The sequence below is a fragment of the Micromonospora sp. NPDC049366 genome (assembly GCF_044466625.1).
Taxonomy (GTDB): domain Bacteria; phylum Actinomycetota; class Actinomycetes; order Mycobacteriales; family Micromonosporaceae; genus Micromonospora.
Map to the genome: position 1 here is coordinate 224,544 of NZ_JBITMV010000009.1, position 47,262 is coordinate 271,805.

General features: G+C 73.4%; 37 protein-coding genes and 1 riboswitch (1 of these 38 cut by a window edge). Of the genes, 12 read left to right on the plus strand and 25 right to left on the minus strand.

Translation table 11 applies throughout. The annotated features are described in order from the left end of the window. A protein-coding gene (locus tag ACIBTV_RS15570) for an aldehyde dehydrogenase family protein (protein ID WP_396705278.1) crosses the window boundary here: on the plus strand, positions 1-1,218 show its 3' portion. Its footprint begins 201 nt before the window's first position; the window shows 1,218 of its 1,419 coding nt (coding positions 202-1,419); its start codon lies beyond the left edge, outside the window; the stop codon is at positions 1,216-1,218. After that, positions 1,215-2,288 carry an alcohol dehydrogenase catalytic domain-containing protein gene (locus tag ACIBTV_RS15575; protein ID WP_396705280.1) on the plus strand — a complete coding sequence of 358 codons (1,074 nt, stop codon included), beginning with the start codon at positions 1,215-1,217 and terminating at the stop codon, positions 2,286-2,288. The genes ACIBTV_RS15570 and ACIBTV_RS15575 overlap by 4 nt, the downstream gene beginning before the upstream one ends. 19 nt (positions 2,289-2,307) lie before the next feature. On the opposite strand, the gene ACIBTV_RS15580 is transcribed toward ACIBTV_RS15575, so the two are convergent. The 8 genes from ACIBTV_RS15580 to ACIBTV_RS15615 all read right to left on the minus strand — a co-directional run bounded on the left by ACIBTV_RS15580 (position 2,308) and on the right by ACIBTV_RS15615 (position 12,092). Next, entirely contained in the window at positions 2,308-5,064 is a 2,757-nt protein-coding gene (locus ACIBTV_RS15580) for an AAA family ATPase (protein WP_396705282.1), read from the minus strand. A 163-nt stretch (positions 5,065-5,227) separates the two neighbouring features. Beyond that, positions 5,228-5,839: a TetR/AcrR family transcriptional regulator gene (locus ACIBTV_RS15585; RefSeq protein WP_396705284.1), complete on the minus strand. Its 612-nt coding sequence runs from the start codon at positions 5,837-5,839 to the stop codon at positions 5,228-5,230. A 272-nt stretch (positions 5,840-6,111) separates the two neighbouring features. Beyond that, on the minus strand, positions 6,112-7,398 hold the full coding sequence (locus tag ACIBTV_RS15590) for an ABC transporter substrate-binding protein (protein WP_396705286.1): 1,287 nt from the start codon (positions 7,396-7,398) through the stop codon (positions 6,112-6,114). Positions 7,399-7,471: 73 nt separating this feature from the next. Beyond that, positions 7,472-8,581 carry a branched-chain amino acid ABC transporter permease gene (locus ACIBTV_RS15595; protein ID WP_396705288.1) on the minus strand — a complete coding sequence of 370 codons (1,110 nt, stop codon included), beginning with the start codon at positions 8,579-8,581 and terminating at the stop codon, positions 7,472-7,474. Continuing rightward, positions 8,578-9,456, minus strand: a complete 879-nt coding sequence (locus tag ACIBTV_RS15600) for a branched-chain amino acid ABC transporter permease (protein ID WP_396705290.1) — start codon at positions 9,454-9,456, stop codon at positions 8,578-8,580. Before ACIBTV_RS15600 ends, ACIBTV_RS15595 begins: the two co-directional genes overlap by 4 nt. A gap of 20 nt (positions 9,457-9,476) precedes the next feature. Then, complete coding sequence (locus ACIBTV_RS15605; protein ID WP_396705292.1) at positions 9,477-10,193, minus strand: ABC transporter ATP-binding protein; 717 nt, start codon at positions 10,191-10,193, stop codon at positions 9,477-9,479. 76 nt (positions 10,194-10,269) lie between these two features. Then, positions 10,270-11,055 carry an ABC transporter ATP-binding protein gene (locus ACIBTV_RS15610; RefSeq protein WP_396705294.1) on the minus strand — a complete coding sequence of 262 codons (786 nt, stop codon included), beginning with the start codon at positions 11,053-11,055 and terminating at the stop codon, positions 10,270-10,272. 137 nt (positions 11,056-11,192) lie between these two features. Next, the gene (locus ACIBTV_RS15615; protein ID WP_396705296.1) at positions 11,193-12,092 is read right to left on the minus strand and encodes an alpha/beta hydrolase family protein; all 900 of its coding nucleotides are present in this window, start codon (positions 12,090-12,092) and stop codon (positions 11,193-11,195) included. 319 nt (positions 12,093-12,411) lie between these two features. On the opposite strand from ACIBTV_RS15615, the gene ACIBTV_RS15620 reads away from it, so the two are divergent. Continuing rightward, positions 12,412-13,593, plus strand: coding sequence for a low temperature requirement protein A (locus ACIBTV_RS15620; protein WP_396705298.1), 1,182 nt, complete (start codon positions 12,412-12,414; stop codon positions 13,591-13,593). 33 nt (positions 13,594-13,626) lie between these two features. Here ACIBTV_RS15620 and ACIBTV_RS15625 read toward each other — a convergent pair whose 3' ends face one another. Further along, entirely contained in the window at positions 13,627-14,820 is a 1,194-nt protein-coding gene (locus ACIBTV_RS15625; RefSeq protein WP_396705300.1) for a low temperature requirement protein A, read from the minus strand. A 191-nt stretch (positions 14,821-15,011) separates the two neighbouring features. Between ACIBTV_RS15625 and ACIBTV_RS15630 the strand changes: the two genes are divergently transcribed. Together ACIBTV_RS15630 and ACIBTV_RS15635 are read left to right on the plus strand one after the other, a co-directional pair. After that, positions 15,012-17,390 carry a discoidin domain-containing protein gene (locus tag ACIBTV_RS15630; RefSeq protein WP_396705302.1) on the plus strand — a complete coding sequence of 793 codons (2,379 nt, stop codon included), beginning with the start codon at positions 15,012-15,014 and terminating at the stop codon, positions 17,388-17,390. A gap of 66 nt (positions 17,391-17,456) precedes the next feature. Further along, positions 17,457-19,502 (plus strand): glycosyl hydrolase family 28-related protein, encoded by a 2,046-nt coding sequence (locus ACIBTV_RS15635; RefSeq protein ID WP_396705308.1) that lies wholly within the window; start codon positions 17,457-17,459, stop codon positions 19,500-19,502. A gap of 100 nt (positions 19,503-19,602) precedes the next feature. Here ACIBTV_RS15635 and ACIBTV_RS15640 read toward each other — a convergent pair whose 3' ends face one another. Beyond that, complete coding sequence (locus tag ACIBTV_RS15640) at positions 19,603-21,198, minus strand: Na+/H+ antiporter (RefSeq protein WP_396705310.1); 1,596 nt, start codon at positions 21,196-21,198, stop codon at positions 19,603-19,605. Positions 21,199-21,440: 242 nt separating this feature from the next. Here ACIBTV_RS15640 and ACIBTV_RS15645 point away from each other — a divergent pair, with 242 nt between their 5' ends. Further along, complete coding sequence (locus tag ACIBTV_RS15645; RefSeq protein WP_396705312.1) at positions 21,441-23,630, plus strand: glycogen debranching N-terminal domain-containing protein; 2,190 nt, start codon at positions 21,441-21,443, stop codon at positions 23,628-23,630. A 9-nt stretch (positions 23,631-23,639) separates the two neighbouring features. On the opposite strand, the gene ACIBTV_RS15650 is transcribed toward ACIBTV_RS15645, so the two are convergent. Then, positions 23,640-24,056 carry a nuclear transport factor 2 family protein gene (locus tag ACIBTV_RS15650; protein ID WP_396705314.1) on the minus strand — a complete coding sequence of 139 codons (417 nt, stop codon included), beginning with the start codon at positions 24,054-24,056 and terminating at the stop codon, positions 23,640-23,642. Between the two features lie 236 nt (positions 24,057-24,292). Further along, positions 24,293-24,405, plus strand: a riboswitch (SAM riboswitch). A gap of 258 nt (positions 24,406-24,663) precedes the next feature. Here ACIBTV_RS15650 and ACIBTV_RS15655 point away from each other — a divergent pair. The 3 genes from ACIBTV_RS15655 to ACIBTV_RS15665 are packed head-to-tail and all read left to right on the plus strand — an operon-like array spanning position 24,664 to position 27,097. Then, on the plus strand, positions 24,664-25,533 hold the full coding sequence (locus tag ACIBTV_RS15655; protein ID WP_396705316.1) for an ABC transporter substrate-binding protein: 870 nt from the start codon (positions 24,664-24,666) through the stop codon (positions 25,531-25,533). Between the two features lie 44 nt (positions 25,534-25,577). Next, the gene (locus tag ACIBTV_RS15660) at positions 25,578-26,357 is read left to right on the plus strand and encodes an amino acid ABC transporter permease (RefSeq protein ID WP_396705318.1); all 780 of its coding nucleotides are present in this window, start codon (positions 25,578-25,580) and stop codon (positions 26,355-26,357) included. Then, positions 26,354-27,097, plus strand: coding sequence for an amino acid ABC transporter ATP-binding protein (locus ACIBTV_RS15665; protein ID WP_396705320.1), 744 nt, complete (start codon positions 26,354-26,356; stop codon positions 27,095-27,097). The genes ACIBTV_RS15660 and ACIBTV_RS15665 overlap by 4 nt, the downstream gene beginning before the upstream one ends. Positions 27,098-27,167: 70 nt before the next feature. On the opposite strand, the gene ACIBTV_RS15670 is transcribed toward ACIBTV_RS15665, so the two are convergent. The 3 genes from ACIBTV_RS15670 to ACIBTV_RS15680 form a co-directional block, all read right to left on the minus strand. Further along, entirely contained in the window at positions 27,168-27,989 is an 822-nt protein-coding gene (locus tag ACIBTV_RS15670) for a sugar phosphate isomerase/epimerase family protein (protein WP_396705370.1), read from the minus strand. A 92-nt stretch (positions 27,990-28,081) separates the two neighbouring features. Beyond that, positions 28,082-29,245 carry a dihydrodipicolinate synthase family protein gene (locus ACIBTV_RS15675; RefSeq protein WP_396705322.1) on the minus strand — a complete coding sequence of 388 codons (1,164 nt, stop codon included), beginning with the start codon at positions 29,243-29,245 and terminating at the stop codon, positions 28,082-28,084. A 156-nt stretch (positions 29,246-29,401) separates the two neighbouring features. Beyond that, positions 29,402-30,553 carry a Gfo/Idh/MocA family protein gene (locus tag ACIBTV_RS15680; protein WP_396705324.1) on the minus strand — a complete coding sequence of 384 codons (1,152 nt, stop codon included), beginning with the start codon at positions 30,551-30,553 and terminating at the stop codon, positions 29,402-29,404. Between the two features lie 223 nt (positions 30,554-30,776). On the opposite strand from ACIBTV_RS15680, the gene ACIBTV_RS15685 reads away from it, so the two are divergent. Next, the gene (locus tag ACIBTV_RS15685; RefSeq protein ID WP_396705326.1) at positions 30,777-31,805 is read left to right on the plus strand and encodes a LacI family DNA-binding transcriptional regulator; all 1,029 of its coding nucleotides are present in this window, start codon (positions 30,777-30,779) and stop codon (positions 31,803-31,805) included. Positions 31,806-31,887: 82 nt separating this feature from the next. On the opposite strand, the gene ACIBTV_RS15690 is transcribed toward ACIBTV_RS15685, so the two are convergent. The 7 genes from ACIBTV_RS15690 to ACIBTV_RS15720 all read right to left on the minus strand — a co-directional run bounded on the left by ACIBTV_RS15690 (position 31,888) and on the right by ACIBTV_RS15720 (position 39,868). Next, positions 31,888-33,984: a PQQ-dependent sugar dehydrogenase gene (locus ACIBTV_RS15690; protein ID WP_396705328.1), complete on the minus strand. Its 2,097-nt coding sequence runs from the start codon at positions 33,982-33,984 to the stop codon at positions 31,888-31,890. Between the two features lie 37 nt (positions 33,985-34,021). Next, positions 34,022-34,987, minus strand: a complete 966-nt coding sequence (locus tag ACIBTV_RS15695; protein WP_396705330.1) for a LamG-like jellyroll fold domain-containing protein — start codon at positions 34,985-34,987, stop codon at positions 34,022-34,024. 107 nt (positions 34,988-35,094) lie between these two features. Then, positions 35,095-35,844, minus strand: coding sequence for an ABC transporter ATP-binding protein (locus tag ACIBTV_RS15700; protein WP_396705332.1), 750 nt, complete (start codon positions 35,842-35,844; stop codon positions 35,095-35,097). Next, positions 35,834-36,586 (minus strand): ABC transporter ATP-binding protein, encoded by a 753-nt coding sequence (locus tag ACIBTV_RS15705; protein ID WP_396705334.1) that lies wholly within the window; start codon positions 36,584-36,586, stop codon positions 35,834-35,836. Before ACIBTV_RS15705 ends, ACIBTV_RS15700 begins: the two co-directional genes overlap by 11 nt. Continuing rightward, complete coding sequence (locus ACIBTV_RS15710; protein WP_396705336.1) at positions 36,583-37,662, minus strand: branched-chain amino acid ABC transporter permease; 1,080 nt, start codon at positions 37,660-37,662, stop codon at positions 36,583-36,585. Before ACIBTV_RS15710 ends, ACIBTV_RS15705 begins: the two co-directional genes overlap by 4 nt. A 106-nt stretch (positions 37,663-37,768) precedes the next feature. Further along, positions 37,769-38,656, minus strand: a complete 888-nt coding sequence (locus ACIBTV_RS15715; protein WP_396705338.1) for a branched-chain amino acid ABC transporter permease — start codon at positions 38,654-38,656, stop codon at positions 37,769-37,771. Positions 38,657-38,662: 6 nt separating this feature from the next. After that, on the minus strand, positions 38,663-39,868 hold the full coding sequence (locus ACIBTV_RS15720) for an amino acid ABC transporter substrate-binding protein (RefSeq protein ID WP_396705340.1): 1,206 nt from the start codon (positions 39,866-39,868) through the stop codon (positions 38,663-38,665). A gap of 148 nt (positions 39,869-40,016) precedes the next feature. Here ACIBTV_RS15720 and ACIBTV_RS15725 point away from each other — a divergent pair, with 148 nt between their 5' ends. Next, positions 40,017-41,048 carry a LacI family DNA-binding transcriptional regulator gene (locus ACIBTV_RS15725; RefSeq protein ID WP_396705342.1) on the plus strand — a complete coding sequence of 344 codons (1,032 nt, stop codon included), beginning with the start codon at positions 40,017-40,019 and terminating at the stop codon, positions 41,046-41,048. Between the two features lie 148 nt (positions 41,049-41,196). Here ACIBTV_RS15725 and ACIBTV_RS15730 read toward each other — a convergent pair whose 3' ends face one another. Beyond that, positions 41,197-41,988 carry a maleylpyruvate isomerase family mycothiol-dependent enzyme gene (locus tag ACIBTV_RS15730; RefSeq protein ID WP_396705344.1) on the minus strand — a complete coding sequence of 264 codons (792 nt, stop codon included), beginning with the start codon at positions 41,986-41,988 and terminating at the stop codon, positions 41,197-41,199. 332 nt (positions 41,989-42,320) lie between these two features. Between ACIBTV_RS15730 and ACIBTV_RS15735 the strand changes: the two genes are divergently transcribed. Further along, on the plus strand, positions 42,321-43,997 hold the full coding sequence (locus tag ACIBTV_RS15735) for a DivIVA domain-containing protein (protein WP_396705346.1): 1,677 nt from the start codon (positions 42,321-42,323) through the stop codon (positions 43,995-43,997). A gap of 200 nt (positions 43,998-44,197) precedes the next feature. On the opposite strand, the gene ACIBTV_RS15740 is transcribed toward ACIBTV_RS15735, so the two are convergent. The 3 genes from ACIBTV_RS15740 to ACIBTV_RS15750 form a co-directional block, all read right to left on the minus strand. Next, complete coding sequence (locus tag ACIBTV_RS15740) at positions 44,198-44,578, minus strand: DUF2267 domain-containing protein (RefSeq protein ID WP_396705348.1); 381 nt, start codon at positions 44,576-44,578, stop codon at positions 44,198-44,200. 154 nt (positions 44,579-44,732) lie between these two features. Then, positions 44,733-45,539: a class I SAM-dependent methyltransferase gene (locus tag ACIBTV_RS15745; RefSeq protein ID WP_396705350.1), complete on the minus strand. Its 807-nt coding sequence runs from the start codon at positions 45,537-45,539 to the stop codon at positions 44,733-44,735. Positions 45,540-45,544: 5 nt separating this feature from the next. Then, on the minus strand, positions 45,545-46,516 hold the full coding sequence (locus tag ACIBTV_RS15750; RefSeq protein ID WP_396705351.1) for an ATP-binding cassette domain-containing protein: 972 nt from the start codon (positions 46,514-46,516) through the stop codon (positions 45,545-45,547). Between the last annotated feature and the right edge of the window lie 746 nt (positions 46,517-47,262).

Consider the following 47,262-nt stretch of genomic DNA (forward strand, 5'->3'; position numbering starts at 1 on the left):
GCCGCGCACCTGGACCGGCTGCACGCCGCGCTCTCCGAGCGGGCCGACGAGATCGCCCACACCGTCGCCCTGGAACTCGGCACGCCGCTGAAGCTGGCCACCCGGGTGCAGGTCGGGCTGCCGCTCACCGTGCTGCACAGCTACGTCGAGCTGGCCGCGCGCCCACCCGCGCCCGAGACCGTCGGCAACTCCACCGTGGTCCGTGAGCCGGTCGGCGTGGTCGGCGCGATCACGCCGTGGAACTATCCGCTGCACCAGGTGGTGGCGAAACTGGCACCGGCCCTCGCGGCCGGCTGCACGGTGGTGCTGAAGCCGAGCGAGTTGACCCCGCTGGTGTCGTACCTGCTGTTCGACGCGGTCCACGAGGCCGGCTTCCCGCCCGGCGTGGCCAACCTGGTCACCGGCACCGGCCCGCTGGTCGGCGCGTCCCTCGCCGCGCACCCGGAGGTCGACCTGGTCTCCTTCACCGGCTCCACCACGACCGGCCGGCGAATCGCCCACCTGGCCGCGGAGCGGATCGCCCGGGTGGCGCTCGAACTCGGCGGCAAGTCCGCCAACGTCGTCCTCGACGACGCGGACCTGGCGACCGCCGTCAAGGTCGGCGTGGGCAACGCCTTCCTCAACTCGGGGCAGACCTGCACGGCGTGGACCCGGATGCTGGTGCACCGGTCCTGCTACGACGAGGCGCTGGCGCTGGCCGCCAAGGCCGCCGCGGGCTACCGGTTGGGCGACCCGTTCGACCCGGGCACCCGGTTGGGCCCCCTGGTGTCGGCGGCGCAGCGCGACCGGGTCCGCGCTCACATCGACCGCGGGTTGGCCGACGGCGGGCGGCTGGTCGCCGGCGGGCCGGACGCGCCGGTGCCCGACCGGGGCTGGTTCGTCGCGCCCACCGTGATCGCCGACGTCGACCCGGACAGCGCGCTCGCGCAGGAGGAGGTCTTCGGCCCGGTGCTCGCGGTGATCCCGGTCGACGACGACGACCACGCCGTCTCGGTGGCCAACAACTCGCGCTACGGGCTGGCCGGGGCGGTCTGGTCGGCCGACGAGGACCGGGCGCTGCGGGTCGCCCGACGGATGCGCACCGGCGCGGTCGACATCAACGGCGCGCCGTTCAACCCGCTCGCCCCGTTCGGCGGCTACAAGCAGTCCGGCATCGGCCGGGAGCTGGGCCGGTACGGTCTCGACGAATACCTGCAGACCAAGGCGATCCAGCGGTGAGGGCGCTGGTCGTCCGCGCGGTCGGCGCGCCGCCGCTGGTCGAGGAGGTCACGCTGCCGGCGCCGGGACCGGGCGAGGTGCGCGTCGGCGTCCGCGCCGCCGGGGTCTGCCACTCCGATCTGTCCATGGTGGACGGCACTCTCGCCGCGCCGTACCCGCTGGCGCTCGGGCACGAGGCGGCGGGCGTGGTGACCGAGGTCGGCGCGGACGTGACCCGGGTCGCGCCCGGCGCCCACGTGGTGCTGAACTGGGCGCCGCCGTGCCGGGACTGCTGGCACTGCGGGCACGGCGAGCCGTGGCTCTGCGTCCGCGGCGGAACCCCCGCCGCCGCCCGGGGCCGGACGGCCACCGGGGAGCAGCTGCACGTCACGCTGGGTCTCGGCGCCCTCGCCGACGAGGTCGTGGTGCCCGAGGCGGCGGTGATCCCGGTCCCCGCCGAGCTGCCGTTCGAGGCCGCCGCGCTGCTCGGGTGCGCCGTGCTCACCGGCGTCGGCGCCGTCCGCCGGACGGCCCGCGTCGCCCCGGGCGAGTCGGTCGCCGTGGTCGGCGTCGGCGGGGTGGGGCTGTCGGTGGTCGGTGCCGCCCGGGCCGCCGGCGCCGACCCCGTGCTGGCCGTGGACGTCTCCCCGGCCAAGGCGCCGCTGGCGCTCGCGGCCGGCGCCACCGAGTTCCTGCTCGCCGACGACACCCTCAGCCGCGCGGTCCGCGAACGCACCGGTGGGCGGGGCGTGGACCACGCCTTCGAGTGCGTGGGGCGGGGTGCGACGATCCGCACCGCCTGGCGGGCGGCACGGCGCGGCGGGCAGGTGACCGTGGTGGGCATGGGCGCCCGCGACGACGTGGTCCCGCTCACCGCGCTGGAGATCTTCCACTCGGCCCGCACCCTCCGCTCGTCGGTCTACGGCTCGTCCGACCCCGACCGGGATCTGCCGGAGCTGGCCCGGGCGGTGCTCGACGGCACCCTCGACCTCGCCCCGTTGATCACCGATCGCACCACTCTGGACGGCGCGCCGGAGGCGTTCGCGCGGATGGCCCGGGGCGAGGGCGCCCGCACCGTCGTCGTGCCCTGACCGGGTAGCGGCGCCCCGACTACGTCAGGGCGCGCGCCAGCTCGGTGCGGGAGCGGACGCCGAGGCGATGGAAGATGTTGCGCAGGTGGTGGTCGACCGTGCGGGTGGAGAGGAACATCCGGGCGGCGACCTCCCGGTTGGTGGCGCCCTCGGCGACCAGCCGCGCGATCCGCAGCTGCTGCCCGGTCAGCAGTCGCGCCGCGGCCGGGTCGGGCACACCCACCGACTCGCCGGCCGCCCGCAGCTCGGCCGTGGCCTGCTCGGCCCAGGCGGTCGCGCCGAGCAGGGTGAACGTGCCCCAGGCGTCGTGTAGGTGCGCCCGCGCGTCCCGGGGGCGCCGGCCCCGGCGCAGCTCCCGGCCGAACAGCAGGGCGGTGCGCGCCCGTTCGAACGGGCCGGCCTCCGCCGGGTGCGTCCGCAGCGCCGTTCGGAACGCGTCCTCCGCCTCCGCGCTGCCCCGCGGCGCGAGCAGGGCGTGGCAGCGGGCCGACAGGGCGCGCCGCGTCGGGCTGGCGGTGCTGCTGGCCCACCGGTCGAAGACGGCGAGCGCAGCGGTGGCCGCCGCGCGGTGCGCCTGGTGGGCGGCGGCCTCCACCAGATACGGGGTGGCCATCACCTGGACCAGGATCTGACCCCGGCCGCTGCCGGGCTGGGCCAGGGACGCGAGCCGGTCGGCGGCCTCGGCGTGCCGGCCGTCGACCAGGTCGAGCACGGCCAGGGCCCAGGCGGCGAGCGCGTGCGGGCGGCTGCCGGGCGCCGGCTCGGGGCGCATCTCCCGGATCCGGCGCAGGCTGGTCTCCCGGTCGGCCCGGACGGCGGCGAGCACGGCGAGCATGCCCAGGTGGACGTCGACCCAGTTGGCCTGGCCGGTCGCCCGGGCGAGCCGCAGCCCGTCCCGGGAGGTCTCCGCGGCCGCCTCGTGCCGGCCCAGCCAGTACTCGGCGATCGCCCGCAGCTCCAGCGCCCGGGGCAGCGCGGACAGTTCGCCGGAGGCCCGGGCCAGAGTGACGGCGCGGTCGGCGAGCCGGTACGCGGCGCCGTCCACGGCCACGAGCAGGCCGGCCGAGGCGGCCCAGGTCAACGCCGACGGGGTGAGCGCCGGGCCGGTGAGCTGCCCACCGAGCACGACGACGCGGCGCAGCGCCGGTCCGGCCCGCTCGTGGTCGCCGCGCAGGGTAGCGGCCACCCCGGCGAGGTGGGCGGTGAGCAGCGCGGTGGCCGGTCCGTCGCCGACGCGGGTCAGTGGGCGGGCCCGCCGGGCGAGGTCCGCGTACCGGTACTGCTCCCCCGCGAAGCACGCCGCCTCACCCGCGCGGGCCAGCGCGGCCAGGGCGAGCTGCCGGTCACCGTCGGCCAGCGCGTCCGCCGCGGCGCGCAGCGGGGACGCCGCCGCCGGTACGCGACCGCAGCGCAGCTCGACCTCGCCGCGCAGGAGTTCGGCCCGGGCCGCCACGACGGGCGGGACCGGGCCGGCGGCGAGGCCCGCCAGCAGCCGCCGGGTGCGGGGCACCGCGCCGGCCCACCAGGCGTAGCGGGCGGCGGTGATCCGTCGGTCCACGGCGAGGGTGTGGTCGTCGGTGAGGTCGGCGGCCCGTTCCAGGGCGGCCGAGGCGGTGGCCCACCGGTGGTCTGCCGGCGCGTCCACCGCCGGCCCGGGCTCGGCGCGCACCGCCGCCGTCACCGCCTCCACCAGCTCCGTCGCGAGCCGCGGATCCGGCCCGACCACGGTCTGCGCCCGGTGCAGCGCGCGGCGCAGCCGCTGACCGTCGGTGAGGACGTCGGCCAGCAGAAGGTGCGCCGCGCGCCGGTCGCCCAGCGGCGCGGTGGCGACGACCACGGCCCGCGCCAGCCGGTGCGGGAAGGTGATCTTGTCGTCCGCCACCCGCACCAGGCCGGCGACCTCGGCCGGGGCGAGGGCGGCGATGGTCGTACCGCCCGCCGTGGCGGCCCGCACCAGGGTCCGCGGGTCGCCGCCCTCGTCGAGCGCGGCGAGCAGCACGACCCGGCGGGTGTCGTCGGGCAACTGGTCCAGTCGCGCCCGGTACGCGCGCCCCAGCGCCCCGTCGACCGGCGGCGCCCCGGGCGGCGGCTCGTCGCCGCGGCACTGCTCCGGGGTGACGGTCGCGGCCAGGTCGACCAGGGCCTGCGGGTTGCCGCCGGCGGCAACGGTGAGCGCCGCCGACACCCACGGGGCCGGTGGCTCGGGCAGCCGGTCGGCCAGCAGGGCCGCGGCGTCCCGTTCGCCGAGGGGCAGCAGCGGGTGGCTCGGCAGCCCGGCGGGCGGGGCACCCGCCTGGGTGACCAGCACGGCGATCGGCAGCCGGTCCAGCCGGCGCGCGACGAACGTGAGGACCTGTGCGCTCGCCCGGTCACCCCGGTCGAGGTCGTCCACGGTGCACAGCAGGGGGCGCTCTCGGGCGACGGTGGCGAGCAGCCGCAGCACGGCCAGGCCGAGCGCCAGCCGGCGCTGCGGCGGACAGCCGGCGCCGGCCAGGGCCCGGCGCAGCAGGCGGGCCTGCGGGGCGGGCAGCGCGGCGGCGTGGTCGAGCACGGGGTCGAGGAGCCGCTGCAGGCCGGCGTACGGCAGGCCCGCCTCCTCGACGAGCCCGGCCCCGGCGAGGACGGTGAAGCCCGTGGCGTGCCGGTGCGCGTGGTCGACCAGGGTGCTGCGGCCGGATCCCGGCTCGCCGTGCAGCACCAGGGCACCACCGGAGGTGGCCACCTCGTCGAGGAGCCGACGTACGGCGCGGAGTTCCTCGTCCCGACCGCGGATCACGGTTATTTGCACTCTTGATGCACTAACCATGCATTCAGTGTCACCTATCGGTAACCGGTTGGAAAGAGGCGACGACGGATCCGCGGAGGGCCATCGCCTGCGGCTCGCCCGCCCGGCCGGGAGGGCTTCCTCGGCCGACGGACCCCGTCCGCCGACACCCCGGTCAGCCGGGCGCGACCTCGGTCAGGAGCGCGCCCACGGTGCGGGACATCACCGCGCGCGCGGCGTCCACGCCCAACCCGAGGCCGTCGCGGAGCATCGACCAGGCGGGCCACATGCTCGCCGCGACGATCGCGTCCACCAGCTGCTTGCGTCCCGCGCCGGCCGCCGCCAACTCGACGGCGAAGAGGTGCTCGACCTCGTCGCGCACCCGGGCGACGTGGACGAGCCGGTTGCGGTGCAGCTGGTCGGAGACCGGCTCGCGCATCTGGGCGGCGCGCGCCGACGGGGCGATGAGCTGCAGCAGCCGGGCCCGTTGCCGGCAGTACGCGTCGACCCGCCGAGCCAGCGGCAGGGTCGGCGAGATCGGCCGGTGCGCGGCGTCCTGCTGCCGCAGCACCTCCGCGCCGCTGGCCTCGAAGAGGGTCTCCATGTCCTTGAAGTTGGTCCACAGGGTGCGCAGGGAGACGCCGGCCCGCTCGGCGATCCGCTCACCGGTCGGCCGAAGGTCGCCCTCGGAGATCAGGGCGAGGTGCGCCTCGACGATCGCCGCCCGGGTGCGTTCGGCGCGGGCGGTCCGCCCGTCGATCCGCACCGGCGCCTCCGCCCCGCTCATCCGCCTTCGCCCTCTCACCATCGCCGCGGCCCCTCCACGGGCATCGGCGAGTCTAGACGCGCGCCGATCAGCGGCGGTGGGGCGCCGGGCGGGGTCACCGGGCGGCACGTCCGGTCGCGGCGGCGCGGGCCGCCGGAGCAACCCGCCGAGTATGTACATTCACAGTGCAGATAGTAGGAGCGTGGTCACGGCCGGGTCAACGGCGACGCACACGACCGGGCCCGGTCACGGCGGCACTGCCGTGACCGGGCCCGGTGATCGGGTGTCGCCGATCAGGTGGTGGGTACGCCGTTGGCCGGCGGGGCCACCGGCGCGGTGGCGTACTCGTTCACCGGCCCGTCCGCCTCGTCGGTCTCGTACGTCGGCCCGAAGTAGCTCTGCACTCCCCCGCTGACCCGGGTCAGGCGCTGCCCGCCGTAGCCGGAGTGGTCGGTGGCGGAGAACCGCAGCGGCGCCAGGCCGGGGCCCTGGAAGCCCCCCTTGGCGACCGCGTCGAGCACCGACTCGCGGGTGAGGTCCTTGCCGGCGGCGAGCAGCACCTGCACGAAGAGGTAGCCGACGGCCATGCCGTAGACGGTGTTGCCGTCGAACGGGGCGTCGCCGTTGTGCTCCTTGTTGATCCGGGTGAAGAGCTGGATCCACGGGTTGGCGGTGTCGTTCTGCATCGGCAGGTAGTTGGTGCCGATCATGCCCTCCAGCAGCGGCGCGGCCTCGCCGAGCTGCTTGGCGAGGGTGGGGTGGTCGGCGCCCACGTTGGAGACCAGCCACTGCGGCCGGAAGCCGAGGCGGGCGGCCGTGCCGATGGACAGCGCGGTGAAGCCCGGCACGGTGGCGAGGATGACCACCTGACACCCGGCCGACTTGAACGCGCCGATCTGCGGCGCCACGTTGGTGTTGCTGGTGACGTACGTCTGCTTGACCGCCACCGCCGCCGTGCCGAGCACCTTCTCCACACCGGCGAGACTATCCCGGCCGAAGTCGTCGTCCTGGCCGAGGAAGCAGACCTTCTGGCCGGCCAGGTTGGTCTTCACGTGCTGGGCGAGGATCTTGCCCTCGACGGTGTAGTCCGGGTTGAAGCCGAACGTGCCGGGATACTTGTCGGGCTGGTCCCAGCTGCGGCTGCCGGAGGCGACGAAGAGGTCCGGCACCCGGTTGGTCTTGAGGAAGTCCAGCACACCGCTGTGGGTCGGGGTGCCCAGTCCGTTGAGGATCGCGAACACCCGGTCCTGGAGGACGAGCTGGCGGACGACCTGCTGGGTGTTCGCCGGGTTGTAGCCGTCGTCCATGATCTTGTAGGTGATCTTCCGGCCGTGCACGCCGCCGTTGGCGTTCACGAAGTCGAAGTACGCCTTCGTCGCCGGCGCGATCTTGGAGTAACCGGCCGAGGCCGGCCCGGTGAGCGGCATGTGGGTGCCGACCACGATCTCCGTGTCGGTGACGCCGGGCACGGCCCCGCGTCCGGTGCCGGAGCCGCCGCCGTCATCGCCGCAACCGACGGCGGCGACGAGCAGGGCCATGGTGGTGGCGATCGCGAGACCGCCGCGTGCGAAACGGTGCATGAGGACACCGGCCTTTCCTCTGTGGAGGGTGGTGGTGGGGTGGCACGCCCGGCCGGGGAGCCGGACCGGGAAGTCAGGAACGCCGCACCGGCCAGCGGGCGAGCAGCGCACGGCCGAGCCGGGCCAGCGCCCCCTGCACGCCGCCGGGCGCCGCGATCATGACGACGATCAGGGTGACGCCGAAGATCGCCAGCGGAAGGTTCCCCTCCAGCCGCTGCGCCGCCGAGGGTGAGAGGGTGAGCTGCTCGGTCACCGCGTGACTCAGGTCGGGCAACGCGACCAGCAGCACCGCGCCCCACACCGCGCCGGCCAGCCGCCCGAGACCGCCGATCACCACGGCCATCAGCAGGAACAACGACAGGGTCAACGAGAACGCGCCCGGTGACACGCTCTGCGCGAGCACGGCGAGCAGCCCGCCGCCGAGCCCGGCGGTGGCCGCGCTCACCACGAACGCGACGACCTGCGTACGCGCCACGTGGATGCCGACGAGCCGGGCCGCCACCTCGTCGTCGCGGACCGCCCGGAACTCCCGGCCGTAGCGGCTGCGGACCAGGTTGGCCAGCAGCAGCATCGCCAGCAGGGCGCCCGCGGCGGCGATCCAGAGCTGCCAGCGCTCGTAGGGGAAGGTGGGGCCGAGCGCGAGCGGGGGCGGCTCGACCGGCACGGACAGACCCTGCTCGCCGTTGAAGACGCCGTCGAAGGTGACGGTCAGGGCCGGGACCACCACCGCGACGGCCAGCGTCACCCCGGCCAGGTACGGGCCGCGCAGCCGGGCGGCGGCCACCCCGACCACGGCGCCCACCACCACCGCGGCGAGCACCGCGACGCCGAGCGAGATGAACAGCAGCCAGCCGCCGGCCAGACCGTTGTCGTAGAAGGCGCCCTGGCAGAGGGCGACCGTGTACGCACCGGTGGCCATCAGGGCGCCGTGCCCGAGCGACAACTGACCGTTGAGGCCGGTCAGCACGGTGAGCCCGGCGGTGGCGCAGAGGTAGGCCGCCACGGTGGCGAGCTGGAAGTTGCGGAACGGCTCGACGGCGTAGCTCACCCCGAGCACCAGCAGCGCCACGACCGTCACGACGGCCAAGTGTCGCGGCAGCGTGCCGACCCGACGCCGCGCCGCCGGACGCGCCGGCGCGCTCGTCGTGTCCCGCGGCGGAGCGGCCGCCCCGGTGGCGCTCACACCCGCCTCGCCGCGACCGGGGCGAACAGCCCACCGGGACGGACCAGCAGCACCGCCAGCAGCAGGACCAGCACCGCGAGCGGAGTGAGGTCACTGCCGGCGTAGCCGCTGACGTACGAGAGCACCAGGCCGACCACCAGCCCACCCACCACCGCGCCCGGTGGGCTGTCCAGCCCGCCGACCACGGCCGCCGTGAACGCCGAGACGAAGACCAGGTCCATGGCGTGCGGGTGCAGCCCCAGCTCGGTCGGGATCACCAGCATCGCGGCGAGCGCGCCGACACCGGAGGCGAGCGCCCAGCCGAGCGTGAGCATGCCGCCCACGTTCACCCCGAGCAGACGGGAGACCTCGGGGGCGAACGCCGCGGCCCGCATCCGCAGGCCGACCGCGGTGCGGGCGAAGATCCAGGCGAGCGCGCCCACCACCACCGCGACCGTGCCGAAGACGAACAGGTCGTACGGCGACACGAGGGCGAACCCGCCGACCGTGAGCGCGCTGCGGGAGAACGGCGTCCCGGCGGGGCGGAACTCGCTGCCGTAGACCATTCCGAGCACCGCCTGGATCAACAGCACCAGCCCCAGGGCGACGATCACCGGGTTGAGCGGCGACGCGTGGTCGACGTGCCGCATCACCACCCGGTCGACCACGGCGCCGAGCACCAGCCCGGCGGCGAGCGCGGCCAGGAACCCCAACCAGTAGGAGCCGGTTGCGGTGGCGACGCTGTACGCCACGTAGGCGGCGGCGACGGCCATGGCCCCCTGGGCGAAGTTGACGACGCGGGCCGCCCGCCAGATGAGCACCAGGGCCAGCGCGAACGCGGCGTAGACCGCGCCCCGGGACAGGCCGTCCAGGGTGAGGAAGACGAAGCGGTCCAACGGTTCTCCCTCCGGCGGGGTCAGAATCCCAGGTAGGCGTGGCGAAGGTCGGCGTCGCCGCGCAGCCGCTGGGCCGGGCCGCTGGTGACGACCCGGCCGACGGACATCACGACGCCCTGGTCGGCAACGGCGAGCGCGCTGCGGACGTTCTGCTCGACCAGCAGCACGGTGAGGCCGGTGCGGTCCCGGAGCTGCCGCAGCAGCGCCATGGTCCGCGCGACCACCCGGGGTGCCAGGCCGAGGGACGGCTCGTCGAGCAGGAGCAGGCGGGGCCGCCCGACCAGCGCACGGCCGAGCGCGAGCATCTGCCGCTCGCCGCCGGAGAGCTGGTGCCCGAGATGGCGCCGGCGTCGCGCCAGCGGCTCGAACAGCTGGTAGACCTCGTCGAGGGCCCGCCCCGCGTCGGCCCGGTCGCGACGCCACAGCCCGCCGAGACGCAGGTTCTCGTCCACGGTGAGCTCGCCAATCACACCGCGTCCCTCCGGCACGTGCGCCATGCCCCGGCGGACGAGCTGCTCCACCGGCGTGCCGCGCAGGTCCTCACCGGCGAGCAGGACCTGGCCGGCCAGTGGGCGCAGCATGCCGGAGACCGCACGCAGCAGGGTCGTCTTGCCGGCGCCGTTGGCCCCGACGACGGCGGCGATGGTGCCCGACGGGACGGACAGGTCGACGGCGTGCAGCACCGGCGCGGCTCCGTAGCCCGCCACCAACCCGCGCACCTCCAACAGGTCGCTCATGTCAGCGCCTCGCTCCGCTCGACGGCGCCATGAGGCACGACCGCGCCGAGCCCCACGATTCGCTCGCTCCGCTCGCTCATGTCGCCGGCTCCTCGACGTCGGCGCCGAGGTAGGCCTCGGTGACGGCCGGGTCGTCCCGCACCTCGCCGGGGGTGCCCGCGGCGATCACCCGGCCGAAGTCGAGCACGACGAGCTCGTCGCACACGGCCATCACCAGGTCCATGTGGTGCTCGACCAGCAGCACCGCGCACGGGTCGAGGTCGCGCCGGGGCAGGTCCCGGATCAGCTCCGCCAGCTCGGCGATGTCGTCGGCGCCCAGCCCGCCGGCCGGCTCGTCGAGCAGCAGCAGCCGTGGTCGGGCGGCCAGCGCGCGGGCCAGGGCCACCCGCTGACGTACGGCGAAGGGGAGCGTGCCCGGCGCGGCGTCGGCGTGCTCGGCGATGCCGAGACCGTCGAGGACGTCGAGGGCGTGGCCGCGCAGCCGGGCCTCGTCGCGGTCGCTGCGGGGCAGGCCGAGCAGCGCGGGGAGGAAGCCGGCGCGAGCGGTGTGCGAGGCGCCCGCCATCACGTTCTCCAGGACGGTCAGCCCGGCGAAGAGCCCCGTGCCCTGGAGCGTGCGGGCGATGCCGAGCCGGGTGAGGCGGTGCGGCCGGGGGCGCAGGGGGCGTCCGTCCAGAGTGAGTGAACCCGACTCCGGCCGGAGGAAGCCGCAGACCACGTTGAACAGCGTGGTCTTGCCGGCACCGTTGGGGCCGATCACCCCCACCACCCGGCCGGGGGGCACTCGCAGCGAGACGTCGTCGAGGGCGGTGAGGCCTCCGAAACGCACCCCGACGTGGTGCAGAGCGAGCCCGTCGTCCATCACCCATCCCTCGGTCGTGGCGGGTGTTATTTACACTCGCAGTGTACATTTATGGGTTGGCGCGTCAATACCTTCGATGTCCCGGCGACGCGCCGCACGGCGGGGCGGTCGCCGCGGCGACCGCCCCGCCGTCGCCGTCAGGCGCTGGGGCAGGTGTTGCGATACTCCTCGATCGCCAGGCCGCTCGGCCCGGGGCACAGGAACTGCTCGTAGCGCGTGTCGTCGTCGACGAAACGCTTGAGCCAGGCCACCATCTGCCGGGCGGTCGGCGTGTTGACCGTCTGCGGGAAGAAGTGGCTGGCCCCGTTGAGCTCCAGGTACGCCTTCTCCGCCGACGCCGGGATGGAGCTGTAGAACAACTCGGAGTGCGTGGCGACCGGGGCGACCGAGTCCGACTCGCCGCCGATGATCAGGGTCGGCACGCGGACGTCGGACCAGGTCTTGTCCAGGTTCCACGGCGCGAGCGGCACGGCGGCCTGCAGCGAGGGCCGGCTGACCGCCGCCTCCAGGCTGCCGCCGCCGCCCATCGAGTGACCGGCCACGGCGAGCCGGTTGCCGTCGATCCGGGTACGCACCGCGCTGCGCTGCACGAGGTAGTCGAGCGCGGCGAGCAGTTGCCGGCCCCGGCTGTCCGGCTGGTCGAGCCGGGTGTTGGTCTCGATACCGATCACCACGAAGCCGTGCGAGGCGATGCGGGGGCCCAGCCAGCTGATGCTGGACCAGGCGGCCGTGTAGCCGGGCGAGATGGCGATGGCGCCGAACGTGCCCTGGCTGGTGTCGGTCGGGTAGTAGATGACGCCGCCGCCGAAGCCGGTGACGCTCAGCGAGGAGACGCTCTGCGAGGCGGTGGCGAACGGGCCGCTCGAGGCCTCCAGCAGCGCGACGGTCGGGGCCGGCCCACGCTCGTACGGGTTGGCGGCCTGCGCGGCGCCGGCCGGCACGGCGACCGCGCCGGCCACGGCCAGGGTGGCGGCCACGGCGAGGCGGGCCACGCGGCCGGCGATCAGACGGGGGCGGGTGGTGGTGGGTGATGACACGTCGGCACTCCCTAGGGGTCGGGACAGATCGACGTGGATCAGTCTTTGACGCATCCCTGGGGTACCGCATCGGCGAAATCACCGGTCCCCGCGTCGGGGACACGCCGTGGCGTCAGCGCACGACGGTGGGCGCGCCGAAGCGCACCGGCACGCCCGGCGACCAGAGCACGCTCACCGGCTCCGTCGGCGGGGCGTGCGGTCGGGACGCCCGCGAGGGGGATCAGCGGTCGATCCGGCTCGGTCGGACCGGCCGGTCGATAGCGTGGCAGGTGGCCCGGACCGGTCCCGGCCCTGCCGGGCCGAAGGAGGAGGCCCCCCGGTGACGTCGCTTCCGCTCCCCCGCATCCTGCGCCGGCGCGGCGAGCCCGGCTACCCGACGTTCCTGGAACTCTTCTTCGACCTGGTCTACATCTTCCTGCTGTCCCGGCTCGCCGCCGGGCTGGCCAACGACCTGACCGTCCGGGGTGCGGCGCAGACCGCCGTGCTCCTGGCGGCCGGCTGGTGGGTCTGGGTGCTGACCGCGTGGCTCACCGACCTGTTCGACCCACGCCTGCCGATCATCCAGGCCACCGTCCTGACGGTCATGTTCGGCACCCTGCTGATGGCGATCGCGGTCCCCCGGGCCTTCAGCGGTGACGGCTGGCTGTTCGTCGCCGCGTACTTCGGAATCCACCTGGTGCGCGACGCCGTGCTCATCCCCGGCACGCGGGTGAACCCGCCGATCCAGGCCCGCAGCGTCCGGGTGTTCTTCTGGTTCTGCGTGACCGCCACCCCGTGGATCGTCGGGGTGTTCCTGGAGGGCGACGCCCGGCTGGCGGTGTGGGCGCTGGCGGTGGCCGTCGACCTCGGCTCGGCCCGGCTCGGCTGGCCGACGCCGCGGCTGGGGCGTACGCAGCTGGCCAGCCAGATCTTCACCGGCACCCACCTCTACGAGCGGCACCGGGCGATCTTCATCATCGCGCTGGGTGAACTGGTCCTCGCCGCGGGTCGCGGGCTCGCCCTCGGTGAGATCGGAGCCGACCGGATGGCGGCGAGCGCGCTCGGGTTCGTCGGCGCGGTCCTGCTGTTCCTGCTCTACTTCCAGCACGTACGGCGACTGGTCGCGCCGGCCGTCATGGTGGTCGAGCGGGTCCGGTCCGGCACCTCCACCTCGTACACCCATCTGGTCATGGTCGCCGGGGTGCTGGCGATGTCGGCGGGCGTCTCGCTGGTCACCGGCCGGGTCTCGGCTCCGACGCCGGTCGGCTGGGCCGTGTTGATCCTCGGCGGTCCCGCGCTGTTCCTTCTCGGCAGCACGATGTTCCACATCGTCGTCACCGGTCGGCTGCCCTGGACCCGGACGGCGGGCGTGCTGCTCCTGGCGGCGCTGGTGCCGGCGGCTGTCGCGTTGCCACCGCTGGGCGCGCAGGTCCTGGCGGACCTGGCTCTCCTGCTGGTCCTGCTCGCCGAGATGTGGGCGCCCCGGCTCGTTCCGTCCCGGGCGGCCGCGCCGGCCCGCTGAGCCCCAAAGCCGTAGGCGTCCCGCCGCCGCACGTCAGCCGGGCTCGGGTGGCCGGGGTGCCCGCGCGTGGTGCCGGGTGCTGTACAGGTTCGCCCCGGCGATGAGCAGCAGCACGCTCATCGCGAGCGCGGTGACCCCGATCGGCGGCAGCCGGGTCCCGACCGGGGTCAGGGCGGCGAGCAGCGCGAGCCCGACGATCCGGGATCGGGAGACCCGGGCGAACACCGTGTAGTCGAGCACGCCGCGGCCGACCAGGAAGAGGGCCGGCGCGCCGAGGATCACCGCGGCCCAGGACGGTGGGGTCGGCCCGAGCGGGCGCGCGAGCACCAGATGGGCGGTGGCCGCGACGCCGATGATGCCGGCCACCATGATCAGATGGGTGCCCGCCGTGAACTCGGTGAGCCGTGACGGGGTCGCCGACCGGGCGATCGCGTCGGTCAGGAGCTCGCCCGCGCGGTAGATGTAGATCCGCCACATGAGCACCAGGCCGGTGAACATCACCAACAGAGCGGCGCCGCGTTCCACCGTGTGCTCGTTCAGGCTGAACATGGTTCCGATGATGAAGATCGCCGCGCCGAGGGCGATGATGACGAACTGTCGGTACCGCTCCGCGACCCGCTCGCCGACGAGCCGCCACTGCCGCGGATTGGCCCGCCCGAGGCCGGGCGTCGGCCAGCCGAGCCAGGCCCCGGCGTACTCGGCCGTGATGGTCGCCCCCCAGATGGCGAGTTGCGCGGGGCCGCCGATCAGCGCGCCGGCCACCCATCCGACGGAGAGCAGGGCGTACCAGGCGAGGATGCGTCCGCTGCGCCCGGGCTCGGAGGGGCTCCGGTCCAGTAGCAGGTAGTAGCTCGAAGTGCCGAGGTGAATGGCCAGGTAGGCGGCGGCGAACAGCAGGGCGCGCTCGCCGTACGCCTCCGGTGCGGCGGCCGCCAACAGCAGGCTGGCCGCCGCGACGGCCATGAACTGCACCTGGACCAGCGGTCGGGACAGGTCGAGGATGTCCGCCGCCCAGGTCGTGATGGCCCAGACGAGGCTGAACGGGAACAGCAGGAGGAGCGTTCCGACCAGGCCGGTCCACGTGAGGTTCCCGACGAAGGTGTCCGCGAGGGTGATCAGCGCGAAGACGTAGGCCAGGTCGAAGAAGAGCTCGAGGAACGCGGGGCGTCCGCGCTCCTCGGCGGTGGACTCCGCCGCCCCGGCGTCACCCCCTGCTGCCATCGCCATCGCGCCCACCCGGCCCGCGCTCCACCGTCCTCGCCGACCTTACGGTCTGGGGCAGGCCAAGAGGCCTACCATCCATTTCTTACAGTGGCATAGCCGGGGATTTTCAAAGAGTAGTCGGAGTATTGCGGTCTTGTGACGGCGGCTGGCATGATGGCCGTCAATTCCCTCCTACCCCCGAAGGAGCGGTCCCCATGGCGCTCAGCCGCCGCACCCTCATCGGATCCGCGGCGGCCGGGTCCGCGGCCGTCGCGCTCCCCGATCTCGTGCCCTCCCTCGCCCGCCCCGCCGCGGCGGCCAGCCCACCCGGCGACGTCGTCGGAAAGATCACCGTCGGTTACCAGGGGTGGTTCAGCTGCCCCGGCGACGGCGCACCGATCGGCGGCTGGTGGCACTGGAGCCGCGACCGCTTCCAGCCGCCCTCACCGGCCAACACCACGATCATCTCCTGGCCCGACATACGCGAGTACGCGCACGGCTACTCCACCGCCTACCCCAACCTCGGCAACGGCCAGCCCGCCCAGCTCTTCTCGTCGTACGACCAGCAGACGGTCGACACCCACTTCCGGTGGATGCAGGAGTACGGCTGTGACACCGCCGCGCTGCAGCGGTTCAACCCGTTCGGCGACGAGGGGCCCACCCGCGACGCGATGACGGTGAAGGTCCGCAGCGCCGCCGAGCGGTTCGGACGCAAGTTCTACATCATGTACGACGTCACCGACTGGACGGCGATGCAGTCCCAGATCAAACAGGACTGGACGACGAAGATGTCGGCGCACACGGCGTCACCCGCGTACGCCCGGCAGAACGGCAAGCCGGTGGTCTGCATCTGGGGCTTCGGTTTCGCCGAACCCAGCCGCCCGTTCACCCCGGAACCCTGCCTCGACGTCGTCAACTGGTTCAAGGCCCAGGGCTGCTACGTCATCGGTGGTGTGCCGACGCACTGGCGGCGGGGGGTCGAGGACTCCCGGCCCGGCTTCTCCGAGGTCTACCACGCCTTCCACATGATCTCCCCCTGGATGATCTGGCGGACCACCACGCTCCAGGGGCTGGACGACTACTACACCAACGTCAACGTCCCCGACCTGGCCGACTGCGCCGCACACGGCATCGACTACCAGCCGTGCGTCATGCCGGGCGACCTGTCCGCCGGGCACCGGCGGCACGGCGACTTCTACTGGCGGCACCTCTACAACATGATCCGCCTCGGCTCGCAGGGCCTCTACGTCTCGATGTTCGACGAGTTCAACGAGGGCAACCAGATCGCCAAGACCAGCGAGACGCAGGCGACCACGCCGGCCGGTGCCGGCATCCGGGCGCTCGACGAGGACGGCACGGCCTGCTCGGCCGACTACTACCTGCGCATCACCGCCGACGGCGGCCGGATGCTCAAGGGCCAGATCCCGCTCACGGCCGTCCGCCCGACGCCGCCCGTGCTCGACGGCGGTCCTCCGCCGAGCGGCAACCTGGCCGCCGGCCGTCCCACCACGGCGAGCAGCCAGAACGGGCCGTTCGTCGCCGGCAACGCCGTCGACGGCGACCGGGGCAGCTACTGGGAGGGCACCAACAGCGCCTTCCCCCAGTGGTGGCAGGTCGACCTGGGCGCCGCCCACCCGGTCACCCGCCTGGTCCTCGCCCTGCCCGCCGGCTGGGAGGCGCGGACCCAGACGCTGTCGGTGCAGGGCAGCACCGACGGCGGCTCGTTCGTCACCCTGGCCGGGTCAGCCGGCGTCCGGTTCGACCCCGCCACCGGTAACACCGCCACCGTCACCGTGCCGGGCACCGCGGTCCGCCACGTCCGCGTCACCATCAGCGGCAACACCGCCTGGCCCGCCGCCCAACTCGCCCAGGTCGAGGTGTACGCGGCCACCGGCACCGCCACCCCGCCGACCGTCCCGGGCGGGCTCACGGTCACCGGGAAGAGCGCCACCAGCGTCTCACTGGGGTGGACCGCCTCGACCGACGCCGATGGGATCGCCGGCTACCAGGTCATTCGGGCCGGCCAGACGGTCGCCTCGGTCACCGGCACCTCGGCCACCGTCGCCGGGTTGAGCCCCGCCACCGCGTACACCTTCACCGTGGTCGCGATGGACACGACCGGCGCGGCGTCGTCGCCGTCGAACGCCGTCACCGTGACCACCGACCCGGCCCCGCAGGGTGACCTGGCCCGGGGCCGGCCGACCGCGGAGAGCAGCCACACCCAGTCGTACGGCAGCGGCAACGTGGTCGACGGCAACCCCGACACCTACTGGGAGAGCGCCAACAACGCCTTCCCGCAGTGGGTGCAGGTGGACCTCGGCTCGGCCGTCACCGTGGGGCGGGTCGTGCTGCGGCTGCCCCCGTCGGCCGCCTGGCAGACCCGGACGCAGACGCTCTCCGTCGAACGCAGCACGGACGGCGCCACCTGGAGCACGGCGGTCGCCCCGGCGGGCCGGGTGTTCGACCCGGCGAGCGGCAACCAGGTGACCCTGACCTTCACCGCGGTGCCCAGCCGGTACGTGCGGATCCGCTTCACCGGCAACACCGGCTGGCCCGCCGGGCAGCTGTCCCAGCTCGAGGTCCACGCCGCCTGACCGCGGCCGGTCGGGGTCCCCGGCCCGCCGCCGCACGACCCACCACCAGACAGAGATGAGTCCTTGATGAAGCGAAACGTCCGCGCGGCGCTGCCGCGTACCCGGCGTCGTCGCCGGTCCGTCGCGGCGCTCGCCGCCGCGACGGTTCTGGCCACGGCGGTCGGTCTGCTGACCGGCGCCCCGGCCGGCGCCACCGGCAAGCCCCGGCCCGCCGCGCCGGTGGTCACCCGGGCCGCCCTCGATCCGCAGCTGGTCGCCGGCAAGGGCGCCCGGGTCGGTTTCCTGGAGCAGGAGGCGGAGAACGCCGTCACCAACGGCGAGGTCATCGGGCCGGACCGGACGGCCTACACGCTGCCGTCGGAGGCGTCCGGCCGGCGGGCGGTCAAGCTGCTCCCCGGCCGGCACGTCGAGTTCACCCTGCCGGCGGCCGCCAACGCGATCACCGTGCGGTACAGCATCCCCGACGCGCCCTCCGGCGGCGGGATCACCGCGCCGCTGGACGTCGCCGTCAACGGCAAGCGGATCCGCACCATGACGCTGACCTCGGAGTACGCCTGGCTCTACAACCAGTACCCGTTCAGCAACGACCCCAACGCGGACCTGCTGCACCCGGACTGGTGGATCACCGAGTGCTCCTGCGTCCCGGCCGCCACCACCCCGTTCCCGACCATCCAGAAGCCGTTCCGGCCCAGTCATTTCTACGACGAGCAGCGCCTGCTGCTCGGCCGCACCTACCGGGCCGGTGACCGGATCCGGCTCACCGCCCCGGCCGGCACCGCCGCGGCCTGGACGGTGATCGACCTGCTCGACTCGGAGCTGGTCGCCCCGCCCCGGGTGCGGCTGCTGGCCGCCAACGTGCTCGCCTTCGGCGCCGACCCGACCGGCCGGCGCGACTCCGCCCCGGCGATCGAACGGGCCATCGCGTTCGCCAAGCGCACCGGCCTGGACGTCTACCTGCCGCCCGGCACGTTCCAGGTCAACCGGCACATCATCGTCGACGACGTGACGATCGAGGGCGCCGGCAACTGGCACACGATCGTCAAGGGCCGTCAGGTCACCCTGCCCCGCCCCGCGCCGGACGGCTCGGTGCACACCGGGGTCGGCTTCTACGGGCGCGACGCCGCCGACGGCGGCAGCCGCAACGTGCACCTCTCCGGCTTCGCGATCGAGGGCGACGTCCGGGAGCGGATCGACACCGACCAGGTCAACGGCATCGGGGGCGCGATGAGCGACTCCACGATCGACGGCCTGCACATCCGGCACACCAAGGTGGGCCTGTGGTTCGACGGGCCGATGCGCAACGTGCGGGTGACCAACAGCATCATCGTCGACCAGATCGCCGACGCGCTGAACTTCCACACCGGGGTGACGGACTCGGTGGTCGCGCACACCTTCGTGCGCAACACCGGCGACGACGGCCTGGCGATGTGGTCGGAGGCGACGGCGAACGCGCGCAACACCTTCGACCACAACACGGTGCAGTCGCCGGTGCTGGCCAACGGCATCGCGATCTACGGCGGCACGGACAACACGGTCTCGCACAACCTGATCGCCGACCCGGTCCGCGAGGGCAGCGCGCTGCAGGTCGGGTCCCGCTTCGGCGCGGAGCCGTTCGCCGGGCACCTGTGGATCACCGGCAACACCACCGCGCGCGCCGGCACCTACGAACTGAACTGGAACATCGGCCTCGGCGCGATCTGGCTGTACGCGCTGGAGCGCAGCATCGACGCCCGCATCGAGGTGGTCGGCGACGCGTACCTGGACAGCACGTACAACGCGATCATGCTGGTCAGCGAGTGGTCGGTGAAGGACCTCTACTCGATCAGGAACGTGCACTTCCGGGACATCCGGGTCGACGGCACCGGCACGTCGGTGGTGAGCGCCCGGACCGCCGGCGGCGCGAGCTTCCAGAACGTGGACGCCCGCAACGTGGGCGCCGTGGGGGTCAACAACTGCGGGTCGTTCCACTTCACCCCGGCCGGCTCCGAGTTCGGGCTGACCGACCTCGGGGGCAACGACGGCGGCTGGCTCGCCGCCTGGCAGCTGCCCAACACCATCACCTGTGACGACCGCCCGCCGGTCGTCCCGCCACCCCCGCCCACCCGCTGGTGACCCTCGCCCGGTAGCGGTCGCTCATGCGGTTGCGGTGCCCGGTACGCGGCGGCGCACACCGTCCGTGCCCCACCACAACCGCATGAGCGGCCGGGTGCTCCTACTCGGGCGCGGTCGGCCCGAGCAGGCGGATCTCCTCGATGTCCAGGACGGCCTGGAGCTCCCGCAGGACGACGTCGTCGATCTCGTTGGCGTCCCGCATCCGGGTGAGTTCCCGCCGTTTGTGTTCCAGCACGCCGAGCCGCAGTTGCCGTTCGAGTTCCCGGGCCTGCGGCGTGTCGCACTCCTCGTCGTCGGCGGCCCGGACGTCGTCGAGCAGCGCCTGGTAGTCCGTCCGGACCCGGGCGACCACCTCCTCGTCGGCGCCGACGTCGGCGGCCACCTCCGGCAGGGCCGCGAGACCGGCCTCCCCGGCCCGGATGCGGGCCTGTCGCACTTCGTCGACCCGCTGCTGGTCGCCCATCAGGCCGGCCCAGCGCACCACCAGCGGCAGGGTCGTCCCCTGCACGAGCATGATCGACAGAATGGCCACCGCCGTGGAGAAGATGATGAGATCCCGCTCCCCCACGGGCCGGCCGTTCGTCATGGCCAGCGGCACCGCCAGCGCCGCGGCCAGGGAGACCGCGCCGCGGAAGCCCGACCAGCCGGCCACGACCCGGATCCGCCACGGCACCCGGTTCTCCGGCCGCGCCGACCTGCCCCGATAGACCAGCCGGAACGCGTACGGGGTGAACAGCACCCAGGCCAGCCGGGTACCCACCACCACGAGGGTGACCACCAGCGCGATGACCAGCGCCCGTGGGGTGGAGACGCTGGTGACACCGCGCACCGCGCGTGGGATCTGCATGCCGAGCAGCACGAACAGCCCACCGTTGATCAGGAACGTGGAGAGGTCCCAGAAGTCGTAGGCCAGCACCCGGGAGCGGGCGCGGATCACCCGCGGTCCGGCGTACGCGAGGACCAGGCCGGCCACCACCGTGCCGAGCACACCGCTGGCGTGGAAGGTCTCGGCGAGCAGGAACCCGCCGAAGGGAGTGAGGACGCTCAGCGCACCCTCGCGCAGCGGGTCGTCGATGTGCCGGCGGAGCTGGACCACGATCAGGCCGACCACCAGCCCGGCGACGATGCCGCCGACGAAGGAGAGGCTGATCTCCCCGACGAGGGCGAGCGGGCTCGGCACGGCGTCGCCGACGAGCAGGCCGACCGTGACGGAGAAGAGCACCAGCGCGGTGCCGTCGTTGATGAGGCTCTCGGCGTGCAGGGTGGTGAGCAGCCGGCGGGGCATCCGCTTCGCGAGACCGGAGACCGCCGCGGCGTCGGTCGGGGCCAGGACGGCGCCGAGCACCCAGGCCGCCGCCGGGTCCACGCCCAGCGCCTGCGCGGCCACCGCCACGGTGAACGTCGTCAGCCCCACCAGCACCACGGAGAGCAGGGCGATGACCACGAGGTTGTTGCGCACCTCGCGCAGGCTCGTGACCAGGGCCTCCCGGTAGAGGATCGCGGGCAGGAAGAGCACCAGCACGACCTCGGGGGCGAGGACGACGTGCGACAGCGGCGGGACGAGCGCCAGCAGCGCACCCATGCCGATGAGCAGGACGGGCGGGGCGACCCGGTAGCGGCCGCCGATCGTGGTGCCGACCAGCACGGTGGTGGCCAGCACCACGAGCAGGACGAGCGCCTCCACGTCCCCCGTCACCCCGCACCCCCGCGTCAGCCGCCGGCTTCCGACTCCACTGTCGCGGCTGACGGCGGGCCGTGCAGGCGGAACACGGTCAGCCGGGCCGGTTCGGCACGAAACCCGAGGCGCCCGGCCGGGAGAGCCCTTCGCGGAGCCGGCCGCCCGCACGGCGTGCGGGGTCGTCCCTTCGGTCGGGCACCGGGTGAACCTCGGCCGATGCCGCGACCCCGGTGCCCGACCGGCGCCTAGGCTGGGCGACGGTGACGGCAGGTCCGGTGCCCGGCTGGGGGGTGGACGTGACGGCGGCGGAGAGGCGACGCACCCCGGCGCAGCCGTGGCCGGACGACGGTCAGACCACCCACAGCGGAGCGTGCCGCGATCTGCCGCCCGAGTTGGGACCGGACGCGGTCAGCGTGCTCGAGGGTCGCACCTTCATGTTCTCCGACGCCCGCGGTGACGTGCCCAAGGGCTCCATCGGTGGGCTGGTGCACGACGACACCCGCTTTCTCGACCGGTGGGAACTCACCATCGACGACGAGCCGCTGCTCGTGCTCGCGTCCGGCACCGTCGACCCGTTCTCCGCCGCGTTCTTCCTCGCCAACGCCGGCCTGCCCGGCCTGCCCCCGAACCGGGTCGGGGTGCGGCGGCAGCGCTTCGTGGGCGACGGCCTCTACGAGCGGATCGAGCTGCGTTACTTCGGCCCGGAGCCGGTCGAGTTCCAGCTGCGCCTCGCCGTCGGCACCGACTTCGCCGACCTCTTCGAGATCAAGGAGTCGGTGCGCGACCGGTCCGCCGGGATCGTCCGACGGCACGAGCCGGACGGGTCGGCGTTGCGGTTCACCTACCGCAACGGCGGCTACGCCACGTCGGTGCGGGTGGCCGTCAACCCGGCCGCGGACCTGGTCGACGGCGACTCGCTGGTCTGGCGCCTGCGACTCGACCGGGGGCAGGCGTGGGAGTGCGAGCTGCGGGTGCCGGTGCACTGCGGCGGGCTGGACCTCGAGCCGGTGGCGCGTGGCTTCGGTGACGCCTTCGAACGGGACGCCGAGGACCCGTCCACCCAGTGGCTGGCGACGGCGCCGACGCTCAGCAGCCGATCCGACCAGTTGGTCACGGTGTACCGGAAGTCCGGCGCCGACCTGGTGTCGATGCGGATCGAGAAGCGCATCCGGGACGAGCCGGTCGTCCTGCTCGCGGCGGGGCTGCCCTGGTTCATGACCGTCTTCGGCCGGGACACGCTGATCACCTCCTACCAGACCGTCGCGTTCGGTCCGCACCTGGCGCGGGGCGCCCTGCTGGTGCTGGCCGCGCACCAGGCCCGCGAGTACGACGACTTCACCGACCGCGAGCCGGGAAAGATCTTCCACGAGTACCGGACCGGGGAGCTGACACAGCTCGGCATCAAGCCCTACCAGCCCTACTACGGTGGCGCCGACACCACCCCGCTGTGGCTGGTGCTGCTGTCCGAGTACTGGCGCTGGACCGGCGACGACGCGCTGGTCCGCGAGCTGCGGCCGAACGCCGAGGCCGCGCTGCGCTGGATCGACGAGTGCGGTGACCTGCACGGGCGCGGCTACGTGGGCTACGCGACCCGCTCGACGCAGGGCCTGGGCAACCAGTGCTGGCGGGACTCCCACGACGGGGTCCAGTTCGCCGACGGGACCATCCCGACGCTGCCGATCGCGACCTGCGAGACGCAGGGGTACACGTACGACGCGAAGCTGCGGACGGCCGAACTCGCCGCCGGGCCGTGGCAGGACCCGGCGCTGGCCGCGCGACTGCGGACCGAGGCGGCGGCCCTGCGCGACCGGTTCGACCGCGACTTCTGGGTCCCCGACCGTGGCGGCTACTACGCCATCGGCCTGGACGGGGACGGGCGGCAGATCGACTCGATGACCTCGAACATGGGGCACCTGCTGTGGAGCGGCATCGTGCCGCCGGAGCGGGCCCGCGCGGTGGCGTACCAGCTGATGTCGGAGGAGATGTTCTCCGGCTGGGGCGTGCGGACGCTGTCCACCGCCGACCGGGGCTACAACCCCATCGGCTACCACCTGGGCACGGTCTGGCCGCACGACAACGCGCTCATCGCCGCGGGTCTCGCCCGCTACGGCCACCACGATGAGGCGCACCGGATCATCACGTCGATGCTGGAGGCGGCGACGTTCTCCGCGCACCGGCTGCCCGAGGCGTTCTCCGGTTACGACCGCGCGTTCGGCCTGCGGCCGGTCCCCTACCCCACGGCGTGCAACCCGCAGGCGTGGGCCAGTGGGGCGCCGCTGCTGTTCCTGCGTACGCTGCTCGGCCTGGATGCCGTCGAGGGTCGGCTGGTCGTCGACCCGCACATTCCGGAGCCGTTCGGCTGGATCCGGCTCGACGGGCTGCCCGCGTTCGGCCGTCGCTGGAACGTGCACGCCGAGGGCACCCGGCACGAGCTGCGGGCCGCGGAGTGATCCGCGCCGTCAGCCGCGCGGCGGGAGCCGCCAGAGCTCGTTGAAGGCCAAGCTGTCGAAGAAGGCGACGCCGTCGACCACCTTGCCGTCGCGGAAGGTCAGGAACCACGCGTAGGTGTTCTCGTAGGTGGAGCCGTCCACCGTCACCCCGGCACCGTCGAACACGGTGATGACGGTGTTCGCGTCGGCGTCCTCGTAGATCGCCCGCAGGTTCACCGGGCGGTACGGGCTGTCCTCGCCGAACCGGGCGTTGAACGGCTCCATCGCCCGGGTGCGGAAGTCCTCGGCGCCCTGGTAGGTCCCCGCCACCACCGAGTGGCCGACGACCTCCCACCGCATGTCGGGGGCGAAGAGGTCGCTGATCGGCGCGGTGCCGGCGGACCAGTCCGCGAAGGCGCGGGCGACGAGGTCCCGGTTAGCCGTCATGACACGACCACCTCTCTGCGGGCGGGCGGCACGGCGGGGCTCCGTGGCGTGGCGCGACCCCCCTGTCCGCCGGTCTCCACCGCCACTCTATCGACGGCGCGCGGCGGTCGAGGCCGGTCGCGGACACCCACCGGGACCACAACGGCCCGGCGACCGGTCGGCGGCCGGGGTGCGCGGCGTGAGGGTGGTCATAACGGCTGGACGGCAGCCGGTCACGGAGTGCTAACCTCGCCGCAGGTCATGAGTGCCAGCGCGTAGCCCCGGCTTGCTGGCCGGCAACCCTCCTCCGCGGTGGGGTGCCCCGGGTGAGGACCGGGCACCGGAGCGACCTCCGGTGCAAGCGTGGCCTGGTTCCCAGGTCAACAACGACCCAGGAGAGCCGCATGTCCCGCATCACCACCCCATCGTTCGGCTTCGCCGCGCCGCCGGCACTGACCCGGCGTCGGCACGTCGACATGATGTGGGTCTGCAGCGCCGCGTGTCGCCCCGGCGCCCCGCGCTGACGCGCCGCACCTCCTTTTCCTGATCGATCCCGCGGTACGCCCTCCGGCGCACCGTCGGCGGCGCACGTCCGTGCCCCGCCACCGAACACCCTCCGGAGACACCTGTGCGATTCCTTCCTGCCCTGACCCGGGTGGCCGCCCTCGGCGTGGCCGCCGTCCTCGGCGCGACCGCCCTCACCGCGTGCGGCGACGACGCCTCGTCCAGCGCGGCGGACAACCCGTACGGGCTGCTTCAGCCCGGTGTGCTGCGCGCCGGCACCCTGACCGACGCGCCCCCGAACGTGTACCTGAAGGACGGTACGTTCACCGGCTTCGACAACGACCTGCTCACCGCGGTCGCCGGCAAGATCGGCCTGAAGGTGGAGTTCGTCGGCACCGACTTCTCCGCGCTGCTCTCCCAGGTCAACAACCGCAAGTTCGACGTCGGCAGCTCGTCGATCACCATCACCGAGGCGCGCAAGAAGACCGTCGACTTCGGCAACGGCTACGACTTCGGCTACTTCGGACTCGACGTCCCGGCCGGCTCCCCGATCACCGGCTTCGACCAGCTCTCGGGCAAGCGGGTGGTGGTCGTGCAGGGCACCGTCCAGGACGACTACGCCACCGGCAAGGGCCTCGACCCGGTGCGGGTGCCGGACTACAACGGCGCGATCAACCAGCTCAAGGCCGGCACCGCCGACGCCTGGATCGCCCCGGCCGAGATCGGCGAGAAGTCCGCGGCGGACAGCGGCGGCAAGATCACCGTCGCGGCGAAGGAGCTCAGCCCGGCGCCCACGGCGTACGCGGTGGCGAAGGGCAACGACAAGCTGCGCGAGGCGCTCAACAAGGGCCTCGACGAGGTGATCGCGGACGGCACGTGGAGCAGGCTGCAGGCCGAGTACTACCCGGGCCGGCCGGTTCCGGCGGACTTCAAGCCCGGCAGCGGCACGGTGGCGGCTCCGGCCGCGACGGCGTCGGCCTCGGCCGCGTCCTGACGGCAGACGAGTACGAGCGAGCGGGGCGGTAGGAGAGGAACCTGATGGATCCGTTGCGCACCCTGTGGGAGACGTTCTTCGACTGGGAGTCGATGCGCGAGGCGCTACCCGAGATGCTGACCGTCGGGTTGCCCAACACGCTGATCCTGGCGGTCTCCGCCGCCCTGCTCGGCTCGGTGCTGGGCCTGCTGCTGGCGGTCGCCGGCATCACCCGCACCCGCTGGCTGCGCTGGCCGGCCCGCGTCTACACCGACGTGTTCCGGGGCCTGCCGGCGGCCGCGACGATCCTGCTGATCGGCGTCGGGCTGGCCCCGCTCGGGATGCAGGTGTGGGGTCCCGACCCGTACCCGCTGGGCATCCTGGCGCTGTCGCTGATCGCCGCCGCCTACATCGGAGAGATCTTCCGCTCCGGCATCCAGTCGGTCGAGGCGGCCCAGTTGGAGGGCGCCCGCGCGCTCGGCTTCTCCTGGGGTGAGGCGATGCGGGTGGTGATCATCCCGCAGGGCGTACGCCGGGTCCTGCCCGCCTGGGTCAACCAGCTCATCGCGTTGATCAAGGATTCCAGCCTGGTCTACTTCCTCGGCTTGGTGGCCAGCGAGCGGGAGCTGTTCCGGATCGGTCAGGACTACGCGGCGACCACCGGCAACGAGTCCGCGCTCCTGCTGGCCGGACTCTTCTACCTGGCGCTCACCGTGCCGCTGACCCACGTGGTCAACGCGATCGACCGGCGACTGCGGCACGGCCGCCCGGCCGGGGCTCCGGCCGACGACATCGACGACGCCGATTTGGCGCTGCCCGGCGCGGCCGGAGGGAGTCAACGATGAGCACCGACACCAGCACCTCGGTCAGCCTGGGCGTCCGCGACGTCCACCTCGCCTTCGGCTCCCACCGGGTGCTGCGCGGAGTGGACCTGGACGTGGCGCGCGGCGAGACGGCCTGCGTCATCGGACCGTCCGGCTCCGGCAAGTCGACCTTGCTGCGGACCATCAACCGGCTCATCGAGCCGGACCGTGGCGACGTGCTGCTCGACGGGCGCAGCGTGCTGGCCGACGACCCGGACGCCCTGCGGCAGCGCGTCGGGATGGTGTTCCAGCAGTTCAACCTCTTCCCGCACATGACGGTGCTGCGCAACGTCACCCTCGCGCTGCGCCGGATCAGGCGGTTGCCCGAGGAGGAGGCGGTCGCCGTCGCCCGGGCCCAGCTGGACCTCGTCGGGCTGGCCGCCAAGGCCGACGCCCGGCCGGCGCACCTGTCCGGCGGGCAGCAGCAGCGCGTCGCCATCGCGCGTGCCCTGGCCCTGCAGCCCCAGGTGATGCTCTTCGACGAGGCGACCAGCGCGCTGGACCCGGAGCTCGTCAAGGGTGTGCTGGGCGTGATGGCCGACCTCGCGTCCGGCGGCATGACCATGGTGGTGGTCACCCACGAGATGGGCTTCGCCCGGGAGGTCGCCGACACGGTGGCCTTCATGGACCGTGGGGTGGTGCTGGAGACCGGCGAGCCAGCGGCGATCTTCGAGGCGGCCGGGCACCCGCGACTGCGCCGGTTCCTCTCCCAGGTGCTCTGAGCCCGGCCCGGTCGCCCTCGTGGCCGGGCCCCGGCGCGGCCGTGGCGCTGTCGGGGCCCGGCCACGCCGCTCAGCCGTCGAGCACCTCGCTCACGTGGCGGCGGCTCAGCGTCGCCACGACCGCGTCGGGATCGGCGGCCCACACGTCGGCGTTGAAGATCTCCACCTCGATGTCCCCGGAGTAGCCGGCCGCCTCGACGGCCCGGCGCAGCAGCCGAAAGTCGATGTGCCCGTCACCCATCATGCCCCGGGAGAGCAGGGCGTCCGGCGGCAGCGGGGTGATCCAGTCGCAGACCTGGAAGCTCACGATCCGGCCCCGGGCACGCGCGATCTGGGGCAGGACGTCCGGGTCCCACCAGACGTGGAAGGTGTCGACGACCACGCCGACCTGCTCCGCCGGGAACCGCTCGGCGAGGTCGAGGGCCTGGCCGAGGGTGGAGAGCACGCCCCGATCGGCGCAGAAGATCGGGTGCATGGGCTCCAGACCGAGCCGCACGCCGTGCCGGGCCGCGTACGGGACCAGCTCGGCGATCCCGTCGGCGGCCCGCTCGCGTGCCCCGGCCAGGTCACGGGAGCCCTCCGGCAGCCCGCCGACCACCAGGACCAGGCAGGCGGCGCCCACCTCGGCGGCCTCCTCGATGGCGCGCCGGTTGTCGTCCAGCGCGCGGGCCCGGCCGGACGGGTCGGCGGCGGTGAGGAACCCGCCCCGGCACAGGGAGGACACGCGCAGCCCGGCGGCGGCGACGAGGCGCGCGGCGGCGGCCGTGCCGATCGCCTGCACCGGTTCGCGCCACAGGCCGATCGCGGGCAGGCCGGCCCGTACGCAGCCGGCGACCGCCTCGGCCACCGACCACCGGTCGGTGGTCTTCTGGTTGAGGGAGAGCCGGGCCAGTCCCGGGTCACCGGGCGCCGGCGTCGCCGTCCGGGCCGGCCGCCCCGAGGGCACGTCGACGGCGTCGTCCACGGTGGACCGCACCGGGCCGGTCACCGGGTCACCCCGGCGACGTCGAGGAACGCGCGCAGCCGCGCGGCGGCGAGGTCCGGGTCGGGCAGCAGCCGGGCGTCGTCGGCGAGGCGGGCCAGGTCGGCGAGGTGCACCACGCCGCGGGCGCTCTGCAACCCGGCGACCATCGTGAAGCCCGGCTGGTGGCCGCTGAGCCAGGCCAGGAACGCGATGCCCGTCTTGTAGTACCAGGTCGGCGTGCCGAAGATGTGCCGGGCCAGCGGCACCGTCGGCGCGAAGGCCGCGTCGTAGCCGGCCAGGTCGCCCCGGTCCAGCGCCTGCAGGGCACCGGACGCGGCCGGCGCGATCGCCGCGAAGATGCCGAGCAGGGCGTCACTGTGATGGGTGCGGTCTCCCCGGATCAGCTCCGGGTAGTTGAAGTCGTCACCGGTGTAGAGGCGTACGCCCGCGGGCAGGGCGGCCCGCAGCTCCCGTTCGTGCCCGGCGTCGAGCAGCGACACCTTCACCCCGTCGACCCGGTGCGCGTGCCGGCGGATCAGGTCGAGCAGCGCCGCGGTGGCCGTGGGGATATCCGCCGAACCCCAGTAGCCGTTCAGCGCCGGGTCGAACATCGGCCCGAGCCAGTGCAGGATCACCGGACGGGACACCTGGGTGAGCAGCCGGTCGTAGACCTTCGCGTAGTCCTCGGGACCACCGGCGAGTCGGGCCAGTTGCCGGCTGGCCATCAGGATGACCTGCGCCCCGCTGGCCTCCACGACCTCGGCCTGCTCCTCGTAGGCGGCGGTGACCTCGTCCAGCGTGGCCAGGTCGGCGGGAACGTGGTCGGTGCCGGCGCCCGCCGCGATGCGGCCACCGACCTCGCGGGCGGCGGCGGCACTGCGGTCGATGAGCTCGCGGGTGGTCGCCCAGTCGAGCCCCATACCGCGCTGGGCGGTGTCCATCGCCTCGGCCACCCCGAGCCCGTACGACCAGAGGTGCCGGCGGAACGCGAGAGTGGACTCCCAGTCCACCGCCGCCGGCGCGCCCGGCACGTTGTCGCCGAACGGGTCGGCCACCACGTGCGCCGCGGCGAACGCGACCCGCGACGTGATCGGGGTGACGGGCCGGTCCCGGCGCGCCGGCTCGGCGAGCCGGCGCTCCTCCAGCGACCCGTCGCCGCGCGGCAACCACACCACCGCGCTCATGCCGGCACCTCCCTTCGGTCGGCGCCGGCCTGAGGCACAAACACCCTGTGCCCGACGATTCGCTCGCTACGCCTGCTCATACCGGCACCTCCCTTCGGTCGGCGCCGGCCTGAGGCACAAACACCCTGTGCCCGACGATTCGCTCGCTGCGCTCGCTCATGACGTCAGCTCCGGCAGTTCGACGCGGCGGCCCTCCCGCGAGGAGCGCAGGCCGGCGTCGGCGAGCTGGACGCCACGCGCGCCGGACAGCAGGTCGTACGGGTTGGGCGCGTCCTCGACGACGTGCCGGACGAACTGCTCCCACTGGGCCTTGAAGCCGTTGTCGAGCACCGCGTTGTCGGGCACCTCCTGCCACTGGTCCCGGAACCGCTGGGTCTCGACCAGATCCGGGTTCCACACCGGCTTCGGGGTGACCGCCCGCGGCTGCACCCGGCAGCGGTGCAGCCCGGCGACCGCGCTGCCGTCGGTGCCGTCGACCTGGAACTCCACCAGCTCGTCCCGGTTGACCCGCACCGCCCAGGACGAGTTGACCTGCGCGACGATGCCGCCGTCGAGTTCGAAGATGGCGTACGCGGCGTCGTCGGCGGTGGCGTCGTAGCGTTTGCCCTGCTCGTCCCAGCGGTGCGGGATGTGCGTGACGACCCGCGCGGTAACCGCCCGCACCGGGCCGAAGAGGTTCTCCAGCACGTAGCTCCAGTGCGGGAACATGTCCAGCGCGATGCCGCCGCCGTCCTGCGCGCGGTAGTTCCAGCTCGGACGCTGTGCCGGCTGCCAGTCACCCTCGAAGACCCAGTAGCCGAACTCGCCGCGCACGGACAGGATCCGGCCGAAGAACCCGCCGTCGACCAGCCGCTTGAGCTTCAGCAGCCCGGGCAGGTAGAGCTTGTCGTGCACCACACCGTTCTTAACCCCGGCGCGGCGGGCGTGCCGGGCGAGGTCGAGCGCGCCGGTGAGTGACTCGGCGGTGGGCTTCTCGGTGTAGACGTGGCGGCCGGCGTCCATCGCCTTGATCAGGGATTTCTCCCGGACCTGGGTGAGTTGGGCGTCGAAGTAGACCGGGAAGTCGGCGTCGGCCAGGGCGGCGTCCAGGTCGGTGGTCCAGCGGGGCAGGTCGTGGCGTTCGGCGATCTCCCGCAGCTTCGTCTCGTTCCGGCCGACGAGCAGGGGTTCGAGTTGCACGCGGGTGCCGTCGGAGAGCGCGACGCCGCCCTGCTCCCGGATGGCGAGGACGGATCGCACGAGGTGCTGCCGGTAACCCATCCGGCCGGTCACCCCGTTCATCACCACGCCGAGCTTGCGAGCGGCCATCGACGACCTCCTTGGGAAAGCGCTTACCGGAACGGTATGGCAGAGTCCGCCGCCAGGGCAAGAGCCGTCCACCGTGGACGGTCGGGGGCGGCGACGACGGTACGACCGGGGCGTGGACCAGCAGGCCAACGGCCCAGTCCACGGTTTGACGGTCGATCCGGGGATTCCTACGCTGGCGGCACGCGATCTCCGCCCGCGATCGAGTTCGGGAAGGACAGGTTCCGTGACCGGTTCCGTCACGCTGCACGACGTGGCGCGCCACGCCGGAGTGTCGCTGGCCACCGCCTCCCGGGCCCTGAACGGCAGCGCCAACCGGGTGGTGGGAGAGAAGCTGCGCGAGCGGGTGCTCCGCGCCGCGGCCGAGCTGCGCTACTCCCCCAACGCGCACGCGCAGGCGATGGCCCGGGGCCGGACCGACATCGTCGGCCTGTCGCTGCACGACATCGCCGACCCCTACTTCTCCGCCGTCGCCGCCGGTGTGATGCGCGAGGCGGGGGCGAACGGCCTGCTGGTCACCATGGCCAGCACCCAACGGAGACCGGGCGCGGAGACCGACTACGTCGGCGCGTTCCGGCGACACTGGGCCAGCGTGGTGATCGTCGTCGGCAGCCGCACCGACGACCGCGCCGCCACCGACCGGCTCGCCGACGAGCTGGCCGCGTTCGAGGCCGAGGGCGGCCGGGCCGTGGCCGTGAGCCAGCCCCGGCTTCCGGTCGACACCATCTCGATCGACAACCACGGCGGCGCGCGGAACCTCGGCGAGGCCCTGCACGACCTCGGTCACCGCCGGTTCGCGGTGCTCGGCGGCCCGGGCGACCTGCTCACCGCGGACGAGCGGGTGGCCGGTTTCCGCGACGCGCTGACCCGGCGGGGCGGCCGGCTCGACCCGGACCACATCGTGCCCGGGCCGTTCACCCGCGACGGCGGTTACGACGCCATGCACCGGCTGCTCGACCGGGAGCCCGATGTGACCTGTGTGTTCGCGGTCAACGACGTGATGGCCGTGGGCGCGATGGCCGCGATGCGCGACCGGGGTCTGGAGCCGGCGACCACGATGGCCGTCGCCGGCTTCGACGACATCGCCACCCTGCGCGACGTGAACCCCGGGCTGACCACCGTGCGGATCCCCCTGGAGGAGATCGGCGCGCTCGCCGTCCGCCTGGCCCTTGAGGACGACGTCGCGCGTCCCCGCGTGCGCCGGGTCGGCGGCGAGGTGGTGGTCCGGGCCAGCACTCCCCGCGCACCGTCCTGAGCCGATCCGCGGCCGGCCGGGCCACCCCGGGTGGGGAGCGGCGGCCACGCTGCCGCCGCTCCCCCGCCCGGCCGGCGGCCGGTCAGGTCGCCGGCGTGCCGCGTACGGTGAGGTCACGCATCCGCCCGACGTTGTCGAACGAGCCGAAGCCCACCCGGCCCGAGCCGAACGTGGTGTCCTTCGCGGTCATCAGCGGGTCCTTCGCCCCGTCGAGATAGACCGCGATCTCCCCGGTCGCCGGCAGGTGCCGGACCCGGACGGTGTGCCAGTCGGCGTCCACGATGGCCGGGGCGGCGCCACGGGAGCGGCCGTTCCACTGGTGGTCGATGCGCTCCCGGTCCGCGTTGTTGACCTTGAAGATGCCGTTGTGCGGCAGGATCGTGTTGTCCGTCGACACGTGGGCGTAGTAGAACTCCGTGTCCGACCGGTAGCCGAAGACGATGATGACGTCCCGGTTGGTCACCTCGACCGGCGTGTCCAGCCGCACCTCGGCGGTGACGTCCACGGCGCCGAACTCCGGCCCGGCGGTGAGCACGGCGTACTCGAACGGCCGGCGCGGGCCTGGCCGCTGCACGCCCGCCTCGGCGAGGATGACCTGCTCGCCGGTGAACTGCCACTTCGACGGGGTCACCGGGGCCCAGTTGCTCGGCCGCATGGTGTCCTTGACCTTGGTGTTGCCGGGCTTCGTGGCGGCGAACTCCCGCGTGCCGGTCACCTTCCACACCTTGCCGTTGGCCTTGGCGAGGATGTACAGCTCACCCTGCGCGTCGGTGCCGAAGCGCAGGTCCACCCGGTTCGGGTCGCCGGGCGCGCCGACGCCGGACAGGTCCTGCATCCGCACCGGGTTGCCGGCGGTGTCGAAGAGGGCCAGCCGGTGGATCGGGGCCAGGCCCTGCCCGCGCCGCATCTCCTTGGCCTCGGTGTAGAGCACGCGCCCGTCGACCAGGTCACCGAAGACGTACTTGCCGCGCAGCGCCGGCACGTCCCGGCCCCGGTAGACGAAGCCACCGGCCACCGCGACCCCGACGTCCGAGGTGCAGTTCCAGCCCGGCGCCGGGTCGTGGTCGTACGCGGCCACCGGGTAGGTGTAGCCGTGCTGCGCGTCGTCCTCGGGCAGCGGGAAGAGCTTGTCGCACGGGCGGGTGGACGCCTTGTCGAAGACGAACGCCCCCTCGCGCTCGCTCCACCCGAAGTTGTCGCCGGCCCGCACCTCGTAGATCGCCTCGATGGCGTGCTCACCGATGTGGCCGAGGTACAGCTTGCCGGTCTGCCGGTCCCAGCTGAACCGGTGCGGATCCCGGAATCCGACCGCGTAGATCTCGCCGAGCGCCCCGGCCCGGCCGACGAACGGGTTCGACGGCGGGATCCCGTACCGCCGGCTGGCCGCGTTGGTGCCCAGCGGGTCGATCCGCAGCAGCTTGCCGTGCGGAAGCGCCAGGTTCTGCGGGTCGGTGTTGCGGACGCCGAGCCCGCCGTCGCCGGCAGCGATGTAGAGCATGCCGTAGTCGGCGTCGCGCTTCTTCGCGGTCGGGTTGAAGTTGATCTCCTGGATGCCGTGGACCTGGCCGCCGAAACCGATGCGCAGCACCTCGCGGCGGGTGCCGGCGAAGGTGTCGGCGGCGGGGTCGCTGGCCGTCCACTCGGTGATCACACCGTGGTAGATGGTGCCGGTCTGCGACCAGTCGGGCACCTCGGTCGCCAGCGACGCCTGCTCGGTGTGGACGGTGTAGAACTTGCCGCTGCGCTTGAAGTCCGGGTGGAACGCCACGTAGCCGAAGCCCTGGCCGAGACCACGGCCGGAGAAGAACTCGGGCGCGAAGGCCGCGGCGACGTCGAGGTAGACGTGCGGCACACCGTTGCGGACCACGTAGAGCCGGCCGTTGAGGTCCGGTACAGCCCGACGGCCGGAGCCGTCCGGGATCTCCATGATGGTGTTGATCCGGGCCTGCCGCACGAGCCGCTGGTCGGTCGGGGCGGGCGTCGGCTCCGACTTCGGGAAGGAGGCGTACTCGCTCAGGACGAGCCCGAGGCGGCTCTGGATCTGCGCCTCGGGGATCGGGTCGTAGATCGGGTCGGCGGCCTGGGCGGGCGGCCCGACCAGCAGGGACAGGGTGAGGGCGGCGGCCGCGAGCACGGCGGTGGTCGCCGATCTGCGCGCGCTACGAGTGGAGATGCGCACGGTCACTCCATTCTCGGGGACGGGTGGTGGGGGCGGGTCAGTGCCGGCGGGCGGTCATGTGCCGGTACTGCTTCTCGACGTCTCCGGCCGAGACGACGCGGTCGAGGAACATCAGCGAGTCCATCCGGCAGTCGCACGGGTTCTGCTCCCGGGTGTCCTGCGGATAGCTCCCGCCGATCTTGATGCCGCGGGGGTCGGTGGCGGTGCTGACGTGCGGCCCGGGGCCGCCGACCGACCACGGGTCGTCGGTACGGGTGTAGAACCCGGCCAGCGGCTCGCCGTTGCGGTAGAGGGCCATGGCGCCCGTGGCGAAGTCGAACGTGGCGGTCAGGTGCACCCACTCGCCCACCGGGAGCAGCCGGCGCCAGTCCTCGTTGGCCGCGTACGTCTGCGAGTTGCCGCCGTCGAGCCGCCGGCCCAGCGCGACCAGCCGCAGCTCCCCGTTGACGTCGATGAGTTCGAGCAGCGCCCGGACGCCGTGACCGTCGGAGTCGCCGGTCAGCACCCCGGCGAGCCCGATCGCGTTGAACAGGTCGTCGGGGTTGGCGGTGGTGGAGTTCGGCCGAGGGCTGGTCATGCCCATCTTGAACCAGCCCATGACGGTGGCGCCGGCCACGGCGTTGAATGGCCGCAGCGTGCGGACACCGCTGGTCGACCAGGTGCCGGCTTTCCAGTCGTCGTTGCCGGCGACGGTCGGCTCGACCTGCCGAGTCTGCAGCGCCCGGCCGCTGCCGGCGTACGCCCGGTCGTGGACGCGCATCTGGGCGCCCCCGTTGACCAGCTCGATCTCGGTGCCCGAGCGGCCCTGGTCGCGTTCCAACGCCGGGTCGCCGGGGACCGGGTGGTCGAAGTCGTAGAAGGCGACCAGGTTCTCTCGCAGGGACGGGTGGACGTCGCGCGGGCCGGGCTGGCCGGCCGCGGCGGGTGGTGCCGCGGCGCCCGCCAGCAGACCGGCCGCCACGAGGGCGGCGGTCGCGGCGGCGACGCGTCGTGGTCTCGACATCGCGTACACCTCTCTGTGCCACGAACCTCGTCGGCCCGGGCGGCCGGTAAGCGCTTACCGGCCGCGCCGGGCCCACCTATGTCGGTGGTGCGGTGGTGCCGATCGGATCAGGCCTTCGGGGTGACCGGGGGCTCGGCGGGCCGCCCGCCGAGATAGAGCTCACCGAGCTGCGGGTCGGCCAGCAGCTCCGACGCCGGGCCGGAGATGTGCACCCGGCCGAGGTCGAGCACGCAGCCGAGGTCCGCCGTCTCCAACGCGCGCCGGGCGTTCTGCTCGACCAGCAGCACGGCGGTGCCGGCGTCGCGCATCCGGACGACCTGCTCGAAGACCGTGGCGGTGGCCTTCGGGTCGAGCCCCATCGACGGCTCGTCCAACAGGACGACCTTCGGGTCCACCATGAGCGAGCGGGCGAACTCGACCTGCTTCTGCTGGCCGCCGGAGAGCAGCCCGGCGAGGCTGTCCCACCGGTCGGCCACCACCGGGAAGAGCTCCTTGACGAACTCCACCCGCTCGGCGATGAACGCCTTGTTCTTCAGCGTGTAGCCGCCGAGGAGCACGTTCTCGGCCACCGTCATCTCCCGGAACACGCTGTGCCCCTGCAGGACGTGCGCGACCCCGGCGGCGAGCATCCGCTGCGGGCCCTGGCCGGTGACCTCCCGGCCACCGACCAGGATCCGTCCGGAGCGGGGCGCGAGCAGGCCGCTCGCCACCTTCAGCACGGTCGACTTGCCGGCGCCGTTCGGGCCGACGAGGCAGACGATCGTGCCGGCCGGCACGGCGACGGTCAGACCGCGCAGCACCGGGGCGGCCCGCCCGTAGCCGGCCTGGATGTCGATGAGTTCGATCTCAGACGCCAAGGTAGGCCCCCAGCACGCGTTCGTCGCAGCGGATGACGGACGGCGGGCCCTCCGCGATGGGCCGGCCGCGGTCGAAGACCACGATGTGGTCGCTGATGCTCATCACGAGGTCCATGTTGTGCTCGACGATCACGAAGGTGCGCCCCTCGGCGTTGAGCTCGCGGACGAGGCCGCCGATGCGGTCGAGCAGCGCCGGGTTGACCCCGCCCGCCGGCTCGTCGAGCAGGACGGTCTCCGGGTCGCTCATCAGGACGCCGGCCAGCTCCAACAGCTTCTGCTGCCCCCAGGACATGGCGCGGGCCTCCACGTCGGCGAGGTGCTCGATGCCCAGCCGGGTCAGCCAGCTCCGCGCCCGATCGACCTCCGCCCGGCCGTGCGCGCCGCGCAGCTGCCCGAGCAACCCCACCGGTCGTACGGCGGCGAGGACGTTGTCCAGCGCGGACATCCGGGGGAAGACCCGGCACAGCTGGAACGTCCGGCCGACGCCGGCATGCGCGATCGCGTGCGGCGTGGCCCGGGTGATGTCACGCCCCCGGTAGGTGGTGCGACCGCCGTCGGCGCGGATCATCCCGGTGACGCAGTTGAAGAACGTCGTCTTGCCGGAGCCGTTGGGGCCGATCAGCGCGTTGACCTGGCCGTGCCGGAAGGTCACGCTCGCGCCGTCCAGGGCCACCACACCGCCGAACGCCTTGGTCAGGCCCTCGGTGCGCAGCGCCGGCCCGCTCCCGTTCCGCTCGGTCATGACCGCTCCCTCGCCGACGTCGTGCCCGGTGCGCCGTTGCCCGCGGCGGCCAGTTCGGGCGGCGTGCCGTCCGTGTCGCCGCCTTGCCGCTGCTCGCGCAGCTGCGCGGCGGTCACCTCGCGGATCGAGTGCTGGGCCGGCCGGAACCGCTGGACCTGCGCGGCGATCGCCGGCAGCACCCCGTCCGGCATGAACAGCACGACGAGCGCGAGCAGCAGGCCGGTGGCGACCAGGTGCAGCGGCGTGTTGCCGTACTCGACCTTGAAGTACTCCAACGCGGTCCCCACGACCACGGCGCCGAGCAGCGGGCCGAACAGGTTGCGCACGCCGCCGAGCAGCGCCATCAGCACCATGTACGACCCGGTGAGGATGGAGAACTGGAAGACCGGGTCGAGGTCACCGAACCAGAGGGCGTAGAGGCCGCCCGCCGAGGCGGTGAAGCCGGCGGAGATCACGAAGACCACCAGCTTGTAGGTGAACGTCGGGGTGCCCAGCGCCTCGGCCTTGTCCTCGTCCTCCCGGATCGCCTTCAGGCCCAGGCCGAACCGGGAGCGGTCGAGGACCCACCACACCAGTAGCGCGAGCGCGAGCAGGGCCGCGAAGAGGAACCAGAAGACCCGGTGGTGTTCCGGGCGCAGCAGGTCGGGGAAGGGCCGCGGCACGACCAGTCCCCGCGACCCGCCGGTGAACGACGCCCAGCTCTGGAACACCAGCAGCAGGACCAGCACCAGCGCGATCGACACGATCACGAAGGAGGCGCCGCGCACCCGCAGCGCCGCGTAGCCGATCGGCACCGCCAGGGCCGCCACCAGCAGGGCCGCGACCGCCAGGGCCAGGAAGCTCGGCAGGCCGGCCTTCGTGACCAGGAGGCCGGTGCCGTACGCGCCCAGCCCGGCCAGCGCGCCGTGCCCGAGCGAGATGTAGCCGGTGAACCCGCCGACGAAGTTCCACGAGGTCGACAGGACCGCGTAGTTCAGCACCAGGATGCCGGCCGAGAGGATGTACGGGTTGGGTGCCAGCGACGGGAACGCGAGCGCCACCGCGACGAGCGCCAGGAGAGCGACCCCCTTCGCCACCCGCCCGACGGTCACCCGGGGCGCTCTCGCGCCGCCGGCCGTCGCCGTGCCGGCCATCGTCGCTGTGCCGGCCGTCGTCGCTGTGCCGGCCGTCGTCGGCGTGGGGTCAGAAGCGCTGGGCAAGCCGACCTCCGAAGAATCCCTGCGGGCGGAACGCCAGCGTGGCGAAGAGCGCGAGGTAGAAGACGGTCTGCGCCCAGGTGGTGTTCAGCGGGATCTGCAACAGGCTCTGCGTCAGGCCGAGCACCATCGCGGCGGCCGCCGCGCCCGGCACGCTGCCCAACCCGCCGACCACGATGATCGCCATCAGCGGGCCGATCCAGTGCCAGTGCAGCGACGGGTAGATGGTCGTGTCCAGGGCCAGGGCGGTGCCGCCGACGGCCGCGCTGGCCAGGCCGAGGCCGAAGCCGAAGCCCGCCACCCGGTCGGTGTCGATTCCGACCAGCCGGGCCGCGTCGCGGTGCTGGATGGTCGCCCGCAGCGCCCAGCCGAACGTCGTCTTCTTGAGCAGCAGCCAGAGCGTCAGCAGCGCGGCGGCGGCGAGGCCGAACGCGATCAGCTTCACCACCGCGATCCGGGCGCCGAACAGCTCGATGTTCGCCGAGCCGTAGCCGAGCTGGATGCGCCGCTGGGTGCCGGTGAACGCGTACCCCAGCAGGCCCTCGATCATCACCGCGATGGCGAAGGTGAGCAGCACCGACATCATGGTGAGGGTCGCCGCGCGCAGCCGGGACAGCAGCAGCCGTTGCAGCAGCACGCCCGCGCCGAAGAACAGCGGAACCGTGACGACCAGCGACAGCAGCGGGTCGACGCCGAGCCGGCTGTGCCACCACCAGGCCAGGTACGCGGCGAGGATGAGGAACGCCGAGTGGGCGATCATCACCACCCGCATGATTCCGAAGTAGAGCGTCAGCCCCGAGGCCAGCAGGGCGTAGAGCCCACCGAGGAGCAACCCCAGGATGACGCTCTGGAAGATCAGCGCACCGGAGGACATCCGCGCCTACCAGGCCGGCTTCGGGAAGACGAAGTCGGCTTCCTTGGCGTCGGCGGGGAGCACGATCTGGATCTCCCCCTTGACCCACTGCTGGATCATGTGCGCGCCCTTCGGCTTGCCGGTGGCGTCCCAGCTCAGCGGACCGACGACGGTCTCCACCGTGTTGCCGCGGACCCACTCGATCAGCTTCTTCTGGCAGTCCCCCTGCTCGGCGCAGCCCACCGCGGTGATCGCGGCGGCGACGACCTGGCCGGTGGTGTACGCGTTCGCCTCGTCCTCCTCCGGCGGCGAGCCGAACTGGGCGGTGTACTTCTCGACGAACTCGACGTTGCTCGGGTAGGGCGCCTTCTGGGTGTAGCCGGTGGGCGCCAGGATGCCCTCGGTCTTGTTGCCGATGGCAGCCGCGAACTCGGGGCTGGTCGGCGCGGTGGAGAACGCGGCCAGCTTCGGCTGGTAGTTGAGCTGCTGGAGGGCGACGATCAGGTTCACGCCGTCCTGGTACTGCGAACCACCGACCACGATGTCCGCCTTCGAGGAGGCGATCTTCGCGGCGATGCCGCTGAAGTCGGTGGTGTTCGGCGGGTAGACCTCGTCCACGACCGTGCGGATGCCACCGGCCGCCAGCTTCTCCTTGAGACCGTACGCGGTGCCCTGCGCGAACGGGTCGTCCATCGCCGCGTACGCCGCGGTGGTCGGCCGCTGGCCCGGCGGAAGGGCGAGGATGTGCTCCGCCAGGTGGTTGTAGTGGTCGTCGGCCACCGCCGGGGCGGCGTAGAAGAGGTTCTTGAAGCCCTGCTCGAAGACCTCCTTCGCCGCGCCCGCGGGCTCGACGAACAGCATGCCGTACTCCTCGGCGACCCGGGCGGCCGGCACGACGAGCCGGGTCGAGAAGGGACCCACCACGACGTCGACCTGGTCCTGGCCGATGAGCTGCTCGTAGTCGGAGACGACCCGGTCGGCGTTGGACTGGTCGTCGAGGATCTTCAGCTCCACCGGGCGGCCCAGGAGCCCGCCCTTGTCGTTGACGATCTTCGCCCAGGCCTGGTAGCCGCGCTGCACGCCCTTGCCGGGCTCGGAGAAGTCTCCGGTCAGCGGCAGCGAGATGCCGACCACGATCGGATCGTCGCCGGAGGCGGAACCCCCACCGTCGCCCCCGCTGCAGGCGCCCAGCGCGAGGGCCATCGTCGCGCCGACCGCCGTTGCCCATCTCATTCTTGTCAACCGGGTGGACATCCTCGGACGCTCCTTTGCACCGGGCTGGAAGCGCTTGCGAAAGCGCTTTCGTACTCTAGGCTGTGGGCTACGTCACTGGCAATAGCCGAAGACGCGTCAGCATCGATGTATTTCGGGAGCGTTACAGATGCCCAAGCCTGGGTCGAGGTTGCGCCTCGTCGACGTGGCCGAGCGGGCCGGCGTGTCACTGGCGACCGCCTCGCGCGCGCTCGCCGGCCGCGACGGGGTCAGCAAGGAGGTCGCCGACCGAGTGCGGCGGGTCTCCCAGGAGCTGGGCTACGTGGCCAACCCCTACGCCCGCACCCTGGCCGGCGGAGCGAGCTCCACAGTGGGCCTGGTGGTGCACCAGGTGGACGACCCCTACTTCTCCGAGATCGCCGGCGGGGTCATCCAGGTCGCCGCCGAGCAGGGGCTGCTCGTGCAGATCTGCCACTCCGGGCGCGACCCCGAGTTCGAGCTGCGCCAGATCCGCCACCTCATCGCCCAGCGGGTCGGCATCATCCTCATCGCCGGCTCCGGCTACACCGACCACCGGGTGGAGGCGGAGACCAGGGCGGAGCTGTCGGCGTACCAGAACCTGGGTGGCCGCGTCGCCGTCATCGGCCGCCACTCGCTCGGCGCCGACGCGGTGCTGCCGGAGAACGAGGCCGGTGGGCGGACCCTCGGCGAGCACCTGCTCGGGCTGGGGCACCGGCGCATCGCCGTCGCGGCCGGCACCGAGGGCCTGACCACCGTCGCCGACCGGCTCGCCGGGGTGGCCGCCGCGATGCAACGCCACGGCCTGGACCTCGCCGACCTTCCCGTGGTGCACACCGACTTCACCCGCGAGGGTGGCCGGGTCGCGGCCGAGCGGATCCTCGCCGAACACCCGGGCACGACCGCCATCATCGCGCTCAACGACGCGATGGCGATGGGCGTGCTGGCGGTGCTACGGGCCCACCGCATTCCGGTGCCGGAGCGGATGTCGGTGGTCGGGTTCGACGACGTCTCCGTCGCCGCCGACCTGGCCCCCAGCCTCACCACCGTCCGGCTGCCGATGACCGACATGGGCCGGATGGCGCTCGCCCTCGCGCTCAAGCCGCGCACGACCCGACCGCGCCGCCGCTCCACCGGCCACACCCTCGTGATCCGCGACTCCACCGGCCCGGCGCCGGCCTGACCCGGGCACGCCACCCTGGTCATCGATCGACAGCGGACGGCCGCCGGCGAGCGACGGGCCGGCATCCGGGCGAGCCGCCGGTTGACCGGCCGGCGCCGCGGGCCGCCCCCGGTCGCCCGGAGCCGGCCCGCCGCCGGGGGGCCTCCCGTCAGAAGCCGGGGAAGACGCCGCGCAGCTCGTCGAGGTCGACCGCGCCGGTCACCTGCACACCCTCCGGCGTGTAGCGCGGGCCGAGCCGGCCGACCGTGAGGCGCAGCCACGCCTCGGCCGGCGCCGCCAGCTCACCGTCCGACCGCTCCGGGGCGTCGGTCAACTCGACCCGCTCGCCCAGCCGCAGCCCGTACGTCCGCTCCGGGTCGTGCAGCCGCACGGCGACCACGGCCCGCCGGCCACCGAGCACGTCCGGTCGACCGGTCCAGGCGAGCATCGCGCCGACCTGGTCGAGCAGCAGCGGCACCGCGTCGGCGGCCACCGTCGCGGCCGGGTCGAACCCGACCTCGACGTCCCACCGGTGCAGGGCGAACTCGCTCAGACGCATCCTGGCGGCGGTGGCGACATCCACCGGCTCGGGCAGGAAGCCCAGGTCGACACGCAGCTCCGCCCGGGCGGTGGGGTCCAACGCCTCGTACGCCTCGACCAGCCGCTCGTTGGCGTCGAGAAAGCCGGCGGCGTGCTCGGCGGGCGGCATCGCGTCCCACCGCGCCCACACCGTCGGGTTGAAGTCCCCACCGGGCGCGGGATCCCCCGCCCGGGCCGCCCGCAGCGCCGCCAGGTTGATCTCGGCGCCACTGCCGAGGTGACTGAGCACCTGCGACACCGTCCACTCGGCGGCCCCGGACGGCCGGACCAGGTCGTCCGGACCGAGTTTGCGGACGAAGGCGGCGAGCGCGTCGTGCCCGCTGCGCAGTGCGGCGATCGTCTGGTCCGCGGTCGTGGTCATCGTTCTCCTGTCGCTGATCCGTGCCGACACGCTCCGCGACCGCGGACCGGGCCGGTGGCCGACGCCGGGAACCATCATGCCGCAGCCCACGGCCGACGACACGGACCCCGACGATCTCGCCGCATCCACTGTCGACGCCCTCGTTCCCGGGAACGCCCGAGGCCCGATCATCCGAGCCGGGGCGACCCCTGGTCGGTGACGCACCGCGACCGACCGGATGCGCCGCGGGATGACCGGGCCGGGCGGACGGACACCACCGGCGTCCCGGTAGCGTTGCGCCTCATCATGGCCCGCGGGCGACAGGGCGCTCGGGATGGTACGGAGGATGGCGGATGTCCAACGGCGACGAGCCGTTCGCGGCACGCGAGGTCGGGGTCTCGCGACCCACCTTTGAGCTGACGCGGCGGGGCTACGACAAGCGGCAGGTCGACTGGTACGTCGAGCAGGTCAACGGCCAGCTGGCGGCGCTGGCGGCCGAGCGGGACCGGGCCGGCGGCCAGGCCCGGGAGCTGACCGGCCAGATCCAGCAGCTGCACACCGAGCTGGCCGAGCTGCGCCAGCGCCCGGCCCAGCTGGATCGCGCGTCGTTCCGTGACCTCGGTCCGATGGTCGACCAGATCCTCGCGCTCGCGGAGAAGCAGGCCGCGGCGATCAGCGAGACCGCCGCGCAGCGCGCCGACGAGCTGCACGCCGAGGCGGAGCGGACGCTCGTCGAGGCGCGGGAACGCACCGCACGCGCGCTGCAGGAGCTGGAGGAGGAGCTGGCGGCGCGCCGCGACGAGCAGGAGAAGGCGTACGAGGAGCGACGCACCACGGTGGAGACCGAGCTCGCCGAGATCCGCGACGCGGCGGAGAAGCTGCGCGCCGACGGTGAGGCCGCCCACGAGCGTGCCCGCCAGGAGGCGAAGCGGATCGCCGAGCAGAGCGCCCAGCAGATCGAGCAGGCCAGGGCGGCCTCGGAGGCGCTGACCCGCGCCGCCCGGACGCAGATCCAGCAGGAGCTCCAGGCGGCGCGCACCAAGAGCCAGCAGGAGCTGGCCCAGTGGCAGGCCAACATCGAACGGGATGTCAACGAGCGCCGGGCCGCGGCCGAGCAGGACCTGGCCGAGCAGCGGGCCGCGGCCGAGCGGGAGATCGCCGGCCAGCGCAACGCCGCGGAGCAGACGATCGGCTCGCTCATCGCCGAGGCACAGCAGTACGCCACCGAGGTGCGCCAGCGGGCGGACGAGCAGATCGCCCAGCACCAGGAGCGGCTGACCGTCGTGCAGCAGGAGCTCTCGACCCGGCAGCAGACCGTCGCGCAGATGCAGGCCGACCTGGAGAGCGCCCGGCAGCAGCTCGCCGAGTCGCGTCACGAGCAGGCGGAGGCGGAGCGTGAGCTGGGTCAGGTGCGCCAGCGCCTCGACGAGATCCGCCGGGAGCTCAGCTCGGAGGTCGAGCGGCTGGACGCGGCGCGGCGGGCGGCGGACTCGGCCGAGCGCCACGCCAAGGACGTCCGGGCCCGGGTGCAGCGCGAGGCCAAGCGGGTGGCCGACCTCGCGGCGGCCGCGGTGATGGCGGCCGCCGCGGGCGGCGTCGCGACCGCCGAGTACCCGATGGTGGCGCCGCGCTCGGCGGCGGATCGGCCGGCCGGGGAGACCGAGACGGCCGTACGGCGTCCGGAGGAGACCGAGGGCGACGAGCAGCGGGCCGGCGGTGTGGGCGACGAACGGCATCCGGAGAGCGCGGTGGCCGCGGAGCGGCGGCCCGACGCGGACCCGAACGGGCGACCGGCCGGGGTCGACGCCGAGGATCGGCGGGCCGGTGACCCGGCCGGTGGCGGGCCGCGGGCAGGCGAGGCGGAGCACGACGACCAGCCGGTCGACGAGGCGAGCGACGGTGAGCCGCGGGTCAGTCTCTTCGAGGCGGCCGAGCGGCGCGTCGACATGATCCCGCCCGCCGAGTCGCGGATCGACATGTTCCAGCCGAGCGGTCGGCGGGCCGACGCGGGGGTCGCGGAGCAGGCGTGATCGGGGCGCCGGGGGCCCCCCCCCGGGGGGGGGGGGGGCGCCCCCCGCGCCCCCCCCCCCCCCCCCAACCCCCCCGGGGGCCCCCGGGGGGGGGGGGGGGGGGGGGGGGGGGGGGGGGGGGGGGGGGGGGGGGGGGGGGGCCCCGCCCCGCCGCGGGGGGGGGGCGGCCCCCCGCCGCCCGTCACCCGCCGCCCGTCACCTCACGCCTCGGTGCCGAAGAGCGCGGCGTAGCCGGACGGCAGCTGGGTGATCACGTCGTTGAGCTCACCCCAGGTCACCGCGTCCGCGACCGTCGACAGCACGGCGCCGGCGTCCCACTGGGCGGTGCGCGTCGTCGCCCCGGTGCCGGCGGCGATGCGGTTCAGGAACTCCTGCACCGACAGTTGCAGGGTCGGCTCGTGCTGCTCCTCGAGGATCTCGGCGACGCCCTGGGGCAGCTGGGACGCCAGGTCGCGGGCCTCGCCCGGGGTCAGTCGCGCGGCGAGGACGCTGAGCACCGCGCGGATGACCCCCTCGGCCTCCGCCGCGCTGGCGTACTCGCCGCGTTCCCGTACGGCGGCGACGAACTCGTGGTATTTCACGTGCGCTCCCTTCCTGACCGTTGATCGGGCAACCGGGCCGGAGGGAGCGACGGGCGACAGGGGGACGTCTCCGCCTCCCCGAAGTCTGGCACGCCGGGGCCGGCGGGGGCGGGTAATCGCCGCCCCCGCCGACGCCGACGTCTCGGGAGGGCGGCTACCGGGGTTCGCGCCGGCCGCGCGTCGACACGAACTGGTACGACATCACGGCGAAGGCCGGGTCGCGCAGCAGCTTGCGGAACACCTCCAGCTGGCCGGGGGTGAAGCCGGCGTCCAGCAGCTCCGGTTCGAGCTGGCGGGAGTTGGTCTCGTAGAGCGAGGCTCCGCTGGATCCGCCGGCCCAGCTCTGCGCGTGGGTGACGGTATCGACCTCGACCAGCCCGACCCGGGCCATCTCCGCGTGCACGTCCTGAGCCCACGTCAGGTCGGCGCCGTGGCCCTGCAGGATGCCGAGCATCGCGTCGGTGACCTGGCCGAAGAGCTTCGCCGCGTCGTCGTTCGGTGCGGTGAGCACCCGCAGCGGCGCGGTGCAGTCGAACTCCTCCACCACCAGCCAGCCGCCGGGCGCGAGCGCCCCGACCAACGCCCGGAGGACGCGCCGGCGCTCCGGCAGGTGCAGCAGGACCAGCCGGGCGTGGACCAGGTCGAACGCGTCACCCGGCGGCAGGTCGGTGCGCACGTCGTGCCGGCGGACGTCGAGGTTGGCCATCGGGGTCAGCCGGGCGGTGTCGATGTCGGTGGCGAGCACCCGGCCCTCCACGCCGACCGCCCAGGCCAGGCCGCGGGCGACCGAGCCGCCGCCGGCGCCCACCTCCCAGCAGTGGGCGGCCGGGGCGAGCACCGGCGGCGCGAGGCGGCGCATCGTGATCGGGTCGAGGAACTCCTCCAGCGCGCGCAGCTGGGGCACCGCGTCGGCGGCGGCGTTGTCGAACGCGTACGCGTTGTCGATGATGTCCGTCGGCATCGTGATCACCCTTCCGAAGGGGGTCGTGGGACCTGCGGGGTTGCGGCCCGCAACCCGGCCGCCGAACCCGGAGCCGGTGGCGTCGCGACGGTGGCGATGCTCAGCATCTCCGCGAGCGCCGCCGGGTCGGCGCGGGCCTCGGTGGTGGGACGGTCGTAGACCAGCCGTCCGTACTCGAGCACCGCGACCCGGTCCGCGACCTCGATGGCGTGGTGGAGCTGCTGCTCGACCAGCAGCACGGTCAGGCCGGTGGCGGCCATCCCGCCGACGAGGCCGCGGACCCGGTCGGCGAGGTCGGGGGCGAGCCCCTCGCAGGGCTCGTCGAGCAGCAGCACCCGGGGTTGGCCGAGCAGCGCCCGGGCGATCGCCAGCATCTGCTGTTCGCCGCCGGAGAGCTGGTCGCCGCGGTGCCGCAGCCGCACCGCCAGGCGGGGCAGCAGGTCCAGGATCCGGGTGACCGTCCAGCCCTCACCCCCCGAGGTGGCGGCCCGCCAGGGCGCGGCCGCCAGGACCAGGTGCTCGGCGGCGGTCAGGGCCCCGCCGACCGACGCGGTGCCGTCGATCACCACGCCGAGCAGCAGCAGAGCCGAGGCGTCGAAGGCGAAGTCGGCCAGTGAGACGTACTGCTGGGCCACGAGCAGCGACCCGGCGCCGCCGGCGATCGCCCCGGCGGCGACGTGCGTGCCGGCGAGGTGGGCCGCCACCCGGTGGCCGCTGGCCCGCAGCCGGGCCTCGTCGTCACGTCCGGTCCGCAGCACCAGCAGCAGCGCGCCGACCACCACCGCGACCACGACCAGCAGCCAGCCGAGTCCTGGTGGTCGGTCACGTGCTCTCGGGTCACCGGTCTCGGCGACGGCCAGAACCGCGTCCGGGGCACCGAACCGGCCGGTGACCAACTGCCGCAGATCGTCGCGGACGCCGTCGGCGTCCCACACCGCCCGATACAACAACCGCTGCATCGCATCCGGCCGATGCATGTCCGGCCTTCTCCGCCAACTGCCAACACGTCTTGACCTCAAGATCGGACAGCAGCCCGGTCACGAACTCCCCCGCCACCCGGCGCCGCTCTACCCGACCGAACCGGCCCGCGAAGCACCCCAGCACCCCAGCCAGCACACGCTTCCACCGCCCGACGGCTACGCTGCGGCACGCGGCCACCGCAAGATCTGAAGTTGTGTCCACAACGCGCAGACGACCACGCGGTGGCCGCCTCGCGTCCACCCCGGTTCACCAGCAAGATCTCAAACGGCGGCTGCCGTACTAGGATGCCGTCGAACAACCTTCGGAAGGAGGAGTCGTAATGCCCAAGGTTGGCGCAGACACGAGCCGGGTGATCAGTGCCCTGTTGAAGGCATCCAGACGCAGAATCGAAAATGCCGAGCGCTCCTTGGGCGGTTCTCTGGCGAACTTCTGCTGCGCAAGATGATCGAGGCCGATCGTTCAGTGTCGAGTGTCGACGGTAGGTCCGTGGACGGCCTGGGCCAGGTTCTTCGGAAGGCCGCCTTTCTCGCTGAGACACTTGCCAAGAACATGAATTCCAGCAATATCTCGAGCCGAACATAAGTCGTCTCTGCCTGATCTATGTGGGACTGCGCCGTTGTTAGGTGGCTCGGCCCCTTCGTCGCTGTTGTGGGGGTGTTGACGCGGTGCCTGCTTTTCAGAGTTCTGAGGATCTGGCGGAGTTCTTCAAGTGGTTTTATGGTGAGGAGCTTCCGGGTCTGCA

Coding starts and splice junctions, on each gene's coding strand:
- ACIBTV_RS15585 (WP_396705284.1), bottom strand. CDS start 5,839: ATGAGCGGGGCGGAGGCGCCGGTGCGGATCGACGGGCGGACCGCCCGC.
- ACIBTV_RS15590 (WP_396705286.1), bottom strand. CDS start 7,398: ATGCACCGTTTCGCACGCGGCGGTCTCGCGATCGCCACCACCATGGCC.
- ACIBTV_RS15605 (WP_396705292.1), bottom strand. CDS start 10,193: ATGAGCGACCTGTTGGAGGTGCGCGGGTTGGTGGCGGGCTACGGAGCC.
- ACIBTV_RS15610 (WP_396705294.1), bottom strand. CDS start 11,055: ATGGACGACGGGCTCGCTCTGCACCACGTCGGGGTGCGTTTCGGAGGC.
- ACIBTV_RS15625 (WP_396705300.1), bottom strand. CDS start 14,820: ATGGCGATGGCAGCAGGGGGTGACGCCGGGGCGGCGGAGTCCACCGCC.
- ACIBTV_RS15630 (WP_396705302.1), top strand. CDS start 15,012: ATGGCGCTCAGCCGCCGCACCCTCATCGGATCCGCGGCGGCCGGGTCC.
- ACIBTV_RS15635 (WP_396705308.1), top strand. CDS start 17,457: ATGAAGCGAAACGTCCGCGCGGCGCTGCCGCGTACCCGGCGTCGTCGC.
- ACIBTV_RS15650 (WP_396705314.1), bottom strand. CDS start 24,056: ATGACGGCTAACCGGGACCTCGTCGCCCGCGCCTTCGCGGACTGGTCC.
- ACIBTV_RS15660 (WP_396705318.1), top strand. CDS start 25,578: ATGGATCCGTTGCGCACCCTGTGGGAGACGTTCTTCGACTGGGAGTCG.
- ACIBTV_RS15665 (WP_396705320.1), top strand. CDS start 26,354: ATGAGCACCGACACCAGCACCTCGGTCAGCCTGGGCGTCCGCGACGTC.
- ACIBTV_RS15675 (WP_396705322.1), bottom strand. CDS start 29,245: ATGAGCGCGGTGGTGTGGTTGCCGCGCGGCGACGGGTCGCTGGAGGAG.
- ACIBTV_RS15680 (WP_396705324.1), bottom strand. CDS start 30,553: ATGGCCGCTCGCAAGCTCGGCGTGGTGATGAACGGGGTGACCGGCCGG.
- ACIBTV_RS15695 (WP_396705330.1), bottom strand. CDS start 34,987: ATGTCGAGACCACGACGCGTCGCCGCCGCGACCGCCGCCCTCGTGGCG.
- ACIBTV_RS15705 (WP_396705334.1), bottom strand. CDS start 36,586: ATGACCGAGCGGAACGGGAGCGGGCCGGCGCTGCGCACCGAGGGCCTG.
- ACIBTV_RS15715 (WP_396705338.1), bottom strand. CDS start 38,656: ATGTCCTCCGGTGCGCTGATCTTCCAGAGCGTCATCCTGGGGTTGCTC.
- ACIBTV_RS15720 (WP_396705340.1), bottom strand. CDS start 39,868: ATGAGATGGGCAACGGCGGTCGGCGCGACGATGGCCCTCGCGCTGGGC.
- ACIBTV_RS15725 (WP_396705342.1), top strand. CDS start 40,017: ATGCCCAAGCCTGGGTCGAGGTTGCGCCTCGTCGACGTGGCCGAGCGG.
- ACIBTV_RS15730 (WP_396705344.1), bottom strand. CDS start 41,988: ATGACCACGACCGCGGACCAGACGATCGCCGCACTGCGCAGCGGGCAC.
- ACIBTV_RS15735 (WP_396705346.1), top strand. CDS start 42,321: ATGTCCAACGGCGACGAGCCGTTCGCGGCACGCGAGGTCGGGGTCTCG.
- ACIBTV_RS15745 (WP_396705350.1), bottom strand. CDS start 45,539: ATGCCGACGGACATCATCGACAACGCGTACGCGTTCGACAACGCCGCC.
- ACIBTV_RS15750 (WP_396705351.1), bottom strand. CDS start 46,516: ATGCATCGGCCGGATGCGATGCAGCGGTTGTTGTATCGGGCGGTGTGG.